Below are 57,187 nucleotides of genomic sequence, written 5' to 3' on the forward strand. Positions count from 1 at the left end.
CGTAAACGAAGCCTACGGTGCCGTCTGTACCCGTATAATCTTTCTTCATGTTAGGGTCGGCCATCACCCATTTGTTATAATACTGCTGGTTTTTGACGAATTTGACATAGTCAAAAACTTCCTGGCTGGGTTTGTTGATGGTGATCTCCCGTCTGACATTGTATTCTTTGCTCACAAAAACCGCCGCCACCAGTACCAGCACAATGATGCCTACGATTACGTACAGGATTTTCTTGATAATCTTCATGTTATAAGAAGTTTAGATAAAGGGATTTTTAAATAAGTACGATACAAAACTATGGGAAACCTGCCTTACTAAAAGGGTGTGAAAATGCCAAAGAAAGGGCGGATTGCGACAGGTAACGCGGGGCGCTAAACGGTAGCGAAGGTTTGCCGTTGCAGCTTGTGGTAATAGATATAGGACACGGCAATCAGCACAAACCCGATGATGAAACCTGCCCACATATCGGGGCCGTCGCCGAATGCGATGTGCGAGTAAAAAGCGCCGAGCAAATCATAGAAAATGCCAGCATAGGCCCATTCCTTAATGCGGGGATAACCCGGAACGAGGATTGCGATCAGGCCGAGGATTTTGGCAACACCCAGAAACGGAACAATGTAGGCCGGGTAACCAATGCGGGTCACGTGCTCAACCGCCTCAGGCGCGGAAATGGCGTCGTAAACAGATCCGATACCGAGCATGAGGGCAAGTATGCCCGTGACAACCCAGAAGATAATCTTTGTCTTTTTCATAAGTCGATGTAGTTTAAATGGTTATAGAATGGATGGAATTTGATGCGGTGTTTGCCAATGCGTTTCCGGAATACTCGTCTTTCATCACGGACGCTTCATAACCAAAGCTTTCCAGCAACCCGGTTATGCTCGCGTTGCATACCGCATTGCTTTCGCAGCTGACCCGCAGGACCTTGTCACAATCTTCGAGGTCGAAACTGGCCCGATAGCCATTGAATGCAAGGCAAATCAGATCGACCAGCAATCTCGCCTGACTATGTTTCCCCACGTTTGTTTTGAATACCTCTACCATGTGTTTCCGGTTGGTTTTGAGGGTGTTGAAGCGCACCCGGCCTGTGATGATTCCGATGATACAAACTAAGCGGGTTCAGGTCACAAAAACAGATGTGATTTGCGACATTGTCAGGGGGGGATTGTGACAAAGGGGGCCGGGGAGGCCGTAAGGTTGAAATAAACCGATCGATAATCCGCACCACTCGCACGCTCAATGACTTAGTTGCCGTGCCGTCACTTCTGATACCTTGCCGCTTTCGCAGCAATTCGCGGACAGCGTTAACGACAAGAGTTACCCATGACAGACGACAGCGGAATGGTCGAGCAGGTGTTGCAGGCCACCCATTACCATGCATTGACAGGGCACACGGCCATGACATTCCGGGAAATGGTCAAGACCATCCATCCCGATAAATGCAAACACCCCCGTGCCCAGGACGCCACCAACCGTTTGCTCGAAATGTTCCGTCATTTTACCAGCGGAAGCAGCTTTACCGACGATTCCGGGCAATTTCTGACCAACGACCATTGGGTACTTTTCCAGGGCGACACACAGGCGATTACGCAAGCCAGGAGGAACCAACTTGAAATTGCGGCGGGCGCGACGGAGCATTTCAAGCGGTATATGCCTTACAGCTGGGATTCCGATCACAGTTTTTTGCTTTTCAACCGGGCGGTTCCGCTCGCTAATCTCACATTACCCCAGGAGCACGTCAACTGGGTCTTATCGCGCTTGCTCGAATTCTGCATGCAGCTGCACAGGCGCGCGGGAAGGGCGCACCTCGGCCTGACTCCCGCACACGTGATGCTGGTGCCCGAAACGCACGGGATCGCCGTTGCAGGATTTTATCACACCGCCGAACTAGCCGGCAAAGTATCGACCATTTCGGCGGCGTACCGGCACTGGTATCCGGGGCAATTGCTGCGCGACAAAATGGCCACTGAACATGCAGACCTCGAAATGGTCAAGCGAATCGGCGCATACCTTCTGGGCGATCGCTCCGGATTGGGTACTGCACTGAGAAAAACGCATCACCGCGAGTTTGTCGATTTTCTGCTGAGTTCCGACGACGATTCTTTAGCCTGTTACGAAAAATACCGCGAGATGCTCGATAGAAACTTTCCATCACAATTCATACACTTAAACATCTGAAATAATGGGCTATTCATCATGGAGCAATGATGCTTACGACAGCGTAAGCCGGGTGCGCCGGACCCGCTCGATCGACGACAATTTCACGCAAAACAAACTGGGCGTAATTCATCCAGACCTATCACCCGATAACGTCGACGTCCGTGAATCGCGCGATTCGCATTTACATCCCGATTCGGTACCGATCATCGTGGCGCTCGATGTAACCGGTTCCATGGGTTCGATCCCCGAAAACCTGATCAGAAATAAGCTGGGCGCTTTGATGAACACCTTGATCGACAATGGTATTCTCGATCCGCAGATCATGTTTATGGCCATTGGTGATCATATTTCGGATGATTACCCCTTGCAGGTGGGCCAGTTTGAATCGGGTACCATGGAGTTGGACGATTGTCTTTCCAAAATCTTCATCGAACGGGGAGGAGGAGGCCAGAACCGCGAAAGTTACCCGTTGGCGTGGTATTTCGCGGCCCGGCACACGTCCATTGATTCATTTGAAAAAAGACAGGAAAAAGGCTTCCTGTTTACGATCGGTGATGAAGGTTTTCACGATACGATGGCTGCCGATCTGATGCAGGCCAAATGCGGGTACAAAGGAAGAGAAAGCCTGACGGTACAGTCGCTGCTGAACGAGGCTTGCCGCTCGTACTTCGTTTTTCATATCCACGCCAATGAGGCCAGTTACCACAACGATCATTTTGTATTTTCCCAATGGAAGGAATTGCTTGGCGAACGGTTCCTCGTGCTCGAAGATCAGAACAACATTGCCGAACTCATTGCAACCACAGTGGCGCTGGTGAAAGGCGTCCATGCGGATGTCGCGATGAGCCGTTTCGATAGCAAAACGAGGCAATCGGTTTCGAATGCACTGGTGGCTGTCAAAGATTCACTTGTCCGCCGCGATCACGGCAATTCGGGTATTATCGCACTGTAAATGGCTAGCAATCATATTGTTTTAGGAATGGGCTATGGCGACGAGGGGAAGGGCGTTTTCACAGATTACCTTTCCTCCAAGCTGAGCTACCCGGTCGTGATCCGTTTCAATGGCGGCCACCAATGCGGGCATACAGTGAAACATGCCGACGGCCGTTTCCATGTGTTTTCCAACTTCGGCGCGGGATCTTTCCGAAACACGCCTACGTTTTTCTCGCGCTTCTGCACGATAGATCCGACAGGCATCGCACGCGAATTCAATGCATTGCGGCGATCAGGCATAAATCCGGCACTTTTCGTGGACCCGCTGGCGATGGTCACAACGCCTTTTGATAAGTTTTATAATGTAAATAACCGCGCTAATCTTGTTCACGGAACGGTAGGAGTGGGATTTGGCGCAACGGTCGAGCGAAACGAGGGGCCGTACAAACTTTACGCGCAAGACCTGTTTTTCCCCACTATTTTCCGGCACAAACTGGAAGCTGTGCACGATTATTACCGCACGAAATACAAAGCCCGCGGGCTGGAAACCTGCATTGAAGCATTGGAACTGGAAATCCTGCGTACTGATCAGTTTATGCGCGACGTTGACGCTGCCCGTGGGATCATCCGCCTGCTCACAGAAAAACAATTGTTCGCCACTGGCTTTGAAAACCATATTTTTGAAGGAGGGCAGGGGATTTTGCTCGATATGGATTTTGGTATTTTTCCAAACGTGACCCGCTCGAACACGACCAGCAAAAACGCTTTTGAAATACTAAACAGAAACGGGCAGCCGACGAATGCGGCGGTCTATTACCTCACACGGGCCTACCAGACACGCCACGGAAACGGCTGGATGTCTGCGGAGAAATACCCGGTAGCGCTCATCAACAATGCTCACGAAACGAATGGCCCGCACGGCCGGCAGGGTGAATTCAGGACGGGCATTCTGGATACGGATATGCTGAGGTATGCCTTGCAATGTGATGCGAATTTTGCGGGAGATGCTGAAAGACAAATGGTTATATCGTGTATCGATCAGCTAACCAGCTATCAGTACCTTTCAGCGGGTAATGTGCTGACGGCGCCGGGCAGGGAAGCATTTTTGAAACAGATAGCACTCTGCGACAGGGTTTTGACAAACGAAGGGCCGGGATCGGACACGATCAGGCTATGGCGTTGAGCAGTCGGTAGCGATGGAGATCCGCATTCACACGCGTGATATTGTAAGTACTTGATATATAGTTAGTACTTACGATATGTATTATACTTTTAATAAGCATTTTCCTGGTTTCGTCCCGCTTGATGCTTAAATGCCCCAGGCCGTGATTACGAGGCTCCTGGGACCGCCATAGTCGCGATGTTCGCAGAGATAAATGCCTTGCCAGGTGCCGAGGGCGAGGCGGCCGTTTCGCACCGGTATCATCACCGAACTTCCCAGCAGCGAGGCTTTTAAATGTGCCGGCATATCGTCGGAGCCCTCGTAGTCGTGGCGGTAATCCGGGTCGTTTTCGGGGACCGACTTATTGAAGTACATTTCAAAATCGACGCGCACGGTCGGATCTGCATTTTCATTGATCGTCAGCGAAGCCGAGGTGTGCTGGATGAATACCTGGCACATCCCGGTTTTGATTTCGCTGATCGATGGTAATGCGTGCAGAATTTCTCCGGTAATGAGGTGGAAACCGCGGCTCCTTGCTTTGAGCTGAATGCCTTGCTGGAACATTTTCATAAAATGCGTGATCGATTCAACCCGCAAGAAAGCACAATTCCCCCTATTTTTACATGTATCGCATGCCCGGATAGCCCAGGAGGCGCCGCCAGAGCGCGATTTGTCCGATGATATTCGCCTCGCGATAGATCGAGAAAGTGATCAGTTCGTACAGCGACATCGAAAATTCCGGTCCCATATCGATGCGGCGTTCCAGTTCTTCGTCGCTGAGGTTACTCAGTGATTCTTTGAGGATTGGTGTGATTTTGTCCCAATCCTGCTGGTAGGCCATGATCTGCGGATATTCCACACCATCCTGGATACCTTTGAAATCCTTGAACAGCTCATTCGCTTCCTGATGCCCCTCGTAACCCAGGTTACGCGCAAGGTCGAAGCGCTGCTCCACGAGCGCACCCGCGAGCCAGCCAACGTGGTTCGCCTTGGTATCGAGGCGCTTTTGGATGTCTTCGTGGGTGATATTTTCCGTTACAAATGTAAAAAAGGGCGTTTGCAAATCATACAGCGCGATAATGCCCTGCATTCTGGTGCTTTTTACGTTGCTCATATTTTCAGTTGAAGATTAAGGTTGATTATTTTTCAGTTTCAATCACCGACAGGATATTCCCGGCGGGGTCGGTGAACCAGGCAATGGTCGGGCCGTTGCCGCGCATGATATTGTCGTCGTCGGTTTTAAAATCGGGATAGTCGTAGCTTTCGAATTGTACTCCTTTGGATTTGAGTGACTTAACCGTCTCTTCGATATTTTTGACAGGAAAGTTAAGTACGGTAAATGTCGCCGGCTCGTGGTTTGGTTTTTCATACAAAATCACTTCATAGCCTCCGTAAATATTCAAATGAAGAACCGGCATTTCCTGTTCCTGCGAAACCTCGATACCGAGTATTTCCCCATAAAACTGTTGCGCTTTCTGCAAGCTATCTACCGAATACCCGCTGAATGCTTTGGTTTGTCCAAACATAGTTGTGTTAGTTACTTGTTGATTAAAAAATATAAAGACTATCAGGCCTGCTCGCTGACCGGCACATCGTCCGTATCATACTCAGGCGTTGGTTTCTGATAAACGAGCGACAATTTCCGGTACGCAGCTGACTGCATGGCGATGAGCGTTACGATGAGGCCTACAATGCCCGTCACGATAAACAAAAGCGCCAGACCGCGTGCCGTACCCGTCCCGAACCACGAGCCGATCAGGCGTACGCCCGCGCCGGTGGTCATAAAAGGAATGAATACAAACTTGGCGATGGGACCGATCATGAATGCGGTAATGGGAGAAGCGGCTTGTTCAATGCTCTGCGCAAAACCGAATACCCGGCCCTGCCGCTCGTGCGGGATTACTTTTTGAAGGATTGTCTGCTCCGTCGCTTCCACCACGGGAATCAGGCAGAGGTATACGAACATACCGGCGCCCAGCAACACAATCGACGACTGGATTGGGAAGATCATACAGATTGCCCACATCACAATGTTGGCCGTAAACAGCGTTTTCAAAGGCATTTTCCCCAAACCACGCTTTGCAACCACCAGTCCGCCGACGATAAAACCGAGGCTCAGCACACCCCAAAGGATGCCCCACGCCTGCACGGACACGAGCGAGAGGCCATATGCGTCCATCAGCGACATAAATACGCCTCCGAGGAAGTTGTTGAATGTGTTGAAGAAAATCAGCCCGAAAAGACCCGGTACCATGCCCACGGCGGCAATTGTACCCTTGATATCGATTTGCTGCGTATGCGGCTCGGCATGGACGACCTCCTTTTCAGGAATGGGGATCGTCAGCAAATGCAGTATCACCAGCACGCTCAGCCCCACCGCCATGACCATCATCCACAACACACCAAGGTAACCGATCACCAAACCACTGAAAATCGACGCGACCAGGAACGATACCCCATTTGCGGTACCTACCATGCCGTTGGCCTTATCGCGGTGCTCTTCTTCGATCAGGATCGTGACCACCGTCGATAATGCAATGGTGCGGATATTTCCGGTAATGGCTCCAAAAAGGCAGAGCGTGATGAAAAGCCAGAGATTCACGCTCGAATCGTCTTTAAAAACGGTTTCCGGCGTGGCAAGGTAAACGATCAGTGCGACGATATAGAGTACCAGCGTGAGGCTCGCGGAAAGCATCATCGAGGTCTTTTTCCGATAACGGTCCACGATTGAGCCCAGAAAAAAGCCCGAAATGGCCACCGTTGCAAGGTAAACCCCGGCCATCACCGAGGTGGCAAGCACCGACTTCGTTTCCAGATAGACCCAGAAGGTGACGGCAAACCAGACAAACGTGTTCGTAAGCGCGGCCGCCAGTGAGTTGGCTAGTACCGCATAAAAGGTTTTCATAACGATATGGCTTAATGGCCGGGAACGCCGGACAGTCGGAACGCCGGACGTTCGGACCGTCGGATTGTCACGGGCTTGTGAAGTGTTGATACAAAAATACGGCCAGACCCACACTTTTCCGGGGTGAGTATAGGACAAAATACGGGTGTGATTGTGCCAAACGAAGTCTGGCCAGCGGAAGAGCTATTCGGAAGAAATGAAAAACCCCGGAAAAAACCGGGGTTCAGGCTATTTGGGAGTTACGGTCTGACAGCACCGGATTGGGCAGGCTGTGGCGCGACAGATTGTGTGTTAACCTGCCCCGGCTGTGGTATAGTCCGGCCGGTGTTGGTCGGCATTGTAGTTTGTGCGGGCGCCGCTTGCGTGCCTTGCGCAGGCGATCCTACGGTGGATGTTCCTGCGGCAGGCGATCCTGCGGCAGGCGATCCTGCGGCCGGCGCTCCCGTGGTCGGAACTTGTTGCATTTGTACCTGCTGTACTTGTCCTGCCGTCACGGCCGACTGCTGCTGGATTACCTGCGGCTGATAGCGCTCCGGCATGGTCCGCGGGTCTTGTGAGGTATTGACTTTCGGCACCATTCCCTGCTGGTTTACCGGTCTGGAATTCACTTCAAACCCCAAATCCTGCACATCCGACACTTTTTGAACGGGAGCGACGGCGGGTGCGGGCTGCACGATGGTACCGAGTTGCCCCGGTGCTTCCGGTGCTATCTGGCCGGTTGGTTTAGGTTTGTACGTGGCCGCCGGGGCCGATTGCACGCCGGAGTAGGCCCTCGGGACCTGCCCGGTGGGCGCGGGTTGTCTTACTTGCGCATGGGCACTGGTCACTGCAAACAGCAGGCCCGCAGCTGCGGCTACTGTCAATACTTTGGATTTCATGTGCGGCATAGGTCTCTGATTCAAGTGTTTCAATGCTGCTAAGGTAGGTACTAAAACCATTCCATGAAAACGAAAGCCCCATTTCTGCTTCGTACGAAGTTCGCATGTGATCATGGCTACTTTGAAAGAACAGAAATGGGGCGGTATTGATCGGGATTACGAGCGGTCCCAGAACGCCGGCGGTTCTACGCCCAGCGCGCGCAGGTACACGAAGCCCTGTGCCCGGTGGTGGATCTCGTTGTCGATCAGGTAAAGGATCGTATTATAGATCGTGTTCTCATACATTCCGAAGGCGGCTTCCACCTCGTTGAAGCGTTGTGCCGGAATTTGCGGCCAAAGCGTGTTGATGTAATCGGTGATCAGGTCCCAGAGGTTGAGTACTTCCGCCTTCGTGGCCGGTGCCGGCGTCGAATAGTCGAGGTTCGGGTCGCTGAATGTCCAGTCGCCGAATGCGATACCGCGGATACCCGGAGCGGCGAGGCCGATCATCTCCATGGTGAGCTGGGCGTAAGTACGCATGCCGCCGATCGAAAAAGTATAAAACTGATCCTCAGGAAATGCCTCGATAACCTTGCGGCTGAGCCTGCGGTGGCCTTGCCAATGTTCCAGAAGTGCGTCAGCGGTGATAACGGTTGTGCTTGCTGCCAGTTCTTGTGCGGTGTTGTTAGTCTCCATGTCAAAGGTTTTTATAGTTTATTGTTTGATTACATTACAAACTAAACATCGCCGAGTGACAGCAGTATGTCAGCAGCATTTCCGCACTTCTGAAAAAAGTCAATTTTATTTCAAAACCGTCAGATCCGGCCCGAAATGGTAGGTTTTGCCCTTGCTGGTGGGGATGGACACAACCTTGTTTCCGTAGCGTACCTTACATACATTTCCGGCTTTCGAGCGGATGTTAAGGCCCGCAAGTTTACCTTTCTTCCATTCCATATCCATTTCAAAACCGCCGCGCGTACATAACCCGCTCACGCGGCCGTCGGGCAATGCGCGGGGAAGGGCGGGAAGCAGGTTGATCTCTCCCAAATGGCTTTGCACCAAAGTTTCGAGGATGCCGGAAGCTCCGCCGAAGTTGCCGTCTATCTGAAACGGCGGGTGGGCGTCGAACAGGTTGGGGTAGGAGCCTCCGCCGCTCATTTTCTGGCCTGCGTCGTACACCGGGTTGAAAAGCTTGCGGATCATGGTATAGGCATGCTCGCCGTCGAGGAACCGCGCCCAATAGTTGATTTTCCACGCCAGGCTCCATCCGGTACCGTCGTCGCCCCGGTAGTTGAGGGATTTCATGGCAGCTTTCAGCAAATCCGGCGTACCGGTCGGCGTGATTTCCTCACCCGGGTACACGCCCCACAAATGCGACACGTGGCGGTGGTGACTGGTGGTATCGTCGATGTCCGTCATCCATTCCTGCAACTGCCCGTGGCGGCCAATGTGGTTCGGGGCGATCTGTTTCGAAGTTTCAGTGAGTTTCTGGGCAAATGCGGCGTCGGTACCGAGAATGCCGGCCGTTTCGGCGCATGCCTTGAACAATGCGCGGATAATCTGGTGGTCCATCGTCGGACCGGCCACCAGACCGCCGTTTTCAGGTGAATTGGAAGGGGAGCTGACGAGCAGACCGGTTTTGGGATCTTTCACGAGGAAATCGAGGAAGAACTCGGCCGCGCCTTTCATCAACGGATAGGCGGTGTTTTGAAGAAAGGCCTTGTCCTGCGTAAACCGGTAATGCTCCCACAAATGCAGGCTCAGCCAGGCGCCGCCGGTCACCCAGATGCCGTGGTTCGACGCATTGATAGGCGCCGCACCGCGCCAGACGTCAGTATTATGGTGTACCAGCCAACCTTTGGCATTGTAATGTTCTTTCGCTACCTCTGCGCCGGTTTCGGAAACTTCCTTCACCATTTTAAATAGCGGCTCGTGGCATTCGCCGAGGTTGGTCATTTCGGCGGGCCAGTAATTCATTTCGGTATTGATATTGACCGTGTACTTGCTGTCCCACGACGGATTGAGCTTGTGGTTCCATTTGCCTTGCAAGTTGGCCGGATGCGTTCCCGGGCGGCTGCTTGCGATGAGCAGGTAGCGGGCAAACTGTACATATAATGCAAGTAACGCCGGATCGTCGGGATTTTTCTTGAACTGGCTAAGGCGTTCGTCGGTAGGTTGCGTGGAGGCTTTGCTGGCAGGTAATACCAATTCGAAACGGTTGAAAAGTTTTTGATAATCAGCAAGATGTGAGGCTCGTGCTTTTTCGAGTGCAGGTGCATTACGCAGCATTTCGGCGGTTTTCGCGGCCGGATCGCCGGTTATGGTTTTGTAATCGATGTAGTTGGTGGCGGCTGCCAGTACCAATGTAGCCCTGGTGGCATTTGAAATCGTCAGTTTTCCTTCGGTTTGTTTCACTTCGCCATCGGTTAGCACTTTCACCCGGGCCACACCGTTCAACGCACCTTTGTCGACGTACACTTCCAGTTCGATCTCGTTGCCTTTTACACGCAGTTCTTTCTTCGCGTGGATGGCGTCCATCCGTACCGCAAAATCCAGTTTACCCTTTTGCGAGCTGGTAATGTGGTAGTAAATGGCTTTTGCAGGATAGCTTGCAAATGCTTCGCGCGTATAGCGGACGCCGCCAGCCAGGTAACTGCTCTTTACAGTGGCGCCCCCAAGGTCAAGCTCACGCATGTATGCACTATGTTGCGCGTGGCCCGGAAAGTCTAAATACAAATCACCAAAAGCCTGATAAGCCATTTGCCGTAGCGGCTGGCTCATAAATTGCTCGTTGGCGAGCTTTTCCGCTTCTTTTTGCTTGCCTTCGTTCAATAGCCGCCGGATCTCGCCCAGGTGCGCGGAAGCACCCTTGTGTGCGTAACTTCTTGGTTCACCGGTCCATAGGGTTTCCTCGTTAAACTGGATCTGCTCGGTTTCGACGCCCCCGAAAATCATGGCTGCCAATGCACCGTTTCCGATCGGTAATGCTTCTTCCCATTGTTTTGCAGGTTGTTTATACCAAAGTTTTAATGGGGTTGTGCCCTGTGCGTGGCATTTAAGAATAATGAGTGTGAATAAGGTAACGGTCTGAATAAGAGGCTTCATGCCGGTTCTGGATATAGTGAAAAATGATGTCGGTTTAACAAAAGGTACCGCTGCTGCCTTGCTGACGTTTTTTTGGCCGCATTGCCCGTACAAAAAAGCACGGCAAACGATGGTATTTCATGCAACGCAGCTAGTTTTTTTCATACCATTATACTACCTTATTTGCCGCTTACCTTCACACTTTGTGAGCCACACTATGCGAGTCAGTATTTCCAAAATCGGGCTGGATGGTATCAGGGACCTGCGCACGATGTTCCTGCATGAAAACAACTTCCAGTTCGTGTGCAACAAGTGCCACGACTATGGCTGGGCCGATACCTGGCTGTTCCGGATCGACAATGTCCGTGTCGGCTATGGCTCCGTTTGGGGCACCGACCGCCGGCAGGACCGCGATACGATCTTCGAATTTTACCTGCTGCCCCCGTACCGCAAGCATGCGAGCGTTGTGTTTGAGGAATTTCAAATGCATTGCAAAGCGACCTGGATCGAGAGCCAGAGCAATGACATTTTCCTGAGCACGATGCTCTACCGTTTCTGCGAAAACTCATTCGCGGAGGCCATTCTGTTTGAGGACGATTTTCAAACTTCCTTCGAAATGCCCGGTGCCGTTTTCCGCAAACGCTGCGAAAACGACCCGATGAACGGCGACGACAGCGAATATGTGGTGGAAGCCAATGGGGAAATTGTTGCGAGCGGCGGGCTGATGCTTAACTACAACATTCCCTACGCCGATATTTATATGCAAACGCGCGAAACGCACCGCGAAAAGGGCTATGCGACCTACATTGTGCAGGAGCTGAAACGGACGGCCTATAAAATGGGACGGGTACCCGCGGCCCGCTGTAACATCGGCAACCGCATTTCGCAGGCGACGTTGGAGAAAGCGGGGTTCCGGGTGTGCGGTTTCAGGTTGAAGGGCGCGATCAGGGCTTTGGAAGAGTAGGGGGCCGGGGGCCGGGCACTCCATGCCGGGCACGCTTTTTGAAGTTGGTGGGTTTCAAATCAAACAACTGAAACCATGGCTACTACAACAAAGGGCAATACCAAAGAAACCCCTGCTAAAATGAAATCGGGCGCTTCGGAGAAAAGCGCTTCTTCGAAAAGTACGGCCACCAAGGCTACTACCAAAAGCACCACGAAACCGACGCCTTCAAAAGCTTCCGCCACTAAAAAAACAGCCGCCGATACCACTGCGGCAGCACGCACTGCCGGCAAATCGACTACTGCGAAATCTGCAAGTTCGAAATCATCAACCGGCAAATCGACCGGGGCTAAAAAGTCGTCCAGCAGTTCGAAGTCCAGCACGTCGACGCGGGATCACGATACGATCCGGTCGTGGGTGGAGAAGCGCGGCGGAGTACCGTCGGTAGTGAAGGGAACCGCCGGGAAAAAGGGTGGCGACGGCATCCTGCGCATCGATTTTCCCGGATACAGCGGTGAAGATTCTTTGCAGGAAATCAGCTGGGACGAATTCTTCCAAAAATTCGACGAAAGCAAACTCGAATTCCTGTACCAGGAAACGACCGCGGATGGGAAGGAAAGTCGTTTTAGTAAATTTGTATCTAGTAATTAATGCGGTGAATGCATTAGGTTAGGGCCGGGGCATTCGTTGTCCCGGCCCTTTTTATATTGTCCAGAGACTATCCGTAAAATAGGCCTTGCAGTCCTGAAAATGTTCCACCACGCGGAATCCATTAGCGGCAGCTACCTCTTCAATCTCCGTCAACGTGTATTTTTTGGATAATTCCGTCCATATCAGCTCGTTGCGTTCGAAATCATAGCATTTATCAATGTGCCCGACGTGTACCTTCTGCGGCACGAGGCTTACCAGGTAACTCCTTACCTCGCCATTAACGGGATTGTAATGCGAGTAAAAATCAAACTGGTTTGTTTTGAAACTTCCGCCCAGCTCACGGTTGATCCGGTGTAATAAATTGATATTGAATGCTTTGGTAATGCCCTTCGGGTCGTCGTAAGCGCAGCGGACGGTGGCCGGGTTCTTTTGCAGGTCGAAACCGGTGAGCAGGTAGTCGCCGGGGTTCATGCATTTGCGGAAATCGGCGAGCAGGCTGTTTACTTCTTGCGCTTCGTAGTTGCCGATGTTGCCACCCAGGAAAAGCAGCAGGCTTGGTACACCCGAAGCAGCCAGTTCCTCCATCATCATAAAGTAGTTCCCGATCATCGGGCTGATCTTCAAGCTAGGTAAATGGCTGAGCATGTTGGCCGTCAGTTCTTCGATGGCTTTGGCCGAAATGTCAATGGGCACGTAGGTGAAATCGACCTGCCGCTCCACCAGTTTTTTCAATAACTGCCGCGTTTTAATGCCGTCGCCCGCGCCGAATTCGACGATCTGGAACGGCCCCTTGAATGCCAGTCTCTGAATGATATTCTCGCCTTGCAGCGACAATATCTCGAATTCGCACGGCGTGGGGTAGTACTCCGGCATTTTCATGATATCCTGGAAAATACCGCTGCCGATGTCGTCGTAAAAGTATTTGCTCGAAATGTGCTTTCGTGGTGCGGACAATCCTTTGTGGATGTCTCTGGCAAAAGTTTGTAAATCAGTCATAATTAATGGTTTATCGCGCCAGCCGGATGCCCGTGTATTGCCAGCGCTCGTGTGTGTGAAAGAAATTCCGGTAAGTCCTGCGTGCATGCCCCGGAGATGTGGCCACCGACGCGCCGCGCAGCACCATCTGGTTCACCATAAATTTACCATTGTACTCGCCCACGGCGCCCGGAGCCTTGGAAAAGCCCGGGTAAGGCAGGTAGGCGCTGTTGGTCCATTCCCAGCGCTGGCCCCAGTCAAGGTTGGCCGAAGCGACCTCCCATTCGAATTCGGTAGGCAGCCGCATGCCTTTCCATTGCGCGAAGGCGGCTGCTTCGAAAAAGCTGATGTGGCTTAGTATGGTCTCAGGGTCTACTTTTTGCAAGCCATTCAATGTAAAATAGTGCCACTGGCCGTCGATACGGTGCCAGTACATTGGTGCTGAAATGCGGTTTTCATTTACCCACGACCAGCCTGCATCCAGCCAGAGGTTGAAATCCTCGTAACCGCCCGCTTCCATGAACTCGATGTATTCTCCGTTGGTAACGAGGCCTTTGGCGATTTCGAACTTGTGCAGGTAAACCTTATGCCTGCCCAGTTCATTGTCGAAACAAAAGCCTTCGCCCTGATGCCCGATATCGTAAATGCCTTCGGGAATGGTCAGGAAGCCGGTTTCATTATTGCGGGCATTGACCATATTCTGGCCCTCGCGGTAAACGGGGAAAAGCGGATTATGGCCGAGAATGTATTTAATATCCGTAACCAATAGCTCCTGGTGCTGCTGCTCGTGGTGCAGGCCGAGTTCTACCAACGCCAGAACTTGGGGATCGGTAAGGTCTTCAAGGAACGCGTCCATTTGTTCATCCACATATTGGCGATAAGCGTACACGGCCTTCGTGGTCGGGCGCGTCACATTCCCCCGGTCGGTGCGGAGGGTGCGCTCGCCTACATTATTGTAGTAGCTGTTGAACAAATAGTTGAAATCGGGATCGTAAACGCGGTAATCGGGTACATTAGGTTTAAGAATAAATGTTTCAAAAAACCAGGTCGAATGCGCCAGGTGCCATTTGGGCGGGCTCACGAATGCGACCGGCTGCGGTACGTAATCTTCCGTTTCGAGCGGCTCGCAAATGTATTCCGAATGCTTTCTGACATTGTGAAATGCTTCCCTAATGCCGGTGGTTTCCATTAGTTGCATAATTTTTCAGATCGGTGATGGATTGGATGTTCAAGGATTGTGCCTGCGCGCGGCGCATCATAAGCGCGTAGGCATTATTGAAGCCGATAGGCCGTAGCCATTGCAGCTTGTATCGTTTTAAAAATTCACTTTTAACATACGCATAAACCTTCTCCCGGTCGCCGCCGAGGCTTTTCAGCTGTGCGCGATCGGGTTTCAGGATAGCCAGCAAACCGGTGCCGGTGTACTCAGGGTACATATCGATTTCGGCGTTGGTCAATGCGTCGAAGCAGATTTTCGTGCCGCCGAGGCCGGTTTTAGTAACGGCTTTGAGGTCGGTATTGCCTTCGATCAGCTCCTTGTACATTTGAATGAGAATGTATTGCTCGGCAAAAATCTTGGACCCGAGGCGTATCGTTCCTTTTTGGCCATTGCGCGGCGGTTGAAAAAGGTTTTTGGATACCAGGAAATCATGCGCGACGCGGTCAGGAGTCTGTTTCAGGTAATCGACCCGGTAGTTCAGCTCCGTCATCACTGAATCATTGATATAACCTGATAATTTTTCTAAAACGGGCTGTAATTCAGGATATTGGTTCAAAACTTCCGTCCGGACAACCGGCGCGGCATAGTAAGGTGGGAAAATGTGCTGGTCGTCTTCCAATGTGATCAGGTCGAATGCTTTCAGCCGGCCATCGGTGCTGTACCCGCTGATGACGTCCAGCTTTTCTTCAAATGCAGCCTTGTACATGACGGCATCGCTGATCACGACAGTCGGAATGTCCAGCCCGTACTTCGATTTCAAACCCAGGTAACCATCTTCGCGCCCCATAAACTCGGGTGTGAACCCGGCCAGCAATGCGCCTTTGGTATAAGGTATCAAGTAAAATGAGGAGAGTAAAAGGAGCAAAGCCGGCAAAACGACGGATATCTTCCGCATTTTTCGCAAACCTGTCTTTTGTAATAGCGACAGCAGAAAGTCGAACAGCACGGCCAGTAATGCAGCTGGAATTGCGCCGGCTAGTATCATTTGCGTATTATTCAATGCAATGCCTCCGAAAATAAACTCACCCAAACCACCCGCGGCAATGTAAGCGGCCAGGGTAGCGACCCCCACATTGATGACCGTCGCGGTACGGATTCCCGCCAGGATCACCGGCATTGCCAGCGGCAGTTCTACGCCCGTCAATATCTGCCACGCGCTCATGCCCATGCCCCGTGCCGACTCGGTAATGGCCGGGTCGACGCCGGTAATGCCCGTGTAAGTATTCCGGATAATCGGTAATAGTGCGTAAAGAAACAGCGCCGTAATGGCAGGCAATGCGCCGATACCCAGCAGCGGGATCATAAAACCGAGTAATGCGATGCTGGGGATGGTTTGAAGCACGCCCGCAATGCCGAGTACCAGCCAGGCAGCCTTTTTGCGCCGCGCAATCCAGATGCCCAGGGGCAGCCCGACGGCGATCGCGATGAGCAGCGAAATGCACGTGAGGCCGATGTGGGCCACAGTCTGGCTCCACAGCTTTCCCGATTGCTGCGCCATAAATGCCCATAAGCTTTGCTGCTCTTCCATTATCCCTGTGCTTTAATGCGTTCGTAAATGCGGGAAATGTCGTCGAGCTGCTGGCCGAAAAAGGCGTGCACGAAATCATTAACAGGCCTGTTCAGCAGATCGCCCGGCGTACCTTGCTGCACGATGGAGCCCTTGTCCATCAGGCAGATATGGTCACCCATTTGAAGCGCTTCCTGTACATCGTGGGTGACGAGTACAACGGTTTTCTGTTGCAATGCGGGTAGCTCTGCAAAATCCTTGCGTACGCTCGCGCGCGTGACGGGATCGAGCGCGCCGAAAGGTTCGTCGAGCAACAGCACCGGCGGATCGGCGATCAACGCCCGTGCAATGGTGACGCGCTGCTGCTGACCACCGCTCAGCTCGCCGGGGTATTTGGTTTTGAAATGCAGGGGAAGTTTCAGCTGTTCGAGCCAGCGAGCGGTATGGTCCTGAATGTCGCCGGGTTGCCAGTTCAGCAGTTTGGGTACCACGGCAATGTTTTCGGCTACGGTATAATGGGGAAACAATCCATTGTTTTGGGAAACATAGCCGATCGACCGGCGGAGTATTTCAGGCTTTTCGTCGGAGATATTTTTCCCGAGGATTTCGATCCGGCCGGAGGTCGCTTCTATCAACCGGTTGAACATTTTGAGCGTTGTTGTCTTCCCGCAGCCGCTCGTGCCCAGCAATACCATCGTCTCGCCTTCGCCTACCCGGAAGGAAACATCCTTAACTGCCTCAATACCATTAAAATGCTTGCTGATGTGGTCGGCAACGATCATGATGTTTGCTAACGGGTACGTGGTTCAGGTCGGCAAAAATGAATTTGCGTATTCTTTTTGTACGTAATTCAGCCGAAAAACGATCCATTTTTAGGGAAAAAAGCAAAATGCGGCCGTTATTCGAGCGTCATAAAAAGGTTGTTCAACGATTCCGCGTACGTCGGGTGGGCAAATACGCCGTTCAGGAGCCGGTCGTAGGTAATGCCGCCCATCATGGCCATTTGCAGGATCGTCACGATCTCACCGCCTTGCTCGGCAAGCACAGCCGCACCCAGTATTGCTCCGGTTTTAGCGTCTATAATGGCTTTCATCATGCCCCGCTCGTCGCCGGTTTCGATGGAACGTGCAACGCTGTCGTTTTTCAGGACGGCTACCTTGATATCCAGGCCCTTTTCACGCGCTTCCTGCTCGGTAATACCCACCCGGCCCAATTGCGGGTCGATGAACATGCAATATGGCACCAGACGATCGCTAATATCGATTTGCTTTTTCTCCACGACGAGCTGAATGATCTGGCGGTAATCGTCATAGGAAATATGCGTGAATGCAGGTCCGCCCTTCACGTCTCCCAGGGCATAAATACCTTCTGCGGAGGTTTCGAGCTGCGCATTGACTTTGATATAACCCTTTTTATCAACCTCAATGCCCGCCACTTCCAGGCCGAATTCACCAAGTTGCGGCTTGCGGCCCGCGGCCACGAGTACGTGCGTACACGTGCGCTGACTTTTAATGCCTTCCGTTTCGAGCGTGACATTAATGATGTGCCCGTTCTGCGAAAATCCTGCGGCCTTCGTACCGGTAATGATTTCAATGTCTTCCTGGGCGAGAATCTTCGTAACCTCTTCGGCGATGTCCGAGTCCTCTCGCTTTAAAATGCGTTTGGAGGGCTCGATGATCGTTACTTTGCTGCCAAACCTGGTAAACATTTGACCAAATTCCAATGCAATGTACCCGCTGCCGAGAATGAGCAGGTGCTCCGGGATCTCGGTCAGCTCCATAATAGTCGTGGAAGTGAGATAGGGAATGCTGTGGATACCTTCAATGTCGGGGATGACGGGTTTCAGGCCGGTGTTGAGGAAGAACTTGTCGGCTGTGAATGTATCGGTGCCGCCGTCCGGTAACGAAACGGTAATCTCCTTTCGGCCGCTGAACCGCGCCGTACCGTAAATCAGATCCAGACCGGCAGTGTCGAGGATGCGTTTTTCCGAATTGCCGCGCATCATATGTACAATGCTGTTTTTGCGGTCGATGATCTCGTCGAAATCCACGGTAATGCCGCCGACGTGCACCCCGAGGGTTTCGTTATGCCGTGCCGACCATGCCGCTTTCGCGGAGGCCACCATGGCCTTGGTAGGCGAGCAGCCGTCGTTCACGCAGGTACCGCCGACCCATCTTTTTTCAATTAATGCTGTTTTTAAACCTAATTTGGCCAGTTTGCGGCAAAGCGGCGTGCCAGCCTGGCCCGCACCGATTACAATAGCGTCGTAGTGTTTCATAAAGGAAAAGAGTTGGCTTTTGGAACCCAATACAGAAAGCAGGGTAGGCCCGGATTTTACGTATAGGCATAATAAAAGCGTGCCGGGTAGGGCACGCTTTACGCAAAAGCAACTGTATGAGTAGGAAAAAGAGTTCGGGGGTTATTGGGCGAACCAGGCAAGGGTATTCTCCTTGTCGATTCCGATTTGTTTTACGAGCATATCCAGCCCGTTGAATTTCTGTTCGGGGCGAAGATAATGCAGTAATTCCAATTGGAGATCTTCACCGTAAATTTCTTTGTCAAAATCGAACAGGTTCGCTTCGATCGTCCGGACGGTGCCGTCCACTGTAGGCCGCACGCCGATATTGAGCATTCCTTTGAACACCTGATCCTGGTAAATGGCATTGATCACATACACACCATTCATCGGAATGAGCTTGTAAGGCTCGTGTACGTACAGGTTTGCCGTGGGAAAGCCGATGGTGCGGCCGAGTTGTTTCCCTTTTACCACAGTCCCCGAAAGCGAATAGGAGCGCCCGAGCAACTCGTTGGCTTCATGAATGTGCCCGGTAGCCAGCGCTTTACGAATACGCGACGAGCTGATCGCCGTATGCTCGATGTCCTCCCTGGGAATTTCTTCCACTTCGAAACCGTATTCCGAGCAGTTTTTTTGCAAAAACTCGAAACTACCCTCCCGGTTGCGGCCAAAACGATGGTCGTAACCGATTACCAGCTTTTTGGTGCCGATTTTTTGCACCAGGAATTGTTTGATAAACTCGTCGGAAGTGAGTTCGGAAAAAGAACGTGTGAAAGGAATGATCACAAGATGCTGAATGCCGAGCTTCGAAAACAGCTCGATCTTCTCCTCGATCGTGGAAAGCAATTGCAGATCCTGGCTGTCTTCCGAGACTACCGTGCGTGGGTGCGGCCAGAAGGTCAGGACCACCGATTCGCCACCCGATTGCTGGGTAATTTCTTTCAGACGGGCCAGTATTTTTTGATGTCCCAGATGCACCCCGTCAAAAGTGCCGCTGGTTACGACGCCATATTCCAGTTTTTGAAAGGAATCCAGGCTATGATAAATGTTCATTCGTCAACTTCCAAATTCAACGCTACTCGTTTCTGATGGATGAAAGCGGTTAGCTCCCACGCATCTTTCAGTTCGAAATCACCGATCCTGGTCCTGCACAGCTTGCTCATGTAAGCGCCGCTGCCCGCCAGTTCGCCGAAATCGCGAACCATACTGCGAATATAAGTACCTTTTGAACAAATGATCCTAAAATCAACGGAAGGAAAGTGGGTAGCGTCGATTTCAAACAGCTTGATCTCCACCGCGCGCTTCTTGATTTCGGCCTCCTCGCCGCGCCGCGCGAGCTTGTACGCACGCACGCCGTCGATTTTGATGGCCGAGAAAAGTGGCGGAACTTGTTCTATGTGACCCGTTAGCTGCTGTCGCGCATTTTCAATCACTTCGGGTGTAATGTGGTCGGTCGGATATTCCGCGTCGAAATCGGATTCCAGGTCGATGGACGGCGTCGTTTTGCCCAGTACCAAGGTGCCGGTATATTCTTTTTCCTGCGCCTGGAAGCTGTCGATCTGCTTGGTTTTTTTACCGGTACAAAGGATCAGCAAGCCGGTAGCGAGCGGGTCCAATGTGCCAGCATGGCCTATTTTCTTGAATTTACAAGCCCTTTTAAGCTTGTTGGCCACGTCAAATGAAGTCCACGTCAAAGGTTTGTCGATCAGGATCACCTCGCCTTCGTCGGGTATGTTTTCTTGTTGGTTCAAATTAGGGGAGTTTTGACCGCCGACCGCTGACGGCCGACCGCCGATTTGTTGTAAATGACGGCCGACCACTGACCGCCGACCGCCGATTTGTTGTAGTGACCGCCAACCACTGACCGCCGACCGCCGATTTGTTGTAAATGACGGCCGACCACTGACCGCCGACCGCCGATTTATTGTATTCAATAGCTTATGACCGGGATCGGGCCGAAGGCCAAACAAGCCGTCGGCGGTCAGCGGTCGGCCGTCGGCGGTCACATTTTACACAACATCCAACTTATACCCCGAGGCCAGCAGACCCAGCAAAATCAGGCCGAGGATGATGCGGTAGTAGCCGAAAACTTTGAAACCGTATTTGGTCAAAAAGCTGATAAAGAACTTGATAGCCAGCATTGCTACGACAAATGCGACTGCATTGCCGATTAGGAGTGTCTGGATATCTTCTTTCTGAATGGTATCGTAAGTTTTCAAAAGCTTATAACCTCCCGCGGCGGCCATGGTAGGCACGGCGAGGAAGAACGAGAACTCGGCTGCCTGCTTTCTCGACAAGCCGTTGAGCATTCCGCCGATAATGGTCGAAGCTGAACGGGAAACGCCGGGAATCATGGCAATGCATTGGAAAAAACCGATTTTCAACGCGGTAGGGAAGGTAATCACCTTTTCACGCGTGTCGTTCGCAATGCGGTCGATGAAAATCAGTACGAAACCCCCGAGGAGCAACGAGATCGATACTACCCACACGTTTTCGAGCAATGCGTCGATGAAATCGTTCAGCAGGAAACCGATGACGGCTGCCGGCAGAAATGCCACGAAAAGTTTGAAATAGAAATCGGTAGTCTGGAAAAAACGCTTCCAGTAAAGTACGAGTACGGAAAGAATAGCGCCGAACTGGATATTTACCGTGAACATTTTGGTGAATTCCAGGTGGCTGATCCCCATGAAAGAGGAGGCTATGATCATGTGCCCGGTGGAAGAAATGGGCAAAAACTCGGTAATTCCTTCAACAATTGCTAAAATAATCGCCTGCCAGATACTCATGAATTAGCGGGTTTACGGAGAATCGCCCAGAACTCGATGATGAAGCCCGCCACGGTGACAATGGGGCCGAGGGTAAGGCCAAGGAAGCCGAAACCAAATTCTTCGCTATCGAAAGTCATGATCAGGAAACCGGCGAGGATTACCGCGATTCCGACCAGCATCATCACATAGTTGGATGACGAAAATGGGAGTTCATTTTTTGAAGTACTCATAACGTTTATTTATCGGTTACTGTTCTTGAATGTCTGATAAGAGGGACGCAGTACGATGACGGATCAGTACAGATCGTCCAGCGCCATGCGCAGGTAACGTGCGAGTGATTGATAGGTGCTCGCCACGCCGATCGCCACGCCAAGGCCGAGCACGGAAGCAATAAGGATCACGATTTTGTCGTACTCCTGCAACAGCGCGAGTCCCTCCACGTTGCGGACCGCCAGTTGTTGCAAGCCGATGAGCAAAAGCGCCGCTACGACACCGCCGACAAGCCCTTGAATGGCACCGCGCAGCACGTAAGGTTTTTGAATAAAGCCATTGGTAGCACCCACAAGCTGCATACTGCGAATGAGGAACCGCTGTGAATAAATGGCGAGCTTGATGGTATTGTTGACCAGCAACACAATGATAATCAGCATGATCAATGCGAAACTTGCCAGTACAATGTAGATTTTGGTAACGTTGTGGTTGATTTGGTCGGCCAGATCTTCCTGATAAACAGCCTCATACACACCCTTCACCTGATCGAGCTCCTTCTTGATCTGTTGCAGCTTCGCTTCTTCGAAATAATCTTCCTGGATTTTTACGCGGTAGCTGTCGCGCAAAGGATTTTCGCCGAGAAAAGTCGCGAAATCTTCCTTGGTACCTTCGATGAACTCCTTGGCAGCTTCTTCTTTTGAAACAAATGTAATTGCCTTTGTTTCAGTGGATTTCAATACAAAAGGTCTTGATTGAATGATATTGAGTATCGAATCCTGACCCGCTTTGGAAACTTCTTTATCGATGAACACCCGCACCTCGATGTTCTGGCGGATAATGGAAACCAGTTTTTTAGATTGGATCACCAGGAGCCCGCAGAAGCCGATCAGAAACAATGCAGCCGTGAGGCTCATGACGATCATTGCGTTGGGGTAACTCCCGATCTTCTTTTTTTTAGGCATAACAGCGTAGGATTTCGCTCGTCGTGGGTTCGGTTTTTGGGAATACGACTCGGGCAAAAATAAGGATTAAAATTTCAAAACAGCCCTTTCCGGGACAATCCTTAACTATTTTTAACTATAATGTGCTTTCAGTTCCTTCTTCCCATTTCGTCGCGGATCTTCGCGGCCTTCTCGTAATCTTCTTTCGCAAGGGCGTCGTCGAGCATGCGTTGCAGCTCGTCGTAGCTCAGGTCACGGAGCGAATCCTTGGAACCGGAAGGGCGGATTGTTTCACGAACGGCGTCCTCGTCCTCGTCTTCTTCTTCGGTCATAGAGCTGGACACGATGCCGGCTTCCGATAAAATAGTTTCGAAAGTATAAATAGGAATATCGAACCGCAGGCCGATCGCGATCGCGTCCGACGGGCGGGCGTCGATCTCTACTTCACGGAGATTGTCGGTGCAAACGATTTTGGCGTAGAAAATGCCTTCTTTGAGGTCGGAAATGACGATTTCCTTCAATGTATAATTCATGCCGTCGGCGAACGACTTGAACAGGTCGTGCGTCATCGGGCGGTTGGGTACTATGTTTTCAATCTGGACGGCAATGGCCTGTGCTTCGAATACACCAATGATAATAGGCAGCCTGCGGTTGCCGAGTTCTTCTCCAAGTACCAATGCAAACGAACCGGCTTGGGATTGGCTTGGTGAAAGCCCCAGGATTTCTAACTTGATTTTTTTCACGTTTAAATTAAATGCGCAAATGGTTAACAGTCGTGGTGAATGGTCTTCGGGTGATTCTTGATTTTCAACGAATTAACAAGCAAACCCTTTAAAGTGTTCCTGTTTGAAAGGCGCCATCGGCGGATCAAAGGTGCAAAAATAATTAACCCTTACTGCATAAAAAAATGCTGTAAGGGTTAAGATTGGACGGCTCTCGCCGGGCAAAAATTTAAAATAGCTTAATCAATTGATTTTAAGCTTGTTTTTTAAACTTTATACTTTCAACTTATTTGCAAAATAGCCCTGAAACCCCTATTTGAGGCTTTTCGCTGCTTCCGTCAGTTTAGGCAAAATATCGAAGACATCCCCGACGATACCATAGTCCGCTGCCTTGAAAAACGGCGCTTCCGGATCTTTGTTGATCACCACAATGCATTTCGAGCCATTGACGCCCGCCAGATGCTGGATCGCACCCGAAATACCACATGCGATGTACAGGTTAGGAGCTACCTTAATGCCGGTTTGGCCGATATGCTCGTGGTGCGGGCGCCAGTCGAGGTCGGAAACCGGCTTGGAACAGCCCGTTGCAGCACCTAATGCCTTGGCAAGGTCGATCAGCGGCTGCCAGTGCTCCGGCCCCTTCATACCGCGGCCTCCGGAAACGATGATTTCGGCTTCCGTCAATGACAACTCCGAATCCGCTTTTTCGATGCTCACCACGCTGGCCGTAAAATCGCTGTCGCGCAACGCAGGTTGGAATGCTTCCACCGTTGCACTGCCGCCATTCAAAGCCGATTCGTCGATTTCAATGGCGTTTTTGCGGACGACGAGCACTTTGATGTCCGATTTGATTTCCGTCGTCGCAAATGCTTTTCCGGTAAAAATAGCGCGCGTTACCTTGAAGGCACCATTGGTTTCAGGCAATGCCGTCACACCGGAAACGATTCCCGCTTTCAGTTTGGCTGCCGCCCGCGCGGCCATAGCATCGCTCAGGCCGGATTTGGACAGGATGATGATCTTACTGCCTTCCTGCGTGGCGGCCTGCACGAGCGCATCCGCAAACGCAAGGCTGTTTTCGTGTTCCAGTTTTCCATCGGCGGCATGGAGCACTTTGGTAGCACCATATTGCCCGGCTTTTTCCAGTTCTGCATTTTCGGCTTTACCCAACGCGAGTACCACGGCCTGGCCGCCGGTTTGGGATGCCACTTTTGCACCGTAAGCCACGGCTTCCAATGAGGTTTTTTTGATGGAACTGTTATCGAGTTCTACATATATAAGGACTGACATGATCGTTTTCGTTTGAATGTGAAAAATAAGCCGCGTGTTACAGCACTTTTGCCTCGGTTTGCAGCAGTTTGATGAGCGTTTCCGCCTGGTCGGCGGGGATCATCTTGCAGGCACCTTTCGGGGCAGGGAGCTGGTACGTTTGCGGCGCGGTCATATCGTCTACGGAAACCGGTTCTACCACATTCAGGGGCTTGGTGCGGGCTGTCATAATGCCCCGCATATTCGGGATTTTCCATTCGGCAATCGGTTCCTGGCACCCCAGTACCAGCGGTAACGGCGCTTTAAGCACTTCCTTCCCACCGTCGATTTCACGGGTGATGGTCGCATTATTTCCATCCAGATCCAGCTTCATCACCGGCGAATAGGAGGGGATACCGAGCATTTCGCCCACCAGCCCGTGCACCACGCCGCTGTTGTAGTCGATGGATTCGCGGCCCATCAATATCAGGTCGTAGCTGTTCTGGCTGGCAATGTGCGCGATTTGCGCAGCTGTGAAATAGGAATCCTGCGGGTCGGCATTCACACGAATGGCGTCGTCGGCACCGATCGCGAGCGCTTTGCGGATCTGCGGCTCGGCGTCGGCTTCACCCACGTGCAGGACTGTGAGGCAACCGCCGCTTTGCTCTTTGAGCTCCACGCCGCGGGCAAGCGCGTAGTCGTCGTAAGGACCGATGATAAACTGCACACCGTTTTTGTTAAGCTTGGTGTCGTTGTCGGTGAAACTTATTTTGGCGGTTGTATCGGGGACGTTAGTTATACAAACGAGTATTTTCATGATGGTATGGTTACTTTTCTTTACGTTTGATGAGAATAACTTTACCCGGGCAAATTAAGGGAAAAGAATACAGTATGCAAGCATAATAATATCGATGAATAACTCCTTACTCGCCAATTTACTCGCTTTTTACGAAGAAGACCCGGCCGACCCGTTCAATGCCTACGCGCTGGCGATCGAGTATTCCAAATCCGACGCGCAAGAGGCCGAACGCTATTTCGATCTGCTCCTCGAAAAACATCCCGATTATCTGCCGACTTACTACCACGCTGGCGCATTTTTTGCTGCATTGGAAAAAATAGAAAAGGCTGAGGAAATTTATCAGAAAGGTGTGGAACTGGCACTAATTCAGAAGAATGCCAAAACGCACCGCGAATTACTCTCGGCCTACAACAATTTTAAAGACGAATTGGAAGACTGACCTCGTCAGTCTCCGATTTGCGGTTTTGCCGGAAATAGGCTATCTTTATCAAAAGATCCTGCACCACCGGGAATATCGCCTCTGTCGTATCCCCTCTGCTCAGTCAAGATTTGTATTGTAGAAACTGCCGGTATAGAGCAGATAACTATTCATGGTCATTATGGAAAAGGAAACATTCATCCCGCTTGTAGTAAAGTGGGCAAAATCGCACGGGTTCAAGGATATCCAAGCCAATATGGAAGGATATGAAACACCCAAGTCGTACGAACGGGCAGCCGATAACACCCGTTTCACGCCCGATGTAACAGGCGTAAATATGTTCAACAGGCATTATCTGGAAGTTTGCATGAAAACCGACCAGATGCGCGGCCATATCTCCAAATGGAAGCTGCTGAGCGAATTGGCAGGGATGAAAGGCGCGAAATTGTACCTCATGGCGCCGCGCGGGCACGTACGCTTTGCACGCGAAGCGGTGGATCAGTATAACATCCCCGCGGAAGTCGTGAAGATCGATTAAGTCATTTATGGTCAGGTGTGGTCAGGTATAGTCAAGTGTAGTCAGGCACATGACAATTTCCTGACTACACCTGACACCGTTTTACACCTGTGGATACTTCCACTCTCCACGATAATCGCGGCTAAGTAATTTGTTTGCTTCGTCGTCTCCGGGAATGATTTCTTTCTCCCCATCCCAAACAATGCTTCTTCCCAGTTTGTAGGAAAGCATCCCCAATAGCGCCACATTCGTGGAACGCTGTCCCACTTCTATTTCGCAGATCGGCGGCTTGTTGCTCTTGATCGATTCGAGGAAATTGGCCCAAAGCTGCTGAATATTCTGGTCATCGGGCTTATTGAGCTTGGCGTCCTCGTGGATGACAGGCTTGTTCGGATTGGTAGGGTAGAACGTCCAGCCATCGAGCCAGCCCATATGGAATGTACCTTCCGTACCGTAGAAATACACGCCCACAGCCTGGTTAGGATGTGTTTTTTCGGCATTGTTGGCGGCAAAGTTGCGGTGTTCCCATTCCAATGTAAAACCATCGAAATCGTAAACGGCTACCTGGTGATCGGGTGCATCGGTATTGTCCTGGCGGATTGCACGACCACCGGTCGAGTAGATTTTCTTCGGATATTTCTGCTCCGACCACCAAAGCACCTGGTCGAGCCAGTGAATGCCCCAGTCGCCGAGGGTGCCGTTAGCAAAATTGAGATAATTCCGAAAGCCTTTGGGGTGGATAGTCTTATTATAAGGAACCAATGGCGCCGGGCCGCAGTAGAAATCCCAGTCGAGGCCCTGTGGCGGCTCCGCGTCCGGTGTTTTTTGCCCCGGGCCGCCTCCGTAATGCACAAATGCCCGCGCCATCCCGATTTTACCGGCCTTCCCGGATTTCAGGAATTCCATACCCGACACGTTATGCGGGGACACGCGCCTGTGCGTACCCACCTGCACGATGCGCCCGTGCTTGCGCGTAGCATTCACCATCGCGCGGCCTTCCTTAATGGTATGGGAAATCGGTTTTTCTACATAAACATGCGCCCCTGACTCGATTGCCGCAATGCAGCACAATGCATGCCAGTGATCGGGCGTGGCGACGATCACGATTTCCGGCTTTTCTTTGGCCAGCATTTCACGGTAGTCCTTGTAGAGTTTCGGCTTGTCCGGCGTGAGTTTGGAAAAAACTTCCGAGCAGATTTTCAGCTGGTTCTGATCCACATCGCACAATGCCACCAGCTTTGATTCTCCTGCCTGAACAGCGCAGCGGAGGATATTCGTGCCCCACCAGCCTGCGCCGATGAGCGCCGTGCGGTAGGGTGACGCCCGTTTCAAGGCAGTCAGCAGCGGGAGCGAGGAGAATGCTGCGCCCGCAAGCGCCGACTTTTCAATAAATGTTCTGCGATCCATAAATCTATGTTCCGGTTTTGTTGAGATTATTTGCCTTTCAGTTTGTCGACCAGCCAGTTGTTCATCACATCGCGCTCGTCGGAGTAGGTCCAGTGGCCGGTGTCGAGGTATAATTTGAGTTCTTTCTGAGCGGTGGTCACATTATAGGCTGCGTACATTGAGGTAGGGGGGCAGGTTTCGTCATTGAAACCCCAGATATAAAGCCCCGGCGCCTTCACGCGCCGCGCAAAATTGACCACGTCGTAGTACGAAACCGTATTCAGTTTTTCCTTGGTATTATTGGTTTTGACCCCGTTTTTATCAAAATAATGCGGCCATCCGCCTGCGCGGCCATGGAGGTAACCCGTCACATCGCTCAATGCGGGATAAAATGCGCCCAGCCATTTCACGCGCGGGTCGAGGCCGGCGGTGATGATCGACAACGCGCCACCCTGGCTACCGCCTGTCACGGCGAGATTGGTGCCGTCATATTGAGGTAAGCTGGTAAGGAAGTCGTTCGCGCGAACGCAACCGAGGTACACGCGTTTGTAGTAGAATTTATCCTTATCATCCAGATTATAAGCAGGATAGCCATTCAGTACGCCCTGGCCCATATCGAGGTAAACGGCCGGGTCCAGGATCACGGGAATGCCGTGGATACCGATTTCGAGGGTGATAATGTCCTTATCGGCAGTGGTTACGTCGCCGTAATAGGCACGCACGCCGGCACCGGGCACGCGCAGCAGCGCAGGATATTTACCTTCTTTTTTAGGCACACTCAAAATGCCGTACACGCGCACGCCCGGACGGTTGTTCTGTAAACTCAGGTGGTAAACATTTGTTTTTTCAGTACAGCGATCGGGTAACAACGTCATTTTAGCATCCATCGGAACGGCAGCCAGTTCTTTCTTTGCATTCGCCCAGAATGTGTCGAAATCTTCCGGGTTCGCAACGGTTGGCTGTATTTTCAATGGGTCGAAACCTGCTGTGGCCAGGCCGCGGAACTCCACGCCGTCGACGGTTGCCCAGGCGATGCAGCGAAGGAAGCCGGGTGTTTTGAGTGTGCCACCGTCGATTTTCAATGTACCATCGGCGGCTGTCTTGGTTTCTTTGATAGTAGGTTCGAGCTTTTCCAAACCGATTTCGTACCGCACCTGTGCATTCTTAACGGGGTTACCGTTGCGCAGCACGCTGATCATAAATTGTACTTTATCCCCGGGTTTGTAGGTCCAGTCGTCGCGGTCGGCGGTGACGATCACCTCCACGGGCCTGCGTGCGGGTTGCGCGTGCAGGGCAAGAAGGGTAATCCAGAAGAAGAGTTGACTTAGTAAAAGACGATTTTTCATAGACCGGCAATTTGTTCTATTTTGTGATCTGATATAATGAGCATTGAAGAGGTAAAGGGCAAAAACGCCTGAATCTTTATATGTAACCCTATTTTTTTTGTGATTTGAATTAATTTGCCGCGTGATAAGCCGCATCAGGCATTTGGAAAAAGTATAGAAAGCATTGGAGCCAGTCAGGATCAATAAGTTCATTAGTGAAACCGGGTTTTGTTCGCGACGCGAAGCGGACAAACTCGTGGAGCAGGGCCGAGTCACGCTCAACGGCCGGAAGGCTGTTTTGGGCGATAAAGCCACGGACGGCGACGACGTGCGCGTCGACGGCAAGCCACTCAAAGCAAAAAAAGCGGGTGTCTATATCGCATTCAACAAACCGGTGGGCATTACCTGCACCACCGAGCGGCAAATCAAGGGCAATATCATCGATTACATTCGCCATAAGGAGCGCATTTTTCCCATCGGCCGCCTCGACAAGCCTTCCGAAGGACTGATATTCCTCACGAGCGACGGCGATATCGTCAACAAAATCCTCCGCGCGGGCAATAACCACGAAAAGGAATATGTGGTAACCGTTAACAAACCCGTTACGCCCGATTTTATACAGAAAATGGCTTCCGGCGTGCCCATTCTGGGGATTATTACCAAAAAATGCTTCGTGCGGAAAGAGGGCCCTTTTGTATTTACCATTATTTTAACCCAAGGCCTCAACCGCCAGATCCGCCGCATGTGCGAATACCTGGGTTACAATGTGACGAAGCTGAAACGTGTCCGCATTATGAATGTGTCGCTGGATGATTTACCGGTGGGTAAATGGCGGAACCTCACCGATGCCGAAATGAAGGAGATCAATGAGGCAGTAGCGGCATCGACCAAAACGGAGGAGGGGTCTTATCTCGCGGATTGGGACGAATGAAAGGGAGGGGAATGGGAGGAAAGGGAGGATGGAGGAAAGGGAGGATGGGTGTCTTTTCCCTTTCCTCCCTTCCTCCATCCTCCTTTCTTCCCTTCCCCCTTTCCTCCCTTTATAATTTAATATCATTCCCAGCCGCCCACATGGCGATATCCTGCTTGCTTAGCGCAGCGGCCATCAGGTCGGGGAACTGATCGGGGGTGCAGGCGAAGACTGGGATGCCGAGGCTGGCAAAGAACTCGGCGTTTTTGTGATCGTAAAAGGGTGCGCCTTCGTCGTTGAGCGCGAGCAGCGTGATGACCTGAACGCCCGTGTCGACCAATTGCGCTACTTTTTTGCGCATTTCAATTTCGTTGCCGCCTTCGTACAGGTCGCTGATGAGCACGAGTACCGTATCGAGCGGGCGGGTGATGAGCTGCTGGCAGTAGCTGAGCGCCTTGTGAATGTCGGTGCCGCCGCCGAGTTGTACGCCGAAAAGCAGGTCCACCGGATCTTTGAGCTCCTCGGTGAGGTCTGCGACTGATGTGTCGAATACCACCATTTTGGTCGTTACGGCGGGAATCGAGGCTATTACGGAGCCGAAAATGCCAGAGTAAATCACCGAAGTCCCCATCGAACCGCTCTGGTCGATACATAATACCACATCCTTCAATGCCTTCCGCTTCCTGCCGTAACCAATTCGTATTTCGGGAATAACCGTCTGGTAATCCGGTTGATAGTGTTTCAGGTTCTTACGGATCGTTTCATGCCAGTTGATCTCGTTATGGCGGGGTCGCTTGTTTCGTGCCGCTCGGTTAAGGCTACCGGTAATGGCCTGCTGGGTCGGGCCGGCCAGTTTTTGTATTAATTGCTCAACCACTTTACGAATAACCTCGCGGGCCGTGGCTTTGGTTTTTTCGGGAATAAGCTTGCCCAGCGTCATCAGGTTGGCGACGAGCTGAATATCGGGAACAATGGTTTCGAGCATTTCGGGTTCGGTGAGCATCGAGGTCAGTTTTAGGCGTTTCAATGCATCCTGCTGCATAACCTTCACAATCGAGGTAGGGAAGTATTCGCGGATATCGCCGAGCCAGCGCGACACATTGGGCGAGGATGCACCCAGGCCGCCCTTCCTTTCAGAGTTATAGAGGGCTTCCAATGTCCGGTCTATCCCGGCCTCTTCCTTCGTGAGGGTGTATTCGAGCTCGTCCTGCGTTTCCTTGCCGAGCACGAGCCGCCACCTTTTTACAGCGTTATCATCCATTTTAGTTGTATTAAAAACCCATGAGCATTTCAAGTACCGGCAGCACCTTTTCAGCTCTTTGGGGGTCGATGTCGATGGTTTGAGGGATTAATGCACCGGCTTTGCCCTGCTTTGCACGTCCTGCAATTTTTCTTTTTTCTACATTACTGAAATTAGCGAATGTACGCCTTAGCAACGGAACCACTTGCAGAAACGTCTCGTCGTCAAGCGATTGTAGCCAGTCATTCACCACGGCCCAGATCACGTCGTCCAGGATCAGCACGGTGGCAGCGTCGGTGAGGAAACCTTCCAGCCAGTTGGCCGAGGCCGATGGTTCATTGCTAGGCGAAAGTGCTTTTGAAAATGCATTGAAAGTGCTGTCCATGCCGAGCTGTCGGCTGTCGTACAATGCTTTACAGCAATAGCCCTGGATAAACGGTGCCGTGCGGTCGGCATGGAAAATCGTTTCCAATGCGGCCGTCCAGTCTTCCGTCAATTCCGGTTTTTCCAGCATCCGGATCGCCTGGTTAACCTCCTTGATTTTGTCCGTCATTACTGCGGCCTGTTCGTCGTCGATGCCGGTGCAGCCGGCAGGCAGGCCTGCGATAGCGCGGTAAAAAATAGTGGTCATGATCAGGTCGATGCTTTCGCGGTCGGTTTTTCGCACATTACCGTACCGGCTCACCTGCGCAAGCGGCGGGAACGCGTCCATGAGCATGGAAATATCGGAGGTACTGGCTGCCAGTTCATCCATTTTTTGCATTACCGCATTCAGTGCCGTCGGTAAGTCCGCCGGGATCGCACTTTGCACCAGGGGCGTAATCTCATCCAGCCGCGTGCATTTGCTGGCGGTGTTTTTGAGGTATTTCGTGGCGGCCTCTTCCACCGTATTGCCCCAGGGCGCTTTTTCCAGGAGCCTAATCGTCAGTTCGGGATACCAGCGCAGCGTCCATTCCTCTTTGAAAGTGCCTTTACCGCTAACGGATTCCATCGTACCCCAGTTAATATCGAGCAGTTGCAGGCGGTGTAGCAAAATACTCTTTTGCAGGTCATTCTCTTCCCGCAAATCCAGCTTCAATGTCTTATGTTCCGGTACGACCTTGATTCGGAACCGCTTGGCAAGCAGTTCGAGGTTGCGTTGCAGCGGTACCTGCGGCGTTCCTTCCGGTATCTGACCGAATGCCTTACCGACAATCAGCTCGCGGTAAATGACTTTCATGAGCACGGGCTCACCCATACACATCACTGCCACTGTGGCTTCGTTCAACTCTTTCAACCCCGGCCGCGGGAATCCCCGCAACCCAGCCAATGCACCAGCCAATCGAACCGCCTCGATAATATGCGCCGAGGAGATATCTACCTGGTTCTCGCGGAACACGCGTGCGGTATGCGAAAGCCAAAGCGTGCCATGGTCATCAGGATGCTGCCAATGGTGCATATACCAGCCCGGCGACTCCACGCCCGCGCCATAACCGCTTTCAAATGCCATACGGTCGTTGGTCCAGGGAATCCAGGTACTTTCGACTTTGGTTTTGGGCAGATTTTTCAGAAGCGCATCGTCCTCTTTTTGCTTGGGCAGCTGTGTGAGCGCAGGCACATGCCATGCGCCGCATATTACCGCAATGCGTTCAAAACCTTCTTTCTGTGCAATGCGAATAGATTTTCGCATAAATGCCTCCCGGATATCTTCTCTGCGGTCGGCTCTTTGCGGCAGGGTCTGCCGCAGGGCCGCCATGCTCTCGGCAATGGCTTCAAAAACTTCATAGGGCTGCTGCGCGATCTCAAAACGATGTTCCCACCATTCTTCCGGGTCGTCGAATCCGGCTATTTCGGCTAGGTAAGCGATCGGGTTTTTCCGGACGTGTGCTGCGAGTTCCGATGTCTCGTTGTGAAGCGGCGTTTCTTTCCATTCCGTGGCAAATCCATGCGCCAGCGGCATGTCGATGAAGCGCAAGGGAATATGGTTATTCAATCCGTATAGAATAGCATTCCATTCCGGGCTGTGAATGGTAAATGGATAAAATACGGCCTGTTGGGGATTGTCCGGCACATATGCCAGCAACGCTACCGGAGGCTGCATATCCTTGTGCGCCGCCCACGAAAGCATTGCTTCGCCCTCGGGCGGGCCTTCGATCAGAATGATATCCGGCTGGATTTCCGCCAATGCGTTCAGTACGTGCCGTGAAGAGCCGGGGCCATGGTGCCTGATTCCTAAAAGATGAACGGACATAGGATTCTGATCAGATTATTTCCCTGCAAGCCCTGTAAATGTCTTTCCAACCATCGCGCTGTTTAAGCACGGTTTCCATGTATTCCTGGAAGACAATCTTGTCCTGTACCGGGTCCTTGATGATTGCTCCGATCAGTCCGCTTGCCAGATCGTCCGCTCTGAGGCTGGCGTCGCCGAAATGATAGGCTAATGATAATCCGCTGTTCATCACAGAGATAGCTTCCGCCGTGCTCAATGTGCCGGACGGGGATTTGAGTTTTGTTTTACCATCGGAAGAAACGCCATTCCGCAACTCGCGGAATACCGTGACAATGCGGTTAATCTCTTCCAGAATAGGCTTTTCAACCGGCAGATCAATCGATTTACTGAAACTCGCGACGCGCTGCTGCACAATTTCTACTTCTTCCTCAATTGTTTCGGGCACGGGCAGGATTACGGTGTTGAACCTGCGCTTCAATGCACTGGAAAGGTCGTTGACACCCTTATCGCGGTTGTTGGCGGTGGCGATGATATTAAAACCGCGAACGGCCATGACCTTGGTATTCAGCTCGGGAATGGGGAGCATTTTTTCTGAAAGAATGGTGATAAGGCTGTCCTGCACATCGGAACCAATGCGCGTAAGCTCTTCCACACGCACAATTTTGCCTTCCTTCATCCCGCGCATTACCGGCGTCTCGACAATGGCCTCCGGTACCGGCCCGGCCGAAAGCAACTGGGCATAATTCCATCCATAGCGCACGGAATCTTCGCCAGTACCTGCTGTTCCCTGGATCACAAGGCCCGAGTCACCGGAAATCGCCGCGCTGATGTGTTCCGAAACCCAGGATTTGGCCGTTCCAGGCAAACCATAAAGCAGCAGCGCGCGGTCGGTGGTGAGGGTTGCCACGGCAATTTCCATGAGCCGCCGGTTGCCGATGTATTTGCAGGATATTTCAAATCCATTGTCGAGCGTGCCGCCCATGAGGTAGGTCACCACCGCATGTGGCGACAGCAGCCAGTTTTCCGGCCGCGTGTGCTTGTCGTGTTTTTTAAGTTCTTCGATTTCCTGCGCAAATTGCGCTTCGGCTGCCTGCCGTAGAATGTTTTGTGACATGTTTTTAAGCAATGTTTTTTCGTAGTTCAACCATGCGCATCATTTCTGATGCCTGGTTTTTGAAATATCTCAACTGGTAGTCCTGCCGGGGATCGTCGGTGTATTTTTTCAAAACGGGCATGATGCTGTAAGGTAGCTGCAATGCAAGACGCTGATAAGTTGCCTGGGTAATATGGTAGGGAAACTTGGAAAGATGATCGAGCAATTGTTCGGCCAGCCGGTCGGGCAGGAGCGAATAGGCGTCGTCCAGCAGGTAAGCAAACAGGTTCGCTGCATTGCCATTCAGGAATTGCAGGTAAAACGGCAACCGCTCCGACGGCGCCAGCGCATCCAGCAGGCCAATGTCGCGCGCATCTCCCCGGTGCAGCAGCGCCAGCGCCCAGGATTTGCATTTGAAATGCACGGCTGCGGATGTCAGGAAAGGCAGTAATGCTTTGGCTGCGGGATGTTCAAGAAACAATGCAATCAGTTCCTGGTCATTGATATTCAACGAATTAGATAAGGCAACAGGATCGATTGCCGAAAGTAGTTGCCCGGCGATGAACACATGGTCCTGAACGCCTTTTTCCGTACTCACTTTTTCAATACCCGTTTTGAAAATACTTTCGTCGGGCGTTACGTCCTCGGCAATAATAACCTTCTTTTTCTTCATAACCAGTAAATGCCGCTCCTCCCGCACCTCGATCATCCGCAGCAGCCATTCGCGATGCTGACGATTGATAGCTGAGCCCTGAATCTGTCGGAGCATTCCAATGGCGGTTTCCCGTACCTTCTGACTTTTGTCGGTTGTCAGTTTTTGAAGGAAAGTTTCATCCGAAAGTGATAGCCCGCAATTCAGTAATTGCAGCAATGCGAGCCGGTTACCGGCATTTTCCTGGCTCAATGTAGTTTCCAAAAGCACAATGGCAGCACTCGGGTCTTTTTTACGCAATGCCGAAAGAAAGGCTTTTCGGGCCTCCGTCGAACCGGTTTCCCATACGTTTTCGTCTTCTGCCGTCCCGTCCCGCAATGCCTTCCACCGCGGGTTCAAACCACAGAGCCATTGGCCCGTTGTTCCGCAAATGCCGGTTAAGTTTTGCCGGTCATGCTTGCTTTCAAGCGCCTTATCGAGAATCGTAGGAACAAGCTGTGGCTGAATTACTTCGTTCCGTTGCACAATCCTGAAAACCAGGAATGCAAATAACACATCGTCCTGGTCTTTGAGCGCGGATTGCAGCAATGAGGCGAGCTGGCCTGTAACGATCGCCTGCGCCTCGGGTGGACATTCTGGTAAATGGGAATCTATCACAACCGGCTTGGTACCGGCTTCTTCGTAAAGCAGGGATACGAATGCCATTTTCAGAAAGCGGTCCTCCTTACTGGTGGGCATGGCTTGTATCTTAGCATAAATCTCCGGCGCACCGGGGGATATTTCTGGCATGTGCCTGTCGGTACCGAGCAACGCCGCCTTCAATATTTCTGTATTCATGATTTCAGAAAAACACCCTGCCGGGCTGCCGAAATAAAATGTAAATCGAATTGTCCCTGCTCGCAAATGCCAAAGGCCGAAAACCGGCGCCCGCCAGAGAATGCGAGCATATTCCAGCATTCGTCTTCGGGATTCGATAGGGGAACGCTGAGCCCTTCTTGGTCAGTCAAAAACCACCGTTCGTTCGCAAAAGTCGCTTTCACGCCTTCGATCATGAAAGGTATTTGTTCTGCAAAAGGGTTTTTGCCTAATGTATCGGCAATATTGTTGTATATAGTTAAAAATGAGTCAGGTATGTTTATTTGGGCGGAGCGGCTGGTTACAGGACGTTGCTCGCGAATCAGCGCGCGCATAGGGACGGAGGCGGGGTAGTACACGATATCGGCATCTATTTGTATACCCGGAACGAGCATCGTCTGGTACGGCTGATTACCGGCGTAAAAATTCAATAGCAATGCAAACCGGCTGGTTCCAAGCCCGTACAGCCATATCCGTTCCGTAGTCACATTGCTTTCCTCCGACATCGTTACCGACAACACGATCCATTGATCGGTAATGGCTTCGGTTTGTAAAACTTCTTCCTTCGGAATCGTCCAGCCGATCAGCGTAGCAATGTCCCGTGCAGAGCCGGCTGGCAGTGTATCACGGTTACGATAACCTTCCGTTATCATGTAAATGCCTGATAATCTTTTTAATAGCTGCTTCTGCCAGCCTTCATTGAAAAAGTTGATTTCGCTGATTTGCCGCAGTTGGCTCGCCAGTCCTCCTGCTTGTGCGTCTACCATCCTGGCCGTGATGTTGTTATGGAACTGGTAAGCCTGCTGAGGTACGTGCGCAATGCCCGGCCGTATAACGTCGCTCAGCCAGGCGCGTACCTCTTCAATACCGCCGTTCACTTTCTTCTCGCGGGATTCCACACGTTTGGCGCGCGCGGTTTCATCCACGGGTTTTTCTTCTTTGGTTTCCTTCGTGGTTTCGCGGGCCTGTCTCTTGGAAAGCCATTCAGCCACATAGGCAGGCAATTCCGGATTTGCCGTAAATTTTCCCTGATCTTCGGAATACAATAAAAACAACGCCAAGCCGTGCTTGCAGGGGAATTTCCGGCTGGGGCAGTTGCATTTGAAAGCGATATTAGTCAGGTCGATGGCGGTCTGGTAGGGGTTTTTGCCGCTACCCTGACATTCTCCCCAGATTGCCAGGTCGTTACAAGCCATCGTTACCCACTTACCAGGAGTGGCCAGCTGCCGGCCGGCTTTCGCCGAAACGTCGTCGGGTGCGAGTTGAAGAATCTGTTCGCGATTATATTGCATTCAACGGATGATGTCACTGATTCGAAAATCAAAAATAGGTATTGCAGGGAATAAATTGAGACAAATGTGCATACGTACTTTCTCGGCTATTTGAAGGCGAAAAAGCCCTATATTAGATTCTCCTAAACCTAAAACTTTGATGATGCCCCCTTATTCCCCCACGCTTCGCCTGGATTCGATCGACGTTTTCCGGGCGGTGACCATGTTTTTAATGATTTTTGTGAACGATCTCTGGTCGCTCCAAGACGTTCCTCACTGGCTCGAACACAGCAAAGCCGCCGAAGATGCCATGGGTCTGTCGGATGTTGTTTTTCCGGGATTTCTCTTTATCGTCGGCCTTTCCATTCCCTTCGCCATCGCGAATCGTCGGAAAAAGGGTGACTCAAATGCATTGATTATCAGGCACATTGCGGAACGTACTTTTGCATTGCTGCTCATGGGTATCTTCATCGTGAATTATGAAAATATCGCGGGCGGGGCGATGGTGGTCAGTAAACATGTGTGGGAGATTGGGATGGTAATTGCCTTCTTCCTGATCTGGAATGTATACCCGTTGACCCCTGCAAAGAAAGGACTTTACACCGCATTGAAAGTGGCGGGCTACGTGCTGCTGGCAGGTTTGGCCGTGATCTACAAAGGCGGCGATGCTGAAAACCCGTCATGGATGGAGACGCATTGGTATGGAATCCTGGGTCTTATCGGCTGGTCGTACCTGCTGGGCGCGCTCACGTACGTGGTCACCCGCGACCGCCTCGCGTGGGCAGTGGGCGGCTGGCTACTTTTTGTACTTTTCAATCTGGCCGACTTTTCCGGAGTGTTGAGATTTCTGGATCCGGTTGAAAAATATGTATGGATCGTGGGAAGCGGCTCGATGCCCGCTTTTGTGATGGGTGGCGTTGTGGCATCGGTGATTTACCGGAATAATGCCGGGCGGAATGCGGTGGGCAAAACCTATCTTGTGATGCTGATCGTGCTCGGGTTGATATGCCTGGCTTACGGTTTTGGTACCCGGCCTTTTTGGGGTATTTCTAAAATCAGGGCTACGCCGGCCTGGGTAGGCATATGCTCGGGGATCAGTTTTGTCGCATTCGCGTTTCTTTTCTGGCTGGTTGATTTACAAAAAATCAAAAACTGGGCGAATGTGATCAAGCCGGCGGGCACGGCCACTTTGACCTGCTACCTTATTCCTTATATATGGTACGCAGTCATCACGCTGGCCGGTATCAGCCTCCCATTGTATTTGCGCACGGGTTGGATCGGCCTCGTTAAGTCCGCCTGTTTTTCACTGCTGGTCATCTTGCTGACGGGCGCCATCAACCGCATTGGAATTAAACTTAAAATCTGAAAAGTTTGGTGGTAAATCCGCGAGTCTTCGTCTTTTACGTATACAGCAATTAATTTAATTTGAACAGAATGAATTCAAGAAGAACGTTTGTCAAAAAAGGCATCGCCGGGCTGGTGGCCGGTAGTATGATTTCGCTTCCGGAAAAAAGCAACGCGGCTCCGGCTAAAAAAGAAGATACTTTCAAGCTGGCTATGGCGGGTTACAGTTTTGTGCATTTCAAACTCGACGAAGCGCTTGAAATGATGAAGAAGACAGATGTTCACTATTTGTGTATCAAAGATTTCCATTTGCCCTACAACAGCACCGCCGAGCAGATCATGGCATTTCATCAAAAGCTGAAAGATGCCGGTGTGACCGGTTACGCAGTCGGGCCGATTTATACCAAAACCCACCAGGACATCGACAATGCATTCGACTATGCCAAGCGGGTGGGTGTGGATTTGATCGTCGGCATTCCTAACCACGACGACCTGAAATATGTGGAGCAGAAAGTGAAGGAAACCAATATCCGTTACGCGATCCATAACCACGGGCCGGAGGATAAACTGTATCCCAATGCGACCTCGGTTTACAACCACGTGAAGGACCTTGACCCGCGGGTAGGACTGTGTTTCGATATGGGCCACAACCGACGCGACAACCAGGATTCGGTAGCCGATCTCGGCAAATACAGTAAGCGCATTTTCGATATTCACCTCAAAAACGTGACGGCTGCAACCAAAGACGGGAAAACCTGCGAATTGGGACGCGGAATTATTGATATTCCTGCGTTTGTCAAAATGCTGCGTAAAGTGAAATACACCGGGGCATGCAGCCTTGAATATGAGAAAGATATGAAAGAACCACTGGCCGGTATCGCCGAGTCGGTCGGATATTTCCGGGGAGTTTGCCAGGCTAGTTAATCCAAAAAACACGCATTAAGTGCCGTAAAACCCTATTTTTGCATTACCAAGGTTTGATTTTTTACCATAACGCCAGAAACAATGCTTTCAAACGTCCCCTTTGATCAGTTGGCGGCTTATAAAAAGCTGAAAACGCATCACAAAACCATTTCGCAAAAGCATTTAAAAGCTCTTTTCGAGGAAGACACCGACCGTCATAAAAAGTTCTCCATCCGTTTCGGGGACATATTGCTGGATTATTCCAAAAACCGCATTACCTCACGCACGCGCTCGTACCTGGTGCAGTTGGCCGAAGAGGCTGGTCTGGCAGAGGCGATCGAGGCAATGTTTACCGGCGCGAAAATCAATGCGACCGAAGGACGTGCCGTTTTGCACACCGCATTGCGCAACCGGTCTAACGAACCCGTATTGGTCGACGGCCAGGACGTAATGCCGGACGTGAACGAGGTACTCGCGAAAATGAAAGATTTTTCAACGCGCGTTCGCTCGGGTGCATGGAAGGGCTACACCGGAAAAGAAATTACCGACATCGTGAACATCGGTATCGGCGGTAGTGACCTGGGCCCGGTGATGGTGACCGAGGCATTGAAGGCTTACGCCAAGAATGGCTTGAACGTACATTTCGTTTCAAACGTCGACGGCACGCACATTGCGGAAACTGTGAAGTCGCTCAACCCTGAAACGACTTTGTTCATGATCGCTTCGAAAACTTTCACTACCCAGGAAACGATGGCGAATGCGCACAGCGCGCGGAGCTGGTTCCTGGAAAAAGCGTCGGACGAAAATCATGTGAAAAAGCATTTCGTCGCGATTTCGACCAACCGTACCGAGGTGGAGAAATTCGGGATCGATCCTGAAAATATGTTCGGCTTCTGGGATTGGGTAGGAGGTCGCTACTCGTTGTGGTCGGCGATCGGTTTGTCGATTGCTTGCTATGTGGGCTTCCAGAATTTCGAGCAGCTGCTCGCGGGCGCGCACGACATGGACAAGCATTTCCGTACCACGAAGTTGGAACGCAACATTCCGGTGATCCTTGCATTGATCGGGATCTGGTATAACGATTTCTTCGATGCGCAAACGCAGGCGATCCTTCCGTATGACCAGTACATGCACCGTTTTGCGGCTTACTTCCAGCAAGGTGATATGGAGAGTAACGGAAAAAGCACCGGCCGCGACGGCAAGGCTGTGGGTTACCAAACTGGTCCGGTGATCTGGGGCGAGCCGGGTACCAATGGCCAGCACGCATTCTACCAGCTGATCCACCAAGGTACCAAGCTGATCCCTTGCGATTTCATCGCTCCGGCTGTGAGCCACAACCCGCTGGGTGATCACCACAAAATGTTACTATCCAACTTCTTCGCGCAAACCGAAGCATTGATGAATGGAAAGACGGACGAGGAAGTTCGTGCGGAATTGAAAGCTGCCGGAAAAAGCGATGCGGAGATCGAACAGATCGCGCCGTTCAAAGTTTTCTCAGGTAACCGTCCTACCAACTCCATCCTCGTGAAGAAGATTACCCCGAAAGTGTTGGGCAGCCTGATCGCAATGTACGAACACAAGATTTTTGTACAAGGTATCATCTGGAACATTTACAGTTTCGACCAATGGGGTGTTGAGCTCGGCAAGCAGCTTGCTAACAAGATTTATCCGGAGCTGCAAAATGATTGGCCGGTTACCAATCACGACAGCTCGACCAATGGTTTGATCAACCAGTACAAACGCTGGCGCTAGTTTTTCAACACCAGTTTTGTAAAAGCATACCCGATTAATACACCAACAGCATCTGCCACGGCATCCCACCAGTCAAAAGTGCGGTCAAATGGCAGAAGCTGTTGGTAAAATTCCAGCCCAAGCCCGTAAGCCATTCCCAATCCCACCACCAAACGGCTTTTTTCAGGGTAAATAATCAGCGCGAGAATCGCCCATACCGTAAAGAGTCCCGAGTGGACAAATTTATCGAAACCTACGGTCGGTGCGGCAGGCAGATCTTTGCCAGGCCATGTGCACGCAACTAAGATTAGAAAACTCCAAAACCAGATAATCCATTGACGTTGAGCGATAAATCGAGAGGTAGATTGTAACATTTTTAAGGTGTGATTATTGAAATTGTATACTGGAAGTTACGAGACATTTTTTGAATTCTGATTGCGCCAGCGCTGAAAAAGGGCTATTTGAGCCACTAAGGGGCGCATTTTGATAGAATTTTGAGTTAATTAAAAATTAGTGTACTCATTATTAATATTTTTTATTAAGTTTAGTTTTATCAAATCACTAAACCTCTTTCGATGAAAAGGATTTTTGCGACGCTTTCTTTATTATTTGTTTTTTCTCAAAACCAGGCACAATCAACCTATCATTTTGAGGAAGGGTTGGCGGTGGGGCCATGCCACCAATATGGGCGGGAAGCATTGTACACCGATCAGCTCGCTTACCAACTTTACAAAGGTACACTCAAACCACAAGAAGGAAGTATTTTATTGACCGATGCGAAAGCAGGGGAGGTCAAATGGAAAAAAGTAAAAGCGGATTCCACCCACCGTTTTCGCGGCGACGCATTTTCGAACGGATATGTTTATCTGACCTACGAATCCAAAAAAGAGCAGAATGCGATTCTGACGATCACCGGGCAGGACATGATTTTCCTGAATGGCGTGCCGCGGGGAGGCGACATGTACCGGTATGGCTGGATGCATTTGCCCGTGGTTCTGAAAAAAGGGAGGAATGAAATCTACGCCCGTGTTGCGCGCTTCGGCCGTTTCGGCGGCATCACGGCTAATCTGACTTTTCCTGAAAAGCCCGTAACCATTAATACAGAGGATCTTACAATTTCCGATGTGGTTCCCGGTTTCAAAAATGATTCGCTCTGGACAGGCGTGGTAGTTTCTAACATGACTAAAAAGGCACTGACCGGACTGGAAATGAAAACGACTGTTGCCGGGAAGGACATTGTTACCAAACTTCCATCGGTTCCGGCCATGACATTGCGCAAAGTGGCTGTGCTCATCAATGCGAGTGGTGTGACGGGCGTTGGTAAAAATGAAGTCTCGTTCAGCCTTTCACAAAATGGCAAGATGGCCGATCAGTCGAAAATTTCGATCCAGTCGGTCGAGGCAGGCAAGCAATACAGCCGCACATTTGTAAGTGAACTGGACGGCAGTGTGCAATACTATGCGGTTTCTCCACAAATCAAAGGTGATTCAAATACGCAGCCGGCGTTATTTTTCTCCGTGCATGGTGCAGAGGTTCAGGCGATTAGCCAGGCGCGTGCGTACAAACCCAAAGATTGGGGAGTACTCGTAGCGCCGACGAACCGCCGTCCGCGTGGCTTCAACTGGGAAGATTGGGGTAGGATGGATGCATTGGAAGTATTGGGCATTTCCAAAAAGCAGTACAATCCGGACCCGTCGCGTATATATCTGACCGGTCACTCCATGGGAGGACATGGTACCTGGTTCCTGGGAGCGACTTACCCGGAGAAATGGGCGGCGATTGCACCGTCAGCAGGTTACCCGACCCTGGCATCTTACGGCTCGCATGACGGTGTGATCCCCGATAGTGCCGGTTCGCCGATCGAGGCCATGTTGCTGAGAGCCAGCAATCCAAGCAATGTTTTGGCATTGACATCCAACTACAAAAGTCTCGGCGTGTACATCGCGCATGGCGATGCGGACAGGACCGTGCCCGTAATCTATGCGCGTCAGATGCGTGACATTCTCGGAAAATTCCACCGCGATTTCAGTTACTACGAGCACATCGGCGGCGAGCACTGGTACGGAGATATTAGTGTAGACTGGCCGCCAATCTTCAACTTTTTCAGCTGGCATGCTATTCCAAAAGACAGCACTGTCACTTCCATTGATTTCAAAACTGCGAACCCTGGTATCTCCGCGCGTATGCGTTGGGCGGGCGTGCATCAGCAGCTTAATGCATTGAAATACAGCCGAATCCAACTTGCGAGTAGCAAGAAGGATTTGAAAATTGAAGGTACTACCGAGAATGTAGCATTGCTTTCGGTGGATCTCGGAGCATTCGCACCTGGTTCGAAAATCAAAATTGTGCTGGACGGAAAGACGCCGGTTGAATATGAAGTGAAGGGTAATGAGACGATTTACCTTAAAAACGATGGTGGCTGGAAACTGGCGACTGCTCCCGCTACAACTGAAAAGAATCCGGAGCGAAGCGGTACTTTGAAAGATGCATTCCGGAACCGGATGGTGTACGTGTACGCAACAGGCGGCAGCGCGGACGAAAAGGCGTGGGCGTTCGAGAAAGCGACTTTCGACGCGGAATCCTGGTACTACCGGGGTAATGGCGCAGTGGATATTGTTGCGGACAAAGACTTTGATCCACAGCAATTTAAGGATCGCGGAGTGATTCTTTACGGTAATAAAAGCACTAACCTAGCCTGGGATAAGGTGTTGAAAAACTGCCCGGTAACAGTAACCAGCGGCAAAATTGATGTGGGCGGAAAGCAGTTTGCGGGTAATAACCTGGCGGCATATTTCATCTATCCACGTTCGGATAGTAAAACTGCATCCGTCACTGTGATTTCAGGAACGGGTAAGGCCGGTTTTCAGGCAGCGAATGCAAATCAGTATTTCAGCGGCGGCAGCGGCTTCCCGGATTTGATGATTTTTTCAGCCAATATGTTGAAGGACGGAATCAAAGAAGTGAAGATGTCCGGCTTTTTCGGAAACGATTGGTCGGTGGAAAAGGGCGAGTTCGTGACTCAGTAGTGGTCAAAATAGTATAATGCAAAAACGTCAGGCTGGGAAACCTGACGTTTTTTTGTTTACAGTACTATGTATTTGACAACCAGTAGTTTCGAGTATCAATGAGACTTAGCCATTATCCGCAAACTCGGGGTATAATGTCATCCCGCCGTCGATGTATAGCGTTTCGCCATTTACATAATCCGAGTCATCCGATGCCAGCCAGGCGACTGCCTTGGCGACATCCTGCGCAGTACCGATCCGTTTGTAGGGAATCAGGTGCAGGAGGTCCTGGTATTTGGCTGGGTCTGACCACACTTCCTTGTTGATCGGTGTTTTGATCGCCCCGGGGCTTACCGAGTTCACGCGGATTTTGTGTGGCGCAAGCTCCTGCGAAATGGATTTCATGAACATCATGATCCCGCCCTTTGAAGCCGCGTAGTTTACGTGGCCCGCCCAGGGAATTACGTCATGCACGGAGCTCATGAGTATGATCTTGCCGATAGCCAGTTCGCTGTGCTCTGGTTCCGTAACTGCCTGTTGTTGAGCGATAAATTGCCTTGCGGCTTCCCGGCATGCGAGGAATTGGCCCGTCAGGTTAACGTCGATGACCTTCTGCCATTGCTCCAAAGTCATTTCCAGAAACGGTGAATCTTTTTGCAGACCCGCGTTGCTCACGAGTACATCGACGCGTCCAAACTGGTTGACCGTCTCGGCAAATAATGCCTTAACGTCTTCTTCCTTGCTCACATCAGCTTTCACCAGAATCGCGGTGCCGCCATTGGCTGCGATTTCGTCGACTACTTCCTGACCGGCTGCTGCATTGGAACTGTAATTCACCACTACATGCGCGCCGTTGTTGCCGAAATGTAATGCACAAGCTTTCCCGATTCCGGAACTGGACCCCGTGACAATGACGACCTGACCTTTGAATTTCAGTTCGATCATATCAATTCTTTTTCGACGGATTTCAATCTTTTCCAAACGCGGCGATTCACATTTTTGACCGCCCAATTTTTCGCAATCAGAATTGCTTTGGAAACAGCCTCGCGGGGAGAGATGTTGGTTGATCTTAAAAGTTCCTGCGCGATGGCCACCGCTTTTTCGCGGGTAGTAGGAGAAAGGTACATCAATTCTGGTAATGCGATTCTTGCGTCCATAGGAGATGAGTTTTTGAGTGGTTTGATTAGATTGATGAAGATTTGTTTTAGTTTGAAAAAATCAATGCCAATGATTTAACGGTTGATTTTCTATTATTATATACGCTAAGTCACCCCAAAATGTAACACTGCGTGTAAAAAAAATCCCCATCTGTTTAACGGACGGGGACTTTTTCTAATCTCATTCTTATTTTACTTCTTCGAAATTGACGTCCGTCACGTCGTCAGTCGAACCGCTGTTGCCGGCACCAGGATTTCCGGTCGGGCCACCAGCGCCAGGCTGGCCGCCAGGTTGTCCTTCACCACCTTGTGCGTACATTTCCTGAGCCGAAGCCTGCCATGCCGCATTCAGTTTCTCGGAGGCAGCGTCGATCGCTGTGAGATCCTGAGACTGGTGAGCAGTTTTCAGTTCTGCCAATGCAGCTTCGATGCTTGACTTGTTGCCGTCAGAAAGCTTGTCGCCATATTCTTTCAGCTGTTTCTCAGTCGAGAAGATCAGGCTGTCAGCACCGTTGATTTTTTCAATTTTCTCACGCTCCGCTTTATCGGCAGCTTCGTTTGCTTTCGCTTCCTCACGCATTCTGGTGATTTCTTCATCGGTCAAACCGCTGGAAGCTTCGATACGGATCTTCTGCTCCTTACCGGTTCCTTTGTCTTTCGCCGAAACGTGCAGGATACCGTTCGCATCCACATCGAATGTCACTTCGATTTGAGGTACACCGCGTTGTGCTGGCGGAATGTCCGACAGGTGGAAACGGCCGAGTGTACGGTTATTCGAAGCTTGCGGACGCTCGCCTTGCAATACGTGGATTTCCACAGAAGGCTGGTTGTCAGCGGCAGTCGAGAATGTTTCCGTTTTCTTAGAAGGAATGGTAGTGTTCGCTTCGATCAGTTTGGTGAACACGCCACCCAATGTTTCGATACCGAGTGACAAAGGAATTACGTCCAAAAGAAGTACGTCTTTCACTTCACCAGTCAATACACCACCCTGGATTGCAGCACCTACGGCCACAGCCTCGTCAGGGTTAACGTTTTTCGAAGGTTTTTTACCGAAGAATTTCTCAACTTCTTCTTGTACGCGAGGAATACGCGTAGAACCACCTACGAGGATTACTTCGTCGATATCATTGTTCGTATAGTTCGCGTTTTTCATCGCTCTCTTGCAAGGCTCCATCATGCGTTGGAACAGTGTATCAGCAAGTTGCTCGAATTTCGCGCGGGTCAAAGTACGAACCAAGTGTTTTGGAATACCATCGACCGGGAAGATATATGGCAGGTTGATTTCAGTCTGAGCCGAGCTCGACAATTCAACTTTTGCTTTTTCAGCAGCTTCTTTCAAACGCTGCAATGCCATAGGATCTTTTCTCAGGTCAACACCTTCGTCTTTCACGAATTCGTCGGCCAACCAGTTGATAATCACCTGGTCGAAGTCGTCACCACCCAAGTGGGTATCACCGTCGGTAGATTTTACTTCAAATACACCGTCGCCCAATTCAAGGATGGATACGTCGAAAGTACCGCCGCCCAAGTCGAACACGGCAATTTTCATATCCTTGTGCTGTTTGTCCAGACCGTAAGCGAGGGCAGCAGCAGTAGGCTCGTTAATGATACGTTTTACATCCAGACCGGCGATCTGACCAGCTTCTTTCGTAGCCTGGCGTTCCGCATCGTTGAAGTATGCAGGAACCGTGATCACCGCTTCGGTAACTTCCTGACCCAGATAGTCTTCCGCAGTTTGTCTCATTTTTTGAAGAATGAATGCAGAAACTTCCTGTGGCGTGTACAGGCGGTCGCCGATAGGAATGCGTGGGGTATTGTTAGGGCCTTTTTCTACGCTGTACGCGACGGTCTTCATTTCAGACGTCGTGTCATCGTATTTTTTACCCATGAAACGCTTGATGGAGCTAATAGTATGCTTGGGATTCGTAATCGCCTGACGTTTGGCCGGTGCTCCGATTTTGCGTTCACCATTATCCATGAATGCAACTACGGAAGGGGTAGTGCGGGCACCTTCGCTGTTGGCTATTACAACCGGCTCGTTACCCTCCATGACAGCCACGCAGGAGTTCGTTGTTCCTAAGTCTATGCCAATAATTTTTCCCATTGTTCTATTTTATAAGTTAAGTATGATTTGATTCTGGACTTTCGGACCGCCTACCGTTTGTGCCGGGGGCACTTTTTCGTCGGTCACTGGGAGTTCTATTAAAAAGCCCGTACCAGAATCTTTCGCACAAAACCCGAATGACAAAGTGTCAGGCTTGTTTATGGCCTGACACCGGGAATAGTTTAGCTGATCGTTTGGCCCATGAACGGGTCGCTCTGGCTGGCGGTACCGGTTTCGACGTGGCCGGCAAACCGGGAGAATACATGCTCGACACCCTCGATTGCCACTGTGAAATCATACCAGTTGAAGTTTTTGGCGAGATTCAAGACCGTATTCTTTCGCGATTTTACCCCTGCGGAGGCTTTTTCGAGCGTAATTTCTTGAACGGCAGCGCCATAAACATTGTCGGTTACCTTTAAGACGGCCTTTTGGCTCGGATGCAGGTTGCTGATTTTCAATTCGATATGTCCGGTCGGTTTCTTACTACGGTCGAGCTGGTAGGCGCATTCTATTTTCAAAAAGCCGGTTTCCTTGTCGCCGCTGTACTCACGGAAGAATCCGTTCGGGCCGTATACTTTTAAATGGTAATGCTGATTTTCGAAATCGGCGAGCTGGAACGAACCTGTCAGGGCGTCGCCGGCTTTTACCGCGTAATTCCAAACCTTCACATTTTCATTTTTGTATTTTCCCGGGGCATACACGATAAATGGCGAACCGGCAGATTTGTCCTGAAATATGCCATTTTTGGCTTCCAGCTTAATTTCAAATGCATTTTTGGCAGAGTTGAATGCGCCGTCGGCATATAATTCATACGGGATGGCGCATGCAGGCCGCGTACCTTTTTCCTGATTCGGTAAAATAGGAGAGGTTAGCGGATTGCCGTTCACTTCGTCGATCTCGCTCTTGGATAATGCTTTATAACCGTTGGGAAGTTTTTTGAACTTAGCATTAAAAATACTTTCCATAAACTCCGTCCTTTCCACGAAGGTTGGCAGTTTGATTTCCTGCCCGTCGTACGGTGTGAAAGTAGAGGTAAGGTCGCCGCAAATGGTACGACGCCATTCCGTAATGTTTGTTTCCTTAACCTGTTTACCCGATTTCAAGCTCACAAATTTTTCCAGAAACTGCAAAATGGAGGTATGGTCGAAGACTTCCGAGCACACATTCCCGCCCCGGTTCCAGGGTGAAGCGATGATGAGCGGTACGCGGTAACCGAGTCCGATCGGGCTTTCGCGGCACTCTTCCTTCTTTTTCTTCTGCATATCCTGCTCCAAAGTCACAAACTCCGTCTTGCAATCAATGCCCGCCGAAACGGCGCCGGAGTCCTCTTTGTAAGGATCGGGTACGACGTAGGGCGGCACGTGGTCGAAATAGCCGTCGTTTTCGTCATAGCAAAGGATGAAAATCGTCTTTTTCCAGACCTCCGGATTGGCAGTCAGAATATCGATCACTTCCGAAACGTACCACGCGCCATACCAGGGCGCACCCGGGTGATCGGAGAAATTTTCGGGCGCTACGAGCCAGGAAACCGTTGGTAATGCGCCGGTTTTCACATCCGAACGGAACTGGTACAACACGTCGCCCATGGGGGCTTTGGCTTCGTGTTCCATGTCTCCATCGTTGTATTTTACCGAGGTGATCTTCCGGTAGTCGGGGTCATTCTTATTGATTGTGAATGCCTTATTGTGAATGTTTTTCTGACGTTGGGAGAGTTTGTCGAACTTTTCAGGACTCCAACGGATCAGTTCCTCATTCGCCAGTTTCAGTAATGCACGTTTTTCTTTCAGTACTTTTTCAAGATCATTCGCCTCCTTGCCTGAGAGCGTTTTCAGGTTCGCCTGCGCTTGTTCTATTTCACCCGGCAGCATTTGCTGACGTTCCTTTAAATAGCGCTGGTAACCCGTGTGGTAACGGATGTTGTATTGGGTAAACCATTCGATCGGGTTATCGGTGAAGTTGGCAAGCCATGCATCTTCCTCGCCCGTGAACCCGGTATTGATGCTCAGTTCGTTCTGGTAAATCCGCCATGAAATGCCGTTGTCTTCCAGGCGCTCGGGAAATGTCGTCCAGGATGCCTCGCGGTCGTCGGTCACATTCTCGTTGCGGATATTCGCATAGTGCTTGTTCGGGTCGGTGTTTTCACGGACGTTGCCACTCCAAAGGTAAAGCCGGTTCGGTGTCGTACCGGTTAGTGACGAGCAGAAGTTCTGGTCGCAAACCGTAAATGCATCGGCCATTGCATAGTAAAACGGAATATCTTCCCGGTTATAGAAGCCCTGTGTCAAAGGCATTTTAGCATAATCCTTATTGCCTGGTTGCTTGGCAATGAGCCATTTATCATATTTTCCCGCGTTACGCGCGTCCACCTGGTTGGGCCATGAGTGCGGGAGCGAGCCCATCCAGGTTGCTTTGGATTCCTTGATATTCAGTCGGAACGGCGCGTACGTTTCGCCGAATGCATTGGTTTGAAGCCAAACCAGGTTCTTGTTCGGGAGCGTAATGGCCCGCGGATCATTGAAACCACGTACGCCGCGGAGCGTTCCGTAAGAATGGTCGAACGACCGGTTCTCCTGCATCAATATGACGACATGCTCCGCGTCCTTCCAGGTCGTGCCCTTGGGTGGGTTAATGGCCAGTGCTTTCTGGATGGAAGCGGGTAGGGTGTTGAACAATCCGGCTGCTCCTGTGAGCATGGTGGCTTTCCGGATAAATTCTCTTCTTGAGTCCATGGGTAAGGTGAGTTATAAAAAGAAAAAGGGCTTTAACGATAGTACATCATTTTGTGCAAATGTACTATCGTTTTAAAGCCCGTGTTTTATCTCGCAATTATTCTTTGCAATTACTTTCCGCCGAACAGGCCGCCCAGCATACCGCCAAGATCGACACCTCCGGAGGCAGGTTTGCCTTTCTCGTCGCTGCCGCCACCGAACAGGCCGCCGCCCGTTTGAATGAGGGAACCCAGGTCGAAGCCGTTACCAACACTGCTACCACCGCCTCCGCCATTCAGTTGGCCGATCACGGCGCCCAGCACACCTGGTAACACCGAGTTTACGATGTTGCCGGCAATCTGGCTGTTCAATCCGAATTTCTGCACGATCGCACCGATTGCATTCGTGGCGATGGAAGCTACAATAGGATTATTTAAAAGCGAAGCCGCCGAAGTACCGCTTTCGCCGCCGAAGAGGCTCATCAATCCGCCGATGTTGCCGCTTTGTACCTGCTCCTGCAAACCACCGGTAATGGAGCTCGTCAATGTGTTCATCACTTCCTCGTTGTGCTCGTTGGGCACAGCAGGGTTCTGAACGACGGCTTGTTGGGAATTTTGTTGTACGAGGTCGAAGAGTTGTTCGAGCATTGCTATTTGGTTTTGAGGTACGATGGTTGATTGTCGCCTGCAATATCCAAATTTTATGCAAAAAAAATCCCGCCGGAGAGGCGGGATGCTGTTTTATTTTACCTGATCAACGATCGCTTTGAATGCGTCGGGATGGTTCATCGCGAGGTCCGCGAGTACCTTCCTGTTCAGCTCGATGCCTTTTGCATTAAGTTTGCCGATGAAAGCAGAGTAAGACAGTCCGTGCTGACGGGTTCCTGCGTTGATACGCTGGATCCACAATGCGCGGAAGTTACGTTTCTTCTGCTTGCGGCCTTCGTATGCGTAAGCCAAACCACGCTCAACGGCGTTCTTGGCAACGGTCCATACATTTTTGCGACGGCCGAAATAGCCTTTCGCGAGTTTTAAAACTTTTTTGCGTCTTGCACGTGACGCTACGTGGTTTACCGAACGTGGCATAATTTAAACTGTTTTTGATAATCGGCGCCCTGCTGGGACTTGAATGCCTTCTATCGGGTTGAACAAAAAACCAGAATTTAATTCTGAATTGGCTTTTACGGATTATTTCCGAAGCATTGCCAATACTTGCTTCTCGTTAGACTCATCGATCAGACCAGTCTTAACCAAACCACGCTTGCGCTTGTTTGATTTTTTGGTCAGGATGTGGCTGTGGAAAGCGTGCTTACGTTTGATTTTTCCGGTGCCTGTCAGCGCGAAACGCTTTTTTGCCCCAGAGTTGGTTTTCATTTTAGGCATGATTCAAAAAAACTAATAGTTGATAAAATATAAAACAGCGCGCAAAATTAGCGAAATTTTACAAAAAAATAAAATCGTGTTCCCGGCATGATACCGAAAACACGATTTTCTATCGCTATACTATAAGAATCGTATTACTTAGCGCCTTTTGCGGGAGCAGGGGCAAGGATGATCGTCATCCGCTTTCCTTCCAGCTTCGGTTCCATTTCCAGCTTGCCGTATTCCGACAATGCTTCGGAAAATTTCTTCAAAAGGTTCACACCGCGTTCTTTGAAGACGATCGTACGTCCCACGAAATGCACGTATGCTTTTACTTTCGAACCTTCTTTCAGAAAGTTGGTCGCGTGCTTCAATTTGAAATCGAAGTCGTGATCATCCGTGTTCGGGCCGAAACGGATTTCCTTGATAACCACTTTCTGCGCTTTCGCCTTGATCTCCTTTTGTTTCTTCTTCTGCTCGTATTTGAACTTCGAATAGTCAACTACTTTGCAGACCGGGGGAACTGCGGTTGGCGCAATCTCCACCAGATCAAGTCCTTGTGCCTTTGCCATCGCGCGGGCGGTATTGATATCCACGATGCCCGGCTCAATGTTTTCGCCGACCAATCGTACTTCTTTTGCTGTAATTCGTTCGTTAATTTTGTAAGGTTCTTCGGGAATCCTCATCCGTCCACTAGGGGGTCGTAATGCCATATAATTCGTATTGGTGTTTTTTTGTTTTTGGTGGAAATCGAAAAAATTAACACTAGCTCCACAAAAATAGTGCCTTATTGCTGGAATAATACTAAAATCTTATAAAAACATCAAGCAATGGCGGCTTCCTTTTTGAAGAAGGCAGCGAATTCTTCGATCGTCATACTTCCTAAATCACCCTCACCCTTACGGCGCACAGACAGCTTGCCTTCGGCAGCCTCCTTCTCGCCCACGATGAGCATGAACGGTACCTTGGTAACTTCCGCATCACGGATCTTGCGGCCGATTTTCTCGTCGCGGTGATCTACGAAGCCGCGAATGTCGTGATCCTGCAACTGGAAGAACACATCCTCCGCATAATCAGCGAACTTTTCAGAAATCGGCAGGATCGCAATCTGATCGGGTGAAAGCCACAATGGGAACTGGCCCGCAGTGTTTTCGATCAAAATTGCAATGAAACGCTCCATAGATCCGAACGGTGCACGGTGGATCATTACCGGCTGGTGCTTCTGGTTGTCGGAACCGGTGTATTCCAGACCGAAGCGCTTCGGCATCTGGTAATCGACCTGGATAGTTCCCAACTGCCATTTGCGGCCCAATGCATCACGCACCATAAAGTCGAGTTTCGGACCGTAGAATGCAGCTTCGCCCAGCTCTGTCACTGTTTTAAGACCTCGCTCGGCAGCGGCTTCGACGATCGCATTCTCGGCACGTTCCCAATCTTCGTCTTTTCCGATGTATTTAACCTTATCATTAGGGTCGCGAAGCGAAATCTGCGCGCTGTAATCGTCGAATCCAAGCGATTTGAACACATACAATACCAAATCGATCACCCGTACGAATTCCTCCTTAACCTGATCCGGTCGGCAGAAAATGTGCGCATCATCCTGGGTGAACCCGCGTACGCGTGTGAGCCCGTGCAACTCACCGCTTTGTTCGTAACGGTAGACCGTTCCGAACTCCGAGAACCGCAATGGCAGGTCCTTGTAGGAGCGGGGAGAGGTTTTATAGATCTCGCAGTGATGCGGGCAGTTCATCGGTTTCAGCAGGTACTCCTCGCCCGGGTTCGGAGTTTTAATGGGTTGGAATGAATCCTTGCCATATTTTTCCCAGTGCCCCGAAGTGACGTACAGTTCCTTGCTACCGATGTTAGGCGTTACCACAGGCGTGTAACCCGCGCGCGACTGCGCCTTGCTCAGGAATGCCTGCAAGCGCTCGCGCAGCATGGCACCTTTCGGCAGCCACAATGGCAAACCTTGTCCTACCTTTTCAGAGAATGCAAAAAGCTCCAACTCCTTGCCGAGGCGGCGGTGGTCACGTTTTTTTGCTTCTTCCATCAGGGTCACATACTCTTCCAGCTCTTTCTGTTTTGGAAAAGTAATGCCGTAGATGCGGGTCAACATCTTGTTTTCCTGCTTGTTACGCCAGTATGCACCCGCGATGTTGGTGAGTTTCGCGGCTTTGATGAAACCGGTATTCGGAATATGCGGTCCACGGCAAAGGTCGGTAAACCCACCTTGCTCGTATAATGTAATGGAGCCGTCTTCCAGCCCGTCGATCAGTTCCAGCTTGTACTCGTCGCCTTTTTTGGTAAAGTATTCCAAAGCTTCCGCCTTGCTGATCGGCTTGCGGATATATTCGTTTTTCTGGCGCGCCAGTTCCAGCATTTTCGCTTCGATTTTCGGGAAATCTTCCTGCGAAATGGTCTGTCCGCCCAAGTCTACATCATAGTAAAAGCCCTTTTCGATCGAAGGCCCCGTACCGAATTTCACTCCCGGATACAGCGCTTCCAATGCCTCGGCCAGCAAGTGGGCCGAAGAATGCCAGAACGTAGCTTTACCATCCTCGTCGTTCCACGTCAGCAGTTTTACCAGGGAGTCCTCCGTGATCTGGCGCGTAGGGTCCCAGACTTCATTGTTGACTTTGGCGGCTATCACATTCCGTGCAAGCCCTTCACTAATGCTGAGCGCGATTTCGAGAGCGGTTACCCCTTTTGGGTAAAAACGTTCGCTACCATCGGGCAGGGTAATTTTTACTTGAGACTCGTCTTTCATTCAAAAAAATAATTCTGTGGTATGGTTCAATGGCAATGCGGCAGGCCGCAAAACACAAAGCTATTCAATTTTAGCTTTGCGCGATGAGTCCACGCGGATATTTGTCGTACCGCGCGGTTGGATTATATTAATTTTAACCCGCGCCGTATCGAGCAGTTTGTATCCCTGGTTGGTATTTTCCTCAGGATAGTAGGAGGGGTAAAGCCCTTCCGACTCGATTTTCCGGATGCGGAACATGCCGTACCGCGCATCCTGGTCGCCCGGCGCGATGGTCAGGGAAGTCTCGTAATAGGTCTTGGCAATGTCGAGCTCGCCGCTTTTTTCGTATGCATAACCGAGCATGTTGTTGAGCTCTTTCGACTGCGGTTTCTTTCTCAAAAGTGTTTTCAATGCCGGGATCGCCTGCGGGTAGGCGCGGAGCTGAATTGCAACGGTCGCCAGCTGGTTGAGCGCCTCCTCGTAGTCGGGCTGGATGGCAACGGCTTTTTGGTAAAAGATCAATGCAGTATCGGGCTGCGCCAATGCATTCAGGATTTCACCTCTTCCAAAAAACAGGCTGGCGCGCTCGGGAAACCGTGTTAATGCACGCTCGTTAATGGCCAGCGCTTCTGCGGTGTTTTTCAGTTTCAAATTAATCGTCGTGCCTTGCTCATAGGCGCGCAAGAGCCGCGGATTGACGTTCATCGCATAATTGAAGCTCGACAAGCTGGCCAGCGAATCGCCTTGCTTCGCTTGCAACATTCCTTTGACATAATAGGCAGAGCCGTCATAAGGCGCCATTCGCAATGCCTGGTTCAGGTAACTCGCCGCTTCACCGAAGCGGTTTTTGGCCTGTAAAATATCCGCAAGCAGCACATAAAGTTCGGGGCTGCTTTGCTGCAACGCCTCGGCGCGTTGTGCGTCTTCCAGCGCATTGTCGATCTTGCCTAGCTCGCGGTTGATCTTGCCACGCAAAAGAAAATACTCGCTCACATTATCCTGCTCGTAAATCGACTCGTTAATGTCGTCCAGCGCCTCGGAATATTGCTCGCGTTCGAAGTAAATGCGTGCTCGTTTGAAGTAATTGACGTCCGAATCGATGCCGCGGTTGATCAGGTCGGTCAGGGACAACAATGCATCTTTCTGCCATTGTTCCTTACCTTTTTTGATCACGGGGGGAATGCGCGTGGACGTACGTGCGTCGCTCTGGCACGACTGTTCGAGCCCGCCGAGTGCGATGAGGAATGCAAATGATAAATATTTCAGATTGTCAGACTTCATTCGCCTCTAAACATTCTGGTCTGAAAAACGCGAAAACACGCCCAGCGGCAGCTTTTTACCAAATGAATCGGGAATAAACAGTTCACCGAACTCGTGTTTGATCTCTGTTCCGAAATGCGCCTTGATCAGGTTTTCGACGATCAGCGCCGAGAAACCGAGCGAGTACAGGTTAATGATAAAAAAGAAGTTTTTCTCCTTCAATAACTGCGCGCACAGCCTCAACAGTTCATTCAAACTCTCTTCCAGCAGCCATTTTTCGCCGTCAGGCCCGCGCCCGTATGCAGGAGGGTCGAGGATAAGGCCATTGTATTTGTTGCCGCGGCGTACCTCGCGTTGCACGAATTTCAATGCATCTTCCACTACCCAGCGGATATTGCTCAGCCCGCTCAAATCCATATTCTCCCGCGACCAGCTGATCACCTGCTTCACCGAATCGACGTGCGTCACATCCGCGCCGGACGCCTTCGCAGCGAGAGATGCAATGCCGGTGTAGGCAAACAGGTTCAGTACCGAAGGCTTCTCCTCTCCGGGCATTTGTTTCAAAGTACACGCGATGAAATCCCAGTTGGTAGCCTGCTCCGGGAATACGCCAACGTGCTTAAACGACGACAATGCGAGCTTCGTACGCAAATGCAGCTCTTTGGTGCGGTATTGGAACACCCATTTCTCGGGCATATCGCCTTTGGTAATCCATTGCCCTTTTTCCTGCGAATTTTTGTCTTTTTTGAAAACCGCATTCGACCGCGTTTCCCATTCGGCCTCGGACAGGGATTTGTCCCAGATAGCCTGCGGCTCCGGACGCGAAAGCACGTACGGCCCGAATTTTTCGAGTTTTTCGAACCCGCCGCTGTCGATGAGTTGGTAGTCGGTATGTTGGTCTGGTGAAAGTAGTATCAAGGTAGTTAAATTTAATGACCGCCGACGGCCGACCGATGACCGCCGATTGGTGTATTGTTACGTTTATTTCGATAATTTTTATGAAATCGGCGGTCGGCCGTCAGTGGTTGGCGGTCAATAAGCGATTTTGTTCAAATAAAACACATTCCTTCTCCCCCTCGTGTTCGGGTCTCCGGCGGCATTCACAATGCGCTGTTCGCCCCAGGCGAGGTAGAAATTGTCGTACCAGTAGTCGATGTCGTCGGTGCTGGTTTTGCGGACTTTGTCGCCTTCGACGTAGGTATCGTTCGGGATCACACGGTCGCTGTCGATGACCTGGTCGCCTTTGATGATCTTGCTACGAATGGCGCCGTTATGACTGTAAATCAGCTTGGAATTGCCGTTGTTGAAGGACTGGACCTTGATCTTTTCCTTCAATTCCATGCTTTTTACATTATCGAAACTGATGCTGTTGTCCCAGTTCAGGTTACCGTTCTGGTCAATATCCGCGATTACGGCGTGGGTGTAATTGAAACCGTCGAAAACCTGCGAGTTATAGCCCCGGCCTCCGTACATCGGGTTCCAGAGGTAAGGGTTGTAAAGTCCCATTCCGAATGGGTAACCGTAGCCGCCGTACCCGTAACCGAAGCCGCCCATCATACTCGGATTCTGGTAGCGGTATTCCGGATAGAAAACCTCCGCCACAAGCAGGTAATT

The 57,187-nt window shown here is 51.0% G+C and carries 55 protein-coding genes (2 of these 55 running past the window's edge); 12 read left to right on the top strand and 43 right to left on the bottom strand.

Annotated features, from left to right (window positions below; translation table 11 throughout):
* From BLQ88_RS01895 to BLQ88_RS01905, 3 genes are all read right to left on the bottom strand, one after another.
* Positions 1–247, bottom strand: the start of a protein-coding gene (locus BLQ88_RS01895; protein ID WP_090146147.1) for an SRPBCC family protein. The gene continues 287 nt to the left of window position 1, outside the view; only the first 247 of its 534 coding nucleotides appear in the window; it begins with the start codon at positions 245–247; the stop codon falls past the left edge of the window.
* Between the two features lie 125 nt (positions 248–372).
* Complete coding sequence (locus BLQ88_RS01900; RefSeq protein WP_090146149.1) at positions 373–753, bottom strand: DoxX family protein; 381 nt, start codon at positions 751–753, stop codon at positions 373–375.
* A 13-nt stretch (positions 754–766) separates the two neighbouring features.
* Positions 767–1,045 (bottom strand): hypothetical protein, encoded by a 279-nt coding sequence (locus BLQ88_RS01905; protein WP_090146321.1) that lies wholly within the window; start codon positions 1,043–1,045, stop codon positions 767–769.
* A gap of 279 nt (positions 1,046–1,324) precedes the next feature.
* Between BLQ88_RS01905 and BLQ88_RS01910 the strand changes: the two genes are divergently transcribed.
* The 3 genes from BLQ88_RS01910 to BLQ88_RS01920 are packed head-to-tail and all read left to right on the top strand — an operon-like array spanning position 1,325 to position 4,277.
* Positions 1,325–2,179 carry a hypothetical protein gene (locus BLQ88_RS01910; RefSeq protein WP_090146150.1) on the top strand — a complete coding sequence of 285 codons (855 nt, stop codon included), beginning with the start codon at positions 1,325–1,327 and terminating at the stop codon, positions 2,177–2,179.
* A 4-nt stretch (positions 2,180–2,183) separates the two neighbouring features.
* The gene (locus BLQ88_RS01915; protein WP_090146153.1) at positions 2,184–3,113 is read left to right on the top strand and encodes a hypothetical protein; all 930 of its coding nucleotides are present in this window, start codon (positions 2,184–2,186) and stop codon (positions 3,111–3,113) included.
* Entirely contained in the window at positions 3,114–4,277 is a 1,164-nt protein-coding gene (locus BLQ88_RS01920) for an adenylosuccinate synthetase (RefSeq protein WP_090146155.1), read from the top strand. It begins immediately after the preceding gene.
* A 126-nt stretch (positions 4,278–4,403) separates the two neighbouring features.
* Here the strand turns inward: BLQ88_RS01920 and BLQ88_RS01925 are convergent, their stop codons facing one another.
* The 7 genes from BLQ88_RS01925 to BLQ88_RS01955 all read right to left on the bottom strand — a co-directional run bounded on the left by BLQ88_RS01925 (position 4,404) and on the right by BLQ88_RS01955 (position 11,123).
* Complete coding sequence (locus tag BLQ88_RS01925) at positions 4,404–4,826, bottom strand: secondary thiamine-phosphate synthase enzyme YjbQ (RefSeq protein ID WP_090146156.1); 423 nt, start codon at positions 4,824–4,826, stop codon at positions 4,404–4,406.
* Between the two features lie 49 nt (positions 4,827–4,875).
* Positions 4,876–5,370 (bottom strand): DinB family protein, encoded by a 495-nt coding sequence (locus tag BLQ88_RS01930; RefSeq protein WP_090146159.1) that lies wholly within the window; start codon positions 5,368–5,370, stop codon positions 4,876–4,878.
* Between the two features lie 25 nt (positions 5,371–5,395).
* On the bottom strand, positions 5,396–5,782 hold the full coding sequence (locus BLQ88_RS01935) for a VOC family protein (protein WP_090146160.1): 387 nt from the start codon (positions 5,780–5,782) through the stop codon (positions 5,396–5,398).
* A gap of 41 nt (positions 5,783–5,823) precedes the next feature.
* Positions 5,824–7,161: an MFS transporter gene (locus BLQ88_RS01940; protein ID WP_090146162.1), complete on the bottom strand. Its 1,338-nt coding sequence runs from the start codon at positions 7,159–7,161 to the stop codon at positions 5,824–5,826.
* A gap of 239 nt (positions 7,162–7,400) precedes the next feature.
* On the bottom strand, positions 7,401–8,039 hold the full coding sequence (locus tag BLQ88_RS01945) for a hypothetical protein (protein WP_143016781.1): 639 nt from the start codon (positions 8,037–8,039) through the stop codon (positions 7,401–7,403).
* A gap of 156 nt (positions 8,040–8,195) precedes the next feature.
* Positions 8,196–8,714 (bottom strand): DinB family protein, encoded by a 519-nt coding sequence (locus BLQ88_RS01950; protein WP_090146166.1) that lies wholly within the window; start codon positions 8,712–8,714, stop codon positions 8,196–8,198.
* A gap of 105 nt (positions 8,715–8,819) precedes the next feature.
* Positions 8,820–11,123, bottom strand: coding sequence for a glycoside hydrolase family 95 protein (locus BLQ88_RS01955; RefSeq protein ID WP_090146168.1), 2,304 nt, complete (start codon positions 11,121–11,123; stop codon positions 8,820–8,822).
* A gap of 196 nt (positions 11,124–11,319) precedes the next feature.
* Here BLQ88_RS01955 and BLQ88_RS01960 point away from each other — a divergent pair, with 196 nt between their 5' ends.
* Together BLQ88_RS01960 and BLQ88_RS36985 are read left to right on the top strand one after the other, a co-directional pair.
* Entirely contained in the window at positions 11,320–12,066 is a 747-nt protein-coding gene (locus BLQ88_RS01960; RefSeq protein WP_090146170.1) for a GNAT family N-acetyltransferase, read from the top strand.
* A gap of 75 nt (positions 12,067–12,141) precedes the next feature.
* Positions 12,142–12,696, top strand: a complete 555-nt coding sequence (locus tag BLQ88_RS36985) for a hypothetical protein (RefSeq protein ID WP_218132877.1) — start codon at positions 12,142–12,144, stop codon at positions 12,694–12,696.
* Positions 12,697–12,747: 51 nt separating this feature from the next.
* Here the strand turns inward: BLQ88_RS36985 and BLQ88_RS01970 are convergent, their stop codons facing one another.
* From BLQ88_RS01970 to BLQ88_RS02035, 13 genes are all read right to left on the bottom strand, one after another.
* Positions 12,748–13,692 carry an L-histidine N(alpha)-methyltransferase gene (locus BLQ88_RS01970; protein ID WP_090146172.1) on the bottom strand — a complete coding sequence of 315 codons (945 nt, stop codon included), beginning with the start codon at positions 13,690–13,692 and terminating at the stop codon, positions 12,748–12,750.
* A gap of 10 nt (positions 13,693–13,702) precedes the next feature.
* Positions 13,703–14,860 (bottom strand): ergothioneine biosynthesis protein EgtB, encoded by a 1,158-nt coding sequence (gene egtB / locus BLQ88_RS01975; protein WP_090146174.1) that lies wholly within the window; start codon positions 14,858–14,860, stop codon positions 13,703–13,705.
* Entirely contained in the window at positions 14,841–16,418 is a 1,578-nt protein-coding gene (locus BLQ88_RS01980; RefSeq protein ID WP_090146176.1) for an ABC transporter permease/substrate-binding protein, read from the bottom strand. The genes egtB and BLQ88_RS01980 overlap by 20 nt, the downstream gene beginning before the upstream one ends.
* Positions 16,418–17,179 carry an ATP-binding cassette domain-containing protein gene (locus BLQ88_RS01985; protein ID WP_090146178.1) on the bottom strand — a complete coding sequence of 254 codons (762 nt, stop codon included), beginning with the start codon at positions 17,177–17,179 and terminating at the stop codon, positions 16,418–16,420. The genes BLQ88_RS01980 and BLQ88_RS01985 overlap by 1 nt, the downstream gene beginning before the upstream one ends.
* Positions 17,180–17,295: 116 nt before the next feature.
* Positions 17,296–18,675: a mercuric reductase gene (locus tag BLQ88_RS01990; RefSeq protein ID WP_090146180.1), complete on the bottom strand. Its 1,380-nt coding sequence runs from the start codon at positions 18,673–18,675 to the stop codon at positions 17,296–17,298.
* 141 nt (positions 18,676–18,816) lie between these two features.
* Positions 18,817–19,746: a bifunctional riboflavin kinase/FAD synthetase gene (locus BLQ88_RS01995; RefSeq protein WP_090146181.1), complete on the bottom strand. Its 930-nt coding sequence runs from the start codon at positions 19,744–19,746 to the stop codon at positions 18,817–18,819.
* A complete protein-coding gene (gene truB, locus BLQ88_RS02000; protein ID WP_090146183.1) occupies positions 19,743–20,444 on the bottom strand; it encodes a tRNA pseudouridine(55) synthase TruB in 702 nt (233 codons plus the stop codon). Before truB ends, BLQ88_RS01995 begins: the two co-directional genes overlap by 4 nt.
* A 258-nt stretch (positions 20,445–20,702) precedes the next feature.
* A complete protein-coding gene (locus tag BLQ88_RS02010; protein ID WP_090146186.1) occupies positions 20,703–21,479 on the bottom strand; it encodes an undecaprenyl-diphosphate phosphatase in 777 nt (258 codons plus the stop codon).
* Complete coding sequence (locus BLQ88_RS02015; RefSeq protein WP_090146188.1) at positions 21,476–21,691, bottom strand: DUF3098 domain-containing protein; 216 nt, start codon at positions 21,689–21,691, stop codon at positions 21,476–21,478. The genes BLQ88_RS02010 and BLQ88_RS02015 overlap by 4 nt, the downstream gene beginning before the upstream one ends.
* 63 nt (positions 21,692–21,754) lie before the next feature.
* Positions 21,755–22,633: a cell division protein FtsX gene (locus BLQ88_RS02020; protein ID WP_090146190.1), complete on the bottom strand. Its 879-nt coding sequence runs from the start codon at positions 22,631–22,633 to the stop codon at positions 21,755–21,757.
* Positions 22,634–22,761: 128 nt separating this feature from the next.
* Positions 22,762–23,355: a bifunctional nuclease family protein gene (locus BLQ88_RS02025; protein ID WP_090146192.1), complete on the bottom strand. Its 594-nt coding sequence runs from the start codon at positions 23,353–23,355 to the stop codon at positions 22,762–22,764.
* 291 nt (positions 23,356–23,646) lie between these two features.
* On the bottom strand, positions 23,647–24,621 hold the full coding sequence (locus tag BLQ88_RS02030) for an electron transfer flavoprotein subunit alpha/FixB family protein (protein WP_090146194.1): 975 nt from the start codon (positions 24,619–24,621) through the stop codon (positions 23,647–23,649).
* Positions 24,622–24,658: 37 nt separating this feature from the next.
* Positions 24,659–25,396: an electron transfer flavoprotein subunit beta/FixA family protein gene (locus tag BLQ88_RS02035; protein ID WP_090146196.1), complete on the bottom strand. Its 738-nt coding sequence runs from the start codon at positions 25,394–25,396 to the stop codon at positions 24,659–24,661.
* A gap of 94 nt (positions 25,397–25,490) precedes the next feature.
* On the opposite strand from BLQ88_RS02035, the gene BLQ88_RS02040 reads away from it, so the two are divergent.
* A complete protein-coding gene (locus BLQ88_RS02040; RefSeq protein WP_090146198.1) occupies positions 25,491–25,817 on the top strand; it encodes an enzyme of heme biosynthesis in 327 nt (108 codons plus the stop codon).
* A 160-nt stretch (positions 25,818–25,977) separates the two neighbouring features.
* Positions 25,978–26,334: a hypothetical protein gene (locus BLQ88_RS02045; RefSeq protein ID WP_090146325.1), complete on the top strand. Its 357-nt coding sequence runs from the start codon at positions 25,978–25,980 to the stop codon at positions 26,332–26,334.
* 81 nt (positions 26,335–26,415) lie between these two features.
* Here BLQ88_RS02045 and BLQ88_RS02050 read toward each other — a convergent pair whose 3' ends face one another.
* On the bottom strand, positions 26,416–27,720 hold the full coding sequence (locus tag BLQ88_RS02050) for a Gfo/Idh/MocA family protein (RefSeq protein WP_090146199.1): 1,305 nt from the start codon (positions 27,718–27,720) through the stop codon (positions 26,416–26,418).
* A gap of 26 nt (positions 27,721–27,746) precedes the next feature.
* On the bottom strand, positions 27,747–29,045 hold the full coding sequence (locus tag BLQ88_RS02055; RefSeq protein WP_090146201.1) for an acetylxylan esterase: 1,299 nt from the start codon (positions 29,043–29,045) through the stop codon (positions 27,747–27,749).
* A 163-nt stretch (positions 29,046–29,208) separates the two neighbouring features.
* Here BLQ88_RS02055 and rluF point away from each other — a divergent pair, with 163 nt between their 5' ends.
* Entirely contained in the window at positions 29,209–29,955 is a 747-nt protein-coding gene (rluF, locus tag BLQ88_RS02060) for a 23S rRNA pseudouridine(2604) synthase RluF (RefSeq protein ID WP_090146203.1), read from the top strand.
* A 109-nt stretch (positions 29,956–30,064) separates the two neighbouring features.
* Here the strand turns inward: rluF and BLQ88_RS02065 are convergent, their stop codons facing one another.
* From BLQ88_RS02065 to BLQ88_RS02085, 5 genes are read right to left on the bottom strand one after another with little or no spacing between them, the layout of a single operon-like run.
* The gene (locus tag BLQ88_RS02065; protein ID WP_090146205.1) at positions 30,065–31,195 is read right to left on the bottom strand and encodes a VWA domain-containing protein; all 1,131 of its coding nucleotides are present in this window, start codon (positions 31,193–31,195) and stop codon (positions 30,065–30,067) included.
* Positions 31,196–31,205: 10 nt separating this feature from the next.
* Positions 31,206–33,404 carry a DUF5682 family protein gene (locus tag BLQ88_RS02070; protein ID WP_090146206.1) on the bottom strand — a complete coding sequence of 733 codons (2,199 nt, stop codon included), beginning with the start codon at positions 33,402–33,404 and terminating at the stop codon, positions 31,206–31,208.
* 10 nt (positions 33,405–33,414) lie between these two features.
* Positions 33,415–34,497, bottom strand: coding sequence for an ATP-binding protein (locus BLQ88_RS02075; RefSeq protein WP_090146326.1), 1,083 nt, complete (start codon positions 34,495–34,497; stop codon positions 33,415–33,417).
* A 4-nt stretch (positions 34,498–34,501) separates the two neighbouring features.
* Positions 34,502–35,965, bottom strand: a complete 1,464-nt coding sequence (locus BLQ88_RS02080; protein ID WP_090146208.1) for a DUF5691 domain-containing protein — start codon at positions 35,963–35,965, stop codon at positions 34,502–34,504.
* On the bottom strand, positions 35,962–37,275 hold the full coding sequence (locus BLQ88_RS02085; RefSeq protein ID WP_090146210.1) for an SWIM zinc finger family protein: 1,314 nt from the start codon (positions 37,273–37,275) through the stop codon (positions 35,962–35,964). The genes BLQ88_RS02080 and BLQ88_RS02085 overlap by 4 nt, the downstream gene beginning before the upstream one ends.
* A gap of 139 nt (positions 37,276–37,414) precedes the next feature.
* Between BLQ88_RS02085 and BLQ88_RS02090 the strand changes: the two genes are divergently transcribed.
* The 3 genes from BLQ88_RS02090 (at position 37,415) to pgi (ending at position 41,253) form a co-directional block, all read left to right on the top strand.
* A complete protein-coding gene (locus BLQ88_RS02090) occupies positions 37,415–38,620 on the top strand; it encodes a heparan-alpha-glucosaminide N-acetyltransferase domain-containing protein (RefSeq protein ID WP_218132878.1) in 1,206 nt (401 codons plus the stop codon).
* A 68-nt stretch (positions 38,621–38,688) separates the two neighbouring features.
* The gene (locus BLQ88_RS02095) at positions 38,689–39,522 is read left to right on the top strand and encodes a sugar phosphate isomerase/epimerase family protein (RefSeq protein WP_090146212.1); all 834 of its coding nucleotides are present in this window, start codon (positions 38,689–38,691) and stop codon (positions 39,520–39,522) included.
* An 81-nt stretch (positions 39,523–39,603) separates the two neighbouring features.
* Positions 39,604–41,253: a glucose-6-phosphate isomerase gene (pgi, locus tag BLQ88_RS02100; RefSeq protein ID WP_090146213.1), complete on the top strand. Its 1,650-nt coding sequence runs from the start codon at positions 39,604–39,606 to the stop codon at positions 41,251–41,253.
* Here the strand turns inward: pgi and BLQ88_RS02105 are convergent.
* Positions 41,250–41,606 carry a VanZ family protein gene (locus BLQ88_RS02105; RefSeq protein WP_090146215.1) on the bottom strand — a complete coding sequence of 119 codons (357 nt, stop codon included), beginning with the start codon at positions 41,604–41,606 and terminating at the stop codon, positions 41,250–41,252. The two genes, pgi and BLQ88_RS02105, sit on opposite strands and share 4 nt — an antisense overlap.
* A gap of 201 nt (positions 41,607–41,807) precedes the next feature.
* Here BLQ88_RS02105 and BLQ88_RS02110 point away from each other — a divergent pair, with 201 nt between their 5' ends.
* Positions 41,808–44,258, top strand: a complete 2,451-nt coding sequence (locus BLQ88_RS02110) for an alpha/beta hydrolase-fold protein (protein WP_090146216.1) — start codon at positions 41,808–41,810, stop codon at positions 44,256–44,258.
* 105 nt (positions 44,259–44,363) lie between these two features.
* On the opposite strand, the gene BLQ88_RS02115 is transcribed toward BLQ88_RS02110, so the two are convergent.
* The 12 genes from BLQ88_RS02115 to BLQ88_RS02170 form a co-directional block, all read right to left on the bottom strand.
* Positions 44,364–45,182: an SDR family oxidoreductase gene (locus tag BLQ88_RS02115; protein WP_090146218.1), complete on the bottom strand. Its 819-nt coding sequence runs from the start codon at positions 45,180–45,182 to the stop codon at positions 44,364–44,366.
* Positions 45,179–45,394 carry a hypothetical protein gene (locus BLQ88_RS02120; protein ID WP_090146220.1) on the bottom strand — a complete coding sequence of 72 codons (216 nt, stop codon included), beginning with the start codon at positions 45,392–45,394 and terminating at the stop codon, positions 45,179–45,181. Before BLQ88_RS02120 ends, BLQ88_RS02115 begins: the two co-directional genes overlap by 4 nt.
* A gap of 187 nt (positions 45,395–45,581) precedes the next feature.
* Complete coding sequence (gene dnaK / locus BLQ88_RS02125; protein WP_090146222.1) at positions 45,582–47,498, bottom strand: molecular chaperone DnaK; 1,917 nt, start codon at positions 47,496–47,498, stop codon at positions 45,582–45,584.
* A 182-nt stretch (positions 47,499–47,680) separates the two neighbouring features.
* Entirely contained in the window at positions 47,681–50,227 is a 2,547-nt protein-coding gene (locus BLQ88_RS02130; RefSeq protein WP_090146224.1) for a phosphocholine-specific phospholipase C, read from the bottom strand.
* A gap of 110 nt (positions 50,228–50,337) precedes the next feature.
* On the bottom strand, positions 50,338–50,853 hold the full coding sequence (locus BLQ88_RS02135; RefSeq protein WP_090146226.1) for a hypothetical protein: 516 nt from the start codon (positions 50,851–50,853) through the stop codon (positions 50,338–50,340).
* Positions 50,854–50,946: 93 nt separating this feature from the next.
* Positions 50,947–51,291 carry a 50S ribosomal protein L20 gene (gene rplT, locus BLQ88_RS02140; RefSeq protein ID WP_015810727.1) on the bottom strand — a complete coding sequence of 115 codons (345 nt, stop codon included), beginning with the start codon at positions 51,289–51,291 and terminating at the stop codon, positions 50,947–50,949.
* A gap of 102 nt (positions 51,292–51,393) precedes the next feature.
* Complete coding sequence (rpmI, locus tag BLQ88_RS02145; RefSeq protein WP_015810726.1) at positions 51,394–51,588, bottom strand: 50S ribosomal protein L35; 195 nt, start codon at positions 51,586–51,588, stop codon at positions 51,394–51,396.
* A 134-nt stretch (positions 51,589–51,722) separates the two neighbouring features.
* Positions 51,723–52,280: a translation initiation factor IF-3 gene (infC, locus tag BLQ88_RS02150; protein WP_083769047.1), complete on the bottom strand. Its 558-nt coding sequence runs from the start codon at positions 52,278–52,280 to the stop codon at positions 51,723–51,725.
* A 110-nt stretch (positions 52,281–52,390) separates the two neighbouring features.
* The gene (gene thrS / locus BLQ88_RS02155) at positions 52,391–54,334 is read right to left on the bottom strand and encodes a threonine--tRNA ligase (protein ID WP_090146228.1); all 1,944 of its coding nucleotides are present in this window, start codon (positions 54,332–54,334) and stop codon (positions 52,391–52,393) included.
* 60 nt (positions 54,335–54,394) lie between these two features.
* Positions 54,395–55,594 (bottom strand): tetratricopeptide repeat protein, encoded by a 1,200-nt coding sequence (locus BLQ88_RS02160; protein WP_090146229.1) that lies wholly within the window; start codon positions 55,592–55,594, stop codon positions 54,395–54,397.
* A gap of 6 nt (positions 55,595–55,600) precedes the next feature.
* A complete protein-coding gene (locus BLQ88_RS02165; protein WP_090146231.1) occupies positions 55,601–56,491 on the bottom strand; it encodes a class I SAM-dependent rRNA methyltransferase in 891 nt (296 codons plus the stop codon).
* A 114-nt stretch (positions 56,492–56,605) separates the two neighbouring features.
* Positions 56,606–57,187: the 3' end of a hypothetical protein gene (locus BLQ88_RS02170; RefSeq protein WP_229212532.1), read on the bottom strand. It continues 933 nt past the right edge of the window; only the last 582 of its 1,515 coding nucleotides appear in the window; its start codon lies off the right edge, out of view — the gene reads right to left on this strand; its stop codon occupies positions 56,606–56,608.

It is taken from the genome of Dyadobacter soli, assembly GCF_900101885.1.
GTDB lineage: Bacteria > Bacteroidota > Bacteroidia > Cytophagales > Spirosomataceae > Dyadobacter > Dyadobacter soli.

What these genes read in the sequence shown, in the direction of transcription:
- BLQ88_RS01900 (WP_090146149.1), bottom strand. Translation starts at nt 753, where the DNA reads ATGAAAAAGACAAAGATTATCTTCTGGGTTGTCACGGGCATACTTGCC.
- BLQ88_RS01905 (WP_090146321.1), bottom strand. Translation starts at nt 1,045, where the DNA reads ATGGTAGAGGTATTCAAAACAAACGTGGGGAAACATAGTCAGGCGAGA.
- BLQ88_RS01910 (WP_090146150.1), top strand. Translation starts at nt 1,325, where the DNA reads ATGACAGACGACAGCGGAATGGTCGAGCAGGTGTTGCAGGCCACCCAT.
- BLQ88_RS01915 (WP_090146153.1), top strand. Translation starts at nt 2,184, where the DNA reads ATGGGCTATTCATCATGGAGCAATGATGCTTACGACAGCGTAAGCCGG.
- BLQ88_RS01920 (WP_090146155.1), top strand. Translation starts at nt 3,114, where the DNA reads ATGGCTAGCAATCATATTGTTTTAGGAATGGGCTATGGCGACGAGGGG.
- BLQ88_RS01925 (WP_090146156.1), bottom strand. Translation starts at nt 4,826, where the DNA reads ATGAAAATGTTCCAGCAAGGCATTCAGCTCAAAGCAAGGAGCCGCGGT.
- BLQ88_RS01930 (WP_090146159.1), bottom strand. Translation starts at nt 5,370, where the DNA reads ATGAGCAACGTAAAAAGCACCAGAATGCAGGGCATTATCGCGCTGTAT.
- BLQ88_RS01935 (WP_090146160.1), bottom strand. Translation starts at nt 5,782, where the DNA reads ATGTTTGGACAAACCAAAGCATTCAGCGGGTATTCGGTAGATAGCTTG.
- BLQ88_RS01940 (WP_090146162.1), bottom strand. Translation starts at nt 7,161, where the DNA reads ATGAAAACCTTTTATGCGGTACTAGCCAACTCACTGGCGGCCGCGCTT.
- BLQ88_RS01945 (WP_143016781.1), bottom strand. Translation starts at nt 8,039, where the DNA reads ATGAAATCCAAAGTATTGACAGTAGCCGCAGCTGCGGGCCTGCTGTTT.
- BLQ88_RS01950 (WP_090146166.1), bottom strand. Translation starts at nt 8,714, where the DNA reads ATGGAGACTAACAACACCGCACAAGAACTGGCAGCAAGCACAACCGTT.
- BLQ88_RS01955 (WP_090146168.1), bottom strand. Translation starts at nt 11,123, where the DNA reads ATGAAGCCTCTTATTCAGACCGTTACCTTATTCACACTCATTATTCTT.
- BLQ88_RS01960 (WP_090146170.1), top strand. Translation starts at nt 11,320, where the DNA reads ATGCGAGTCAGTATTTCCAAAATCGGGCTGGATGGTATCAGGGACCTG.
- BLQ88_RS36985 (WP_218132877.1), top strand. Translation starts at nt 12,142, where the DNA reads ATGGCTACTACAACAAAGGGCAATACCAAAGAAACCCCTGCTAAAATG.
- BLQ88_RS01970 (WP_090146172.1), bottom strand. Translation starts at nt 13,692, where the DNA reads ATGACTGATTTACAAACTTTTGCCAGAGACATCCACAAAGGATTGTCC.
- egtB (WP_090146174.1), bottom strand. Translation starts at nt 14,860, where the DNA reads ATGGAAACCACCGGCATTAGGGAAGCATTTCACAATGTCAGAAAGCAT.
- BLQ88_RS01980 (WP_090146176.1), bottom strand. Translation starts at nt 16,418, where the DNA reads ATGGAAGAGCAGCAAAGCTTATGGGCATTTATGGCGCAGCAATCGGGA.
- BLQ88_RS01985 (WP_090146178.1), bottom strand. Translation starts at nt 17,179, where the DNA reads ATGATCGTTGCCGACCACATCAGCAAGCATTTTAATGGTATTGAGGCA.
- BLQ88_RS01990 (WP_090146180.1), bottom strand. Translation starts at nt 18,675, where the DNA reads ATGAAACACTACGACGCTATTGTAATCGGTGCGGGCCAGGCTGGCACG.
- BLQ88_RS01995 (WP_090146181.1), bottom strand. Translation starts at nt 19,746, where the DNA reads ATGAACATTTATCATAGCCTGGATTCCTTTCAAAAACTGGAATATGGC.
- BLQ88_RS02010 (WP_090146186.1), bottom strand. Translation starts at nt 21,479, where the DNA reads ATGAGTATCTGGCAGGCGATTATTTTAGCAATTGTTGAAGGAATTACC.
- BLQ88_RS02015 (WP_090146188.1), bottom strand. Translation starts at nt 21,691, where the DNA reads ATGAGTACTTCAAAAAATGAACTCCCATTTTCGTCATCCAACTATGTG.
- BLQ88_RS02020 (WP_090146190.1), bottom strand. Translation starts at nt 22,633, where the DNA reads ATGCCTAAAAAAAAGAAGATCGGGAGTTACCCCAACGCAATGATCGTC.
- BLQ88_RS02030 (WP_090146194.1), bottom strand. Translation starts at nt 24,621, where the DNA reads ATGTCAGTCCTTATATATGTAGAACTCGATAACAGTTCCATCAAAAAA.
- BLQ88_RS02035 (WP_090146196.1), bottom strand. Translation starts at nt 25,396, where the DNA reads ATGAAAATACTCGTTTGTATAACTAACGTCCCCGATACAACCGCCAAA.
- BLQ88_RS02040 (WP_090146198.1), top strand. Translation starts at nt 25,491, where the DNA reads ATGAATAACTCCTTACTCGCCAATTTACTCGCTTTTTACGAAGAAGAC.
- BLQ88_RS02045 (WP_090146325.1), top strand. Translation starts at nt 25,978, where the DNA reads ATGGAAAAGGAAACATTCATCCCGCTTGTAGTAAAGTGGGCAAAATCG.
- BLQ88_RS02050 (WP_090146199.1), bottom strand. Translation starts at nt 27,720, where the DNA reads ATGGATCGCAGAACATTTATTGAAAAGTCGGCGCTTGCGGGCGCAGCA.
- BLQ88_RS02055 (WP_090146201.1), bottom strand. Translation starts at nt 29,045, where the DNA reads ATGAAAAATCGTCTTTTACTAAGTCAACTCTTCTTCTGGATTACCCTT.
- BLQ88_RS02065 (WP_090146205.1), bottom strand. Translation starts at nt 31,195, where the DNA reads ATGGATGATAACGCTGTAAAAAGGTGGCGGCTCGTGCTCGGCAAGGAA.
- BLQ88_RS02070 (WP_090146206.1), bottom strand. Translation starts at nt 33,404, where the DNA reads ATGTCCGTTCATCTTTTAGGAATCAGGCACCATGGCCCCGGCTCTTCA.
- BLQ88_RS02075 (WP_090146326.1), bottom strand. Translation starts at nt 34,497, where the DNA reads ATGTCACAAAACATTCTACGGCAGGCAGCCGAAGCGCAATTTGCGCAG.
- BLQ88_RS02080 (WP_090146208.1), bottom strand. Translation starts at nt 35,965, where the DNA reads ATGAATACAGAAATATTGAAGGCGGCGTTGCTCGGTACCGACAGGCAC.
- BLQ88_RS02085 (WP_090146210.1), bottom strand. Translation starts at nt 37,275, where the DNA reads ATGCAATATAATCGCGAACAGATTCTTCAACTCGCACCCGACGACGTT.
- BLQ88_RS02090 (WP_218132878.1), top strand. Translation starts at nt 37,415, where the DNA reads ATGATGCCCCCTTATTCCCCCACGCTTCGCCTGGATTCGATCGACGTT.
- BLQ88_RS02095 (WP_090146212.1), top strand. Translation starts at nt 38,689, where the DNA reads ATGAATTCAAGAAGAACGTTTGTCAAAAAAGGCATCGCCGGGCTGGTG.
- pgi (WP_090146213.1), top strand. Translation starts at nt 39,604, where the DNA reads ATGCTTTCAAACGTCCCCTTTGATCAGTTGGCGGCTTATAAAAAGCTG.
- BLQ88_RS02105 (WP_090146215.1), bottom strand. Translation starts at nt 41,606, where the DNA reads ATGTTACAATCTACCTCTCGATTTATCGCTCAACGTCAATGGATTATC.
- BLQ88_RS02110 (WP_090146216.1), top strand. Translation starts at nt 41,808, where the DNA reads ATGAAAAGGATTTTTGCGACGCTTTCTTTATTATTTGTTTTTTCTCAA.
- BLQ88_RS02115 (WP_090146218.1), bottom strand. Translation starts at nt 45,182, where the DNA reads ATGATCGAACTGAAATTCAAAGGTCAGGTCGTCATTGTCACGGGGTCC.
- BLQ88_RS02120 (WP_090146220.1), bottom strand. Translation starts at nt 45,394, where the DNA reads ATGGACGCAAGAATCGCATTACCAGAATTGATGTACCTTTCTCCTACT.
- dnaK (WP_090146222.1), bottom strand. Translation starts at nt 47,498, where the DNA reads ATGGGAAAAATTATTGGCATAGACTTAGGAACAACGAACTCCTGCGTG.
- BLQ88_RS02130 (WP_090146224.1), bottom strand. Translation starts at nt 50,227, where the DNA reads ATGGACTCAAGAAGAGAATTTATCCGGAAAGCCACCATGCTCACAGGA.
- BLQ88_RS02135 (WP_090146226.1), bottom strand. Translation starts at nt 50,853, where the DNA reads ATGCTCGAACAACTCTTCGACCTCGTACAACAAAATTCCCAACAAGCC.
- rplT (WP_015810727.1), bottom strand. Translation starts at nt 51,291, where the DNA reads ATGCCACGTTCGGTAAACCACGTAGCGTCACGTGCAAGACGCAAAAAA.
- rpmI (WP_015810726.1), bottom strand. Translation starts at nt 51,588, where the DNA reads ATGCCTAAAATGAAAACCAACTCTGGGGCAAAAAAGCGTTTCGCGCTG.
- infC (WP_083769047.1), bottom strand. Translation starts at nt 52,280, where the DNA reads ATGGCATTACGACCCCCTAGTGGACGGATGAGGATTCCCGAAGAACCT.
- thrS (WP_090146228.1), bottom strand. Translation starts at nt 54,334, where the DNA reads ATGAAAGACGAGTCTCAAGTAAAAATTACCCTGCCCGATGGTAGCGAA.
- BLQ88_RS02160 (WP_090146229.1), bottom strand. Translation starts at nt 55,594, where the DNA reads ATGAAGTCTGACAATCTGAAATATTTATCATTTGCATTCCTCATCGCA.